Annotated in this window: 47 protein-coding genes and 1 pseudogene; 12 read left to right on the forward strand and 36 right to left on the reverse strand. The window is 45.1% G+C overall.

The window, feature by feature from the left end; genetic code table 11:
• Positions 1-541: 541 nt before the first annotated feature.
• The 7 genes from R7Z50_RS22180 to dusA all read right to left on the reverse strand — a co-directional run bounded on the left by R7Z50_RS22180 (position 542) and on the right by dusA (position 7,545).
• Complete coding sequence (locus R7Z50_RS22180; protein WP_054729680.1) at positions 542-1,321, reverse strand: phosphoadenylyl-sulfate reductase; 780 nt, start codon at positions 1,319-1,321, stop codon at positions 542-544.
• Positions 1,314-3,050, reverse strand: a complete 1,737-nt coding sequence (cysI, locus tag R7Z50_RS22185) for an assimilatory sulfite reductase (NADPH) hemoprotein subunit (RefSeq protein WP_017821724.1) — start codon at positions 3,048-3,050, stop codon at positions 1,314-1,316. Before cysI ends, R7Z50_RS22180 begins: the two co-directional genes overlap by 8 nt.
• Positions 3,050-4,921 (reverse strand): assimilatory sulfite reductase (NADPH) flavoprotein subunit, encoded by a 1,872-nt coding sequence (locus tag R7Z50_RS22190; protein WP_318149260.1) that lies wholly within the window; start codon positions 4,919-4,921, stop codon positions 3,050-3,052. The genes cysI and R7Z50_RS22190 overlap by 1 nt, the downstream gene beginning before the upstream one ends.
• A gap of 117 nt (positions 4,922-5,038) precedes the next feature.
• Positions 5,039-5,269, reverse strand: coding sequence for a hypothetical protein (locus R7Z50_RS22195; RefSeq protein WP_005381264.1), 231 nt, complete (start codon positions 5,267-5,269; stop codon positions 5,039-5,041).
• Positions 5,270-5,426: 157 nt separating this feature from the next.
• Entirely contained in the window at positions 5,427-6,086 is a 660-nt protein-coding gene (locus R7Z50_RS22200) for a TIGR04219 family outer membrane beta-barrel protein (RefSeq protein WP_005381265.1), read from the reverse strand.
• A 98-nt stretch (positions 6,087-6,184) separates the two neighbouring features.
• On the reverse strand, positions 6,185-6,400 hold the full coding sequence (gene pspG / locus R7Z50_RS22205; RefSeq protein ID WP_005381266.1) for an envelope stress response protein PspG: 216 nt from the start codon (positions 6,398-6,400) through the stop codon (positions 6,185-6,187).
• Between the two features lie 164 nt (positions 6,401-6,564).
• Entirely contained in the window at positions 6,565-7,545 is a 981-nt protein-coding gene (gene dusA / locus R7Z50_RS22210; RefSeq protein WP_206971045.1) for a tRNA dihydrouridine(20/20a) synthase DusA, read from the reverse strand.
• Positions 7,546-7,866: 321 nt separating this feature from the next.
• Between dusA and zur the strand changes: the two genes are divergently transcribed.
• Both zur and R7Z50_RS22220 read left to right on the forward strand, forming a co-directional pair.
• Complete coding sequence (zur, locus tag R7Z50_RS22215; RefSeq protein WP_005381268.1) at positions 7,867-8,331, forward strand: zinc uptake transcriptional repressor Zur; 465 nt, start codon at positions 7,867-7,869, stop codon at positions 8,329-8,331.
• Positions 8,332-8,340: 9 nt separating this feature from the next.
• Positions 8,341-8,802 (forward strand): chemotaxis protein CheX, encoded by a 462-nt coding sequence (locus R7Z50_RS22220; protein ID WP_005381269.1) that lies wholly within the window; start codon positions 8,341-8,343, stop codon positions 8,800-8,802.
• Between the two features lie 99 nt (positions 8,803-8,901).
• On the opposite strand, the gene pgi is transcribed toward R7Z50_RS22220, so the two are convergent.
• Positions 8,902-10,554 carry a glucose-6-phosphate isomerase gene (pgi, locus tag R7Z50_RS22225; protein ID WP_005381270.1) on the reverse strand — a complete coding sequence of 551 codons (1,653 nt, stop codon included), beginning with the start codon at positions 10,552-10,554 and terminating at the stop codon, positions 8,902-8,904.
• A 305-nt stretch (positions 10,555-10,859) separates the two neighbouring features.
• Between pgi and R7Z50_RS22230 the strand changes: the two genes are divergently transcribed.
• On the forward strand, positions 10,860-11,279 hold the full coding sequence (locus R7Z50_RS22230) for a secondary thiamine-phosphate synthase enzyme YjbQ (protein WP_005381271.1): 420 nt from the start codon (positions 10,860-10,862) through the stop codon (positions 11,277-11,279).
• A 38-nt stretch (positions 11,280-11,317) separates the two neighbouring features.
• On the opposite strand, the gene alr is transcribed toward R7Z50_RS22230, so the two are convergent.
• Both alr and R7Z50_RS22240 read right to left on the reverse strand, forming a co-directional pair.
• A complete protein-coding gene (gene alr / locus R7Z50_RS22235) occupies positions 11,318-12,394 on the reverse strand; it encodes an alanine racemase (protein ID WP_031777284.1) in 1,077 nt (358 codons plus the stop codon).
• Between the two features lie 13 nt (positions 12,395-12,407).
• Positions 12,408-13,808, reverse strand: a complete 1,401-nt coding sequence (locus tag R7Z50_RS22240; RefSeq protein ID WP_005382759.1) for a replicative DNA helicase — start codon at positions 13,806-13,808, stop codon at positions 12,408-12,410.
• Positions 13,809-14,029: 221 nt separating this feature from the next.
• Between R7Z50_RS22240 and R7Z50_RS22245 the strand changes: the two genes are divergently transcribed.
• Complete coding sequence (locus R7Z50_RS22245; protein ID WP_005381276.1) at positions 14,030-14,794, forward strand: DUF481 domain-containing protein; 765 nt, start codon at positions 14,030-14,032, stop codon at positions 14,792-14,794.
• A gap of 77 nt (positions 14,795-14,871) precedes the next feature.
• Here R7Z50_RS22245 and rplI read toward each other — a convergent pair whose 3' ends face one another.
• The 14 genes from rplI to pilM form a co-directional block, all read right to left on the reverse strand.
• On the reverse strand, positions 14,872-15,324 hold the full coding sequence (rplI, locus tag R7Z50_RS22250; protein WP_005382760.1) for a 50S ribosomal protein L9: 453 nt from the start codon (positions 15,322-15,324) through the stop codon (positions 14,872-14,874).
• A 33-nt stretch (positions 15,325-15,357) separates the two neighbouring features.
• Positions 15,358-15,585 (reverse strand): 30S ribosomal protein S18, encoded by a 228-nt coding sequence (gene rpsR / locus R7Z50_RS22255; protein WP_000090472.1) that lies wholly within the window; start codon positions 15,583-15,585, stop codon positions 15,358-15,360.
• 16 nt (positions 15,586-15,601) lie between these two features.
• On the reverse strand, positions 15,602-15,904 hold the full coding sequence (priB, locus tag R7Z50_RS22260) for a primosomal replication protein N (RefSeq protein ID WP_005381298.1): 303 nt from the start codon (positions 15,902-15,904) through the stop codon (positions 15,602-15,604).
• A gap of 8 nt (positions 15,905-15,912) precedes the next feature.
• Positions 15,913-16,302 carry a 30S ribosomal protein S6 gene (rpsF, locus tag R7Z50_RS22265; protein WP_005381299.1) on the reverse strand — a complete coding sequence of 130 codons (390 nt, stop codon included), beginning with the start codon at positions 16,300-16,302 and terminating at the stop codon, positions 15,913-15,915.
• Between the two features lie 244 nt (positions 16,303-16,546).
• On the reverse strand, positions 16,547-17,218 hold the full coding sequence (gene rpe, locus R7Z50_RS22270; protein ID WP_005381300.1) for a ribulose-phosphate 3-epimerase: 672 nt from the start codon (positions 17,216-17,218) through the stop codon (positions 16,547-16,549).
• A 105-nt stretch (positions 17,219-17,323) separates the two neighbouring features.
• Positions 17,324-18,151, reverse strand: coding sequence for a Dam family site-specific DNA-(adenine-N6)-methyltransferase (locus R7Z50_RS22275; RefSeq protein ID WP_318149261.1), 828 nt, complete (start codon positions 18,149-18,151; stop codon positions 17,324-17,326).
• Between the two features lie 69 nt (positions 18,152-18,220).
• A complete protein-coding gene (locus R7Z50_RS22280; protein WP_053304157.1) occupies positions 18,221-19,732 on the reverse strand; it encodes an SPOR domain-containing protein in 1,512 nt (503 codons plus the stop codon).
• A gap of 52 nt (positions 19,733-19,784) precedes the next feature.
• Positions 19,785-20,885 (reverse strand): 3-dehydroquinate synthase, encoded by a 1,101-nt coding sequence (gene aroB, locus R7Z50_RS22285; RefSeq protein ID WP_318149262.1) that lies wholly within the window; start codon positions 20,883-20,885, stop codon positions 19,785-19,787.
• Positions 20,886-20,916: 31 nt separating this feature from the next.
• The gene (gene aroK, locus R7Z50_RS22290) at positions 20,917-21,435 is read right to left on the reverse strand and encodes a shikimate kinase AroK (RefSeq protein WP_005381319.1); all 519 of its coding nucleotides are present in this window, start codon (positions 21,433-21,435) and stop codon (positions 20,917-20,919) included.
• Positions 21,436-21,622: 187 nt separating this feature from the next.
• Positions 21,623-23,368 carry a type IV pilus secretin PilQ gene (locus R7Z50_RS22295; protein WP_005382765.1) on the reverse strand — a complete coding sequence of 582 codons (1,746 nt, stop codon included), beginning with the start codon at positions 23,366-23,368 and terminating at the stop codon, positions 21,623-21,625.
• 25 nt (positions 23,369-23,393) lie between these two features.
• Positions 23,394-23,909 (reverse strand): pilus assembly protein PilP, encoded by a 516-nt coding sequence (locus tag R7Z50_RS22300; RefSeq protein ID WP_005382766.1) that lies wholly within the window; start codon positions 23,907-23,909, stop codon positions 23,394-23,396.
• On the reverse strand, positions 23,899-24,492 hold the full coding sequence (locus R7Z50_RS22305; protein WP_005381322.1) for a type 4a pilus biogenesis protein PilO: 594 nt from the start codon (positions 24,490-24,492) through the stop codon (positions 23,899-23,901). The genes R7Z50_RS22300 and R7Z50_RS22305 overlap by 11 nt, the downstream gene beginning before the upstream one ends.
• A complete protein-coding gene (locus R7Z50_RS22310) occupies positions 24,485-25,060 on the reverse strand; it encodes a PilN domain-containing protein (RefSeq protein WP_005381323.1) in 576 nt (191 codons plus the stop codon). Before R7Z50_RS22310 ends, R7Z50_RS22305 begins: the two co-directional genes overlap by 8 nt.
• A complete protein-coding gene (gene pilM / locus R7Z50_RS22315; protein ID WP_005381324.1) occupies positions 25,044-26,060 on the reverse strand; it encodes a type IV pilus biogenesis protein PilM in 1,017 nt (338 codons plus the stop codon). The genes R7Z50_RS22310 and pilM overlap by 17 nt, the downstream gene beginning before the upstream one ends.
• A gap of 144 nt (positions 26,061-26,204) precedes the next feature.
• Between pilM and R7Z50_RS22320 the strand changes: the two genes are divergently transcribed.
• Entirely contained in the window at positions 26,205-28,766 is a 2,562-nt protein-coding gene (locus R7Z50_RS22320; RefSeq protein ID WP_033907303.1) for a penicillin-binding protein 1A, read from the forward strand.
• 54 nt (positions 28,767-28,820) lie between these two features.
• On the opposite strand, the gene oxyR is transcribed toward R7Z50_RS22320, so the two are convergent.
• Positions 28,821-29,732 carry a DNA-binding transcriptional regulator OxyR gene (oxyR, locus tag R7Z50_RS22325; protein ID WP_005381326.1) on the reverse strand — a complete coding sequence of 304 codons (912 nt, stop codon included), beginning with the start codon at positions 29,730-29,732 and terminating at the stop codon, positions 28,821-28,823.
• A 169-nt stretch (positions 29,733-29,901) separates the two neighbouring features.
• Here oxyR and R7Z50_RS22330 point away from each other — a divergent pair, with 169 nt between their 5' ends.
• From R7Z50_RS22330 to R7Z50_RS22340, 3 genes are all read left to right on the forward strand, one after another.
• The gene (locus R7Z50_RS22330; protein ID WP_005382781.1) at positions 29,902-30,630 is read left to right on the forward strand and encodes a redoxin family protein; all 729 of its coding nucleotides are present in this window, start codon (positions 29,902-29,904) and stop codon (positions 30,628-30,630) included.
• 191 nt (positions 30,631-30,821) lie between these two features.
• Entirely contained in the window at positions 30,822-32,294 is a 1,473-nt protein-coding gene (locus R7Z50_RS22335) for a dihydrolipoyl dehydrogenase (protein WP_064368817.1), read from the forward strand.
• A 371-nt stretch (positions 32,295-32,665) separates the two neighbouring features.
• Positions 32,666-32,947 carry a DUF3624 domain-containing protein gene (locus R7Z50_RS22340; RefSeq protein ID WP_025768083.1) on the forward strand — a complete coding sequence of 94 codons (282 nt, stop codon included), beginning with the start codon at positions 32,666-32,668 and terminating at the stop codon, positions 32,945-32,947.
• Between the two features lie 194 nt (positions 32,948-33,141).
• Here the strand turns inward: R7Z50_RS22340 and argH are convergent, their stop codons facing one another.
• The 4 genes from argH to argC form a co-directional block, all read right to left on the reverse strand.
• A complete protein-coding gene (gene argH, locus R7Z50_RS22345; RefSeq protein ID WP_005381331.1) occupies positions 33,142-35,016 on the reverse strand; it encodes an argininosuccinate lyase in 1,875 nt (624 codons plus the stop codon).
• A 242-nt stretch (positions 35,017-35,258) separates the two neighbouring features.
• Positions 35,259-36,473 carry an argininosuccinate synthase gene (locus tag R7Z50_RS22350; protein ID WP_017821738.1) on the reverse strand — a complete coding sequence of 405 codons (1,215 nt, stop codon included), beginning with the start codon at positions 36,471-36,473 and terminating at the stop codon, positions 35,259-35,261.
• Between the two features lie 84 nt (positions 36,474-36,557).
• Positions 36,558-37,349: an acetylglutamate kinase gene (gene argB / locus R7Z50_RS22355; protein ID WP_005381333.1), complete on the reverse strand. Its 792-nt coding sequence runs from the start codon at positions 37,347-37,349 to the stop codon at positions 36,558-36,560.
• A 21-nt stretch (positions 37,350-37,370) separates the two neighbouring features.
• A complete protein-coding gene (gene argC, locus R7Z50_RS22360) occupies positions 37,371-38,375 on the reverse strand; it encodes an N-acetyl-gamma-glutamyl-phosphate reductase (protein WP_005382790.1) in 1,005 nt (334 codons plus the stop codon).
• Between the two features lie 144 nt (positions 38,376-38,519).
• On the opposite strand from argC, the gene argE reads away from it, so the two are divergent.
• The 3 genes from argE (at position 38,520) to R7Z50_RS22375 (ending at position 43,527) form a co-directional block, all read left to right on the forward strand.
• Positions 38,520-39,656 carry an acetylornithine deacetylase gene (argE, locus tag R7Z50_RS22365; protein ID WP_171346293.1) on the forward strand — a complete coding sequence of 379 codons (1,137 nt, stop codon included), beginning with the start codon at positions 38,520-38,522 and terminating at the stop codon, positions 39,654-39,656.
• Positions 39,657-39,928: 272 nt separating this feature from the next.
• Entirely contained in the window at positions 39,929-42,562 is a 2,634-nt protein-coding gene (gene ppc / locus R7Z50_RS22370) for a phosphoenolpyruvate carboxylase (RefSeq protein ID WP_086047071.1), read from the forward strand.
• A 425-nt stretch (positions 42,563-42,987) separates the two neighbouring features.
• The gene (locus R7Z50_RS22375; protein WP_005382791.1) at positions 42,988-43,527 is read left to right on the forward strand and encodes a PadR family transcriptional regulator; all 540 of its coding nucleotides are present in this window, start codon (positions 42,988-42,990) and stop codon (positions 43,525-43,527) included.
• Between the two features lie 70 nt (positions 43,528-43,597).
• Here R7Z50_RS22375 and metF read toward each other — a convergent pair whose 3' ends face one another.
• From metF to R7Z50_RS22390, 3 genes are all read right to left on the reverse strand, one after another.
• The gene (gene metF / locus R7Z50_RS22380; protein WP_005381345.1) at positions 43,598-44,500 is read right to left on the reverse strand and encodes a methylenetetrahydrofolate reductase; all 903 of its coding nucleotides are present in this window, start codon (positions 44,498-44,500) and stop codon (positions 43,598-43,600) included.
• A gap of 262 nt (positions 44,501-44,762) precedes the next feature.
• A complete protein-coding gene (locus tag R7Z50_RS22385; RefSeq protein WP_017633523.1) occupies positions 44,763-47,171 on the reverse strand; it encodes a bifunctional aspartate kinase/homoserine dehydrogenase II in 2,409 nt (802 codons plus the stop codon).
• A 15-nt stretch (positions 47,172-47,186) separates the two neighbouring features.
• The gene (locus R7Z50_RS22390) at positions 47,187-48,347 is read right to left on the reverse strand and encodes an O-succinylhomoserine (thiol)-lyase (protein WP_053304152.1); all 1,161 of its coding nucleotides are present in this window, start codon (positions 48,345-48,347) and stop codon (positions 47,187-47,189) included.
• A 225-nt stretch (positions 48,348-48,572) separates the two neighbouring features.
• Here R7Z50_RS22390 and metJ point away from each other — a divergent pair, with 225 nt between their 5' ends.
• Positions 48,573-48,893: a met regulon transcriptional regulator MetJ gene (metJ, locus tag R7Z50_RS22395; RefSeq protein WP_005381353.1), complete on the forward strand. Its 321-nt coding sequence runs from the start codon at positions 48,573-48,575 to the stop codon at positions 48,891-48,893.
• 111 nt (positions 48,894-49,004) lie between these two features.
• On the opposite strand, the gene R7Z50_RS22400 is transcribed toward metJ, so the two are convergent.
• The 4 genes and pseudogenes from R7Z50_RS22400 to tuf form a co-directional block, all read right to left on the reverse strand.
• Complete coding sequence (locus R7Z50_RS22400) at positions 49,005-50,282, reverse strand: malic enzyme-like NAD(P)-binding protein (protein ID WP_005381358.1); 1,278 nt, start codon at positions 50,280-50,282, stop codon at positions 49,005-49,007.
• 206 nt (positions 50,283-50,488) lie between these two features.
• Positions 50,489-50,965 carry a bacterioferritin gene (gene bfr, locus R7Z50_RS22405; RefSeq protein ID WP_005381359.1) on the reverse strand — a complete coding sequence of 159 codons (477 nt, stop codon included), beginning with the start codon at positions 50,963-50,965 and terminating at the stop codon, positions 50,489-50,491.
• A 93-nt stretch (positions 50,966-51,058) separates the two neighbouring features.
• A complete protein-coding gene (locus tag R7Z50_RS22410) occupies positions 51,059-51,247 on the reverse strand; it encodes a (2Fe-2S)-binding protein (protein ID WP_005381360.1) in 189 nt (62 codons plus the stop codon).
• 331 nt (positions 51,248-51,578) lie between these two features.
• Positions 51,579-51,710 (reverse strand): annotated as a pseudogene (tuf, locus tag R7Z50_RS22415) (elongation factor Tu); the annotation flags it as partial.

Genomic DNA, 51,710 nt, shown 5'->3' on the forward strand with positions numbered 1-51,710 from the left:
GTAATGTTTGAATTGACTGTGCTGAATCCGAAGATTCAATGGTCACTTCGTTTCATTGAAACCTAATTTGATACCGAGGTATCGAATTGGATTATCATCAACGAGTGCCCACACAGATTGATAGGTCTATATTGTTAAAGAGCAACTCTTCTTTGTGATTGACATCACTTCGGAAGAGGCGGCCATTCTAGCGAGATAATTTATCGTGTCAAACACTTTCTTCAAATTATTTCGTTTTTCTTTTCAGCCTTATCAACTTCGCTTAAACCCTTCTGAGCCCTTGCCCTGTCGACGAGGAGGCATTATAGAGATCGCGCTCACATTGGCAAGTGTTATTTTTCAAAAATTGCAAAAATAATGGTTAAACGATGAGTTTTCGATCAAACCTTTATTTATTCAACTTTACCCCAAACTCTCACACAACTTATCCACAGAGTTGTGCTTTGAGACGTATTTTTCAAGTACCATAAATAAAGAAAGCTGCTTTATTGCAGCTATCTTTATTAAACTTAACCTAAACTCTATTTAAAGAGTATTATGGCTATATGCCAGACCCATCTTGTTCAGAGCCATCATCTTCGTGTAGGCCACATTCTCGCTTTAAGCCAAAGAATCGAGTTTCTTCCTCTGACATTCCCGGCTCCCATTTACGAGTGGTATGTGTATCACCAACTGAAAGGTAACCTTCATCCCACAATGGGTGGTATTTAAGGCCGTGTTGTTCTAAGTAGTAATGAACGTCTTTATTAGTCCAATCAATTACTGGTAGAAATTTAAACACACCGTTCTGAATGGATAGAATCGGTAAACCTGCACGAGATTTACTTTGCTCTCGACGCAATCCAGAGAACCACGTTCCAACATTAAGCTCTTTTAACGCTCGACGCATCGGCTCAACTTTATTGAGCTTGTTGTATTTTTCAATTCCCTCTACACCCTGCTCCCATAATTTTCCATATCGAGCCTCTTGCCAATTCGCACTTTCTTTGGCTCGATAAACTTTTAAATTTAGGTTGAGAGCATCTGTCAGCTCATCGATAAATCGGTACGTCTCAGCAAACAGGTAACCAGTATCGGTTAGAATGACGGGGATGTCCGTTTTGGCGCGAGTAACTAAATGAAGCATAACCGCGGCTTGAATACCAAAACTAGAAGAAACCGCGAACTCGCCTTCTAGATTATCTAAAGCCCACGCTACTCTCTCTTGTGCTGAAAGCTTTTCGAGCTCGACATTAATTTGAGCAAGACGGAGGATTTGCTCCGTCTTTGTTAATGTCAGTAACTCTGTGAGCTCCAGCTTGGATGCTACAGAATCAAGCATGAAAGTCCCTCTTTGATACGAGCACTTCTTGGATAATGCCAGCACGAATAGTGAAATCGCCAAAGGCTTCGCCTTCTTCACGCTCTTTCGACCATCGAGCCACCAGCAGATCAATCTCTTCTAAGATTTGCTTATCCGTGATGTTCTCTTTATACATTTTTGGTACTCGAGTACCAGCACGGTTACCACCTAGGTGCAAGTTGTAACGACCCGGCGCTTTGCCAACTAGACCAATTTCAGCCAACATTGCGCGACCACAACCATTTGGACACCCAGTTACACGCAAAATGATGTTGTCATTTTCTGGTAGGTTGTGCTTCTCCAGAATCCCCTCCACATCAGTAACAAACTGAGGAAGGAAACGTTCAGCTTCTGCCATCGCTAGCGGACAAGTTGGAAAAGCAACACACGCCATTGAGTTCTTACGCTGTTCACTTACGCCGTCGTCCATTAAGCCATGTTCACGAGCGATCTTTTCAATTTTCGCTTTTTCGTTTTTAGGTACACCCGCAACAATTAGGTTTTGGTTCGCTGTCATGCGGAAATCGCCTTTGTGGATTTTGGCAATTTCAGCAACACCCGTCTTAAGTGGTTTACCTGGAAAGTCTAATAAGCGACCGTTTTCGATGAAAAGCGCTAAATGATATTTACCATCAATTCCTTCTACCCAGCCAATACGGTCACCACGTTCTGTGAATTCATATGGACGGCTTTGCTCAAACTTAACACCAGCACGTTTCTCGACTTCCGCTTTAAAGACATCGCTACCTACACGATCCAATGTGTATTTGGTTTTTGCGTTCTTACGGTTTGAACGGTTACCCCAGTCGCGCTGAGTTGTTACTACAGCTGCGGCAACATCAAGTGTCTTGTCTAGCGGAATAAAGCCAAAGTCGTCAGCGCGGCGCGGATAAGTTGATGTATCGCCATGCGTCATCGCTAAGCCGCCGCCGACCAGGACGTTAAAACCAACCAGCTTGCCGTTATCTGCAATCGCTACGAAGTTGAGATCGTTAGCGTGTACATCTACGTCATTTTGCGGTGGGATAACCACTGTGGTTTTAAACTTACGTGGTAAGTAGTTCTTGCCTAGAATCGGTTCGTCTTCTTCTGTGCTTTCTACTTTTTCACCGTCTAGCCAAATCTCTGCATAAGCGCGTGTTTTCGGAAGCAGGTGTTCACTGATTCTCTTCGCCCATTCGTAAGCTTCTTGGTGTAACTCTGACTCCACTGGGTTAGTGGTACACAACACGTTACGGTTTACATCACCCGCGGTTGCAATCGAATCAATGCCAATACTGTTGAGCGTTTGATGCATCAACTTAATATTCGGTTTTAATACCCCATGAAACTGGAACGTTTGGCGAGTCGTCAGACGAATACTTCCATATAAAGAGTGCTCCGTTGCGAACTTGTCGATCGCTAACCATTGCGTTGGCGTGATGATGCCTCCAGGCATACGAGCACGAAGCATCACATTATGTAATGGTTCCAGTTTTTGCTTTGTGCGTTCATTACGGATATCACGATCGTCTTGTTGATACATACCGTGGAAACGAATTAACTGGAAGTTGTCGGCAGTAAAGCCACCAGTAATACGGTCCTGTAAATCTTGCTCAATGGTGCCACGTAATAAGTTGCTTTCTCGCTTCAGGCGCTCGTTATCAGATAGCGGCCCTAACTCTTCACCTAATACAACCTGCTTATTATTGTCCGTAGAAAAAGTCATTAGTACACATCCCTCTGATAACGTTTCGCTTTACGTAGGTCATTAATAAATTGTTCTGCATCGTCACGCGGCATCTTGCCTTCTTGTTCAGCAACGATAACCAATGCGTCGTGCACATCTTTTGCCATACGCGTTGCATCACCGCAGACATAGATATAAGCGCCTTCTTGGATCCACTGCCACACTTGAGCTGCGTTTTCTAAGATGCGATGTTGTACGTAAACCTTTTCTACTTGGTCACGACTAAAGGCAACATCCAATCGGCTTAGTACTCCTGACTTGAGATACTTTTGCCATTCCACTTGGTACAAGAAGTCTTGAGTGAACGTGCGATCACCAAAGAACAACCAGTTTTTGCCTTCAGCATCGCGGTTTTCACGTTCCTGAATAAAGCTACGGAATGGTGCGATCCCTGTGCCAGGACCAACCATGATAATTGGAGTACTATCATCTTCCGGCAGTTTAAAGTTGTTGTTATGCTCAACAAATACTTTAACTTCATCTCCCTCTTCGAGACGCTGAGCTAAGAAACTAGACGCACCACCATACCGTTTTTCGTCGTTTTGTTCGTACTCAACCAAAGCAACCGTTAGGTGTACTTCTTCATCAACCTCTTCTTGGCTTGATGCAATAGAGTAAAGGCGTGGAGTAAGACGACGAAGCAAACCAATCAATTCATCTGCGGTTAACTTGGTTTTCTTTTCTGCCAGTACATCAACGATTTGAGTATTTGCAGAGTACTCGCGAAGCTTATCTTTATCTTCAACTAACTTTTGTAGCTTCTTGCTACCGGATAACTCGGCAAACTTTGTGATGAGCTGTGGGTTAGATGTTGTGATTTCATATTTACTCACAAGAGCACTGTGGATTGACAAGCTTTCACCATCAACGTCAACAGTCTCAACCCCAGACAAACCGACCTTACCAAGAATGGCGTTTGCAAGTTCCGAGCTATTTTCAAACCACACACCTAGTGCATCACCTGGCTGATACGTTAAACCCGAGCCTTCTAAGTCGATTTCTATATGACGAACGTCTTTTCCAGAGTCACGGCCCGTGATTTTTTGACTGGTCAGTAACGTCGCAGTGTACGGATTTTGTTTATTGTAAGGAGAGTGCGCAGTCGCAGCTTGACCCACAGGAAGTTGAACCACATCCGCTTCAGAGCCAGAAGACAGTGTATCTTTTACCTTGTCTAACGCACTCTTACGCCATTCAGTTGCAGGAGCCTCATAATCCACATCGCAATCAAGACGCTCGATAAATGGAGTCGCGCCTAGCTTTGATAGGTAAGTGTCGAAGTCTTTACCGGTCTGACAGAAGAATTCGTAGCTAGAATCTCCCAATGCAATAACACCATATTGCAGGTTTGGCAGCTTAGGGGCCTTCTTCGATTGCAAAAACTCATGTAGCTCAATGGCATTATCAGGCGCTTCGCCTTCGCCGTTAGTCGATGCCACAATAATGACATGCGTTTCTTTGGCTAAGTTTTTACCTTTGTAATCGCTTGCATCAAAAAGTTCGACTGCAATTCCTTCTGCTTTTGCTTCCTGTTCCAGAGCTTCAGCAACACCTTTAGCATTGCCCGTTTGGGAAGCAAAAATAATACTCAACTTACCTGCTGGCTTCGCTGATACGGCTGCCGTCGCTTGTGCAATTGGCGTTACCGCTGTGTTTGGTTGATTTTGAGCTAATCCCCAAAAATACCCACTGACCCAAGCAAGTTGCTGTGAAGACAACTCAGAGACAGTTTGTTGGAGTGAGCTAATTTGTTGGTCATTCAGAGGGCTTGCGATTGGAGGATTTCCTCCTTGCCCATTATTATCTTCAGACACATTCTTGTGAGAATACTCATTCTTTTGAAAAGACATTATCACGACATCCCTATTCATTGCGTGACGATAGAGTACCCACTCTCCTTAATAACAAGAAAGAATAGAAGTGAATGTTTTATAACTTTTTGGAAGTAAGAACGGCTTACTTTTTGCTCATCGATCTTCAATGCGGACTTGTTGAAAGCCTACTGCCATTGCCGATTTTGACGCAGTATCCAAATCTTCATAAAGACATTCTTCGCCGTGACTGTCCGTTAGAAAAACAAAACCACCGCGCGCATGTCTGAACTCTACAACCCAACCACCCTCTTGGATTGCAGGCTCAATAATCGCTTCGATAAGCTGATTTTCACGGAATAGATGTCTTAGTTCATTTATTGTCATCGCTATCCCTGCTTTAACTTTCACATTGCTCCTAGGTAAGCATGGTCTAAGTCAGCCAAATAGGGAGAAATTTCGATTAGATATAATGAAGTGATATAAAAAAACGCCGCTTATAAAGCGACGTTTTAAGTAAATCGAATATCTAACATGGCTGAATTTAGAACGCGTATTCCGCACTCACAAAGAAGCCGTTAGCAAAAATAAACTCTTTCCCTAGATCCGACATGAATTTATCGGACTCTAAATCAATCACACGGTAACCTCCACGAAAAGCCAGTCGAGCTTTTTCGAGCGGTACATTGTATTGAACACCTGCCATGAAATCGGTGCTTTTGATACCTTTGTTGTCACCAAAGTTTATCTCACCAATCACATCAAAGTTTGTATCCGGAACTTGAATTTCTGCGTAACCATACCAAGCCCAAATCAGCTCATCAAATTCTTCTACACGCCTGCTTGAGCCAGCATCAATGTATTTAGTGTCACTTAAATTACTGAACGTGAGACCCGCATCAAAGTGCAATAAATCATGCTCTAGAACGTGGTAATACAAGGTTAAATCGAGCTTATCGAACCCCATGTAATCCGCATCAACACTTGAGTAACGAAGGCGCGCATTAGGGACGTATTTAACATCATGTTCAATCGCCGCGTAAAAAGTGCCCGCGGTACTGCTATCTCGTCTCACTTCATTAACTTTAGTGTCGGCAGCCCATACCTCTGCGCCGACTTTTGTCGATACAGAGTACTCTGCAAAAACAGGAAAAGATACTGCCAACGATAATGCCGTTAAAGCGATGTTCGCTTTATTTGTCATGTAGTATTTACTCCGAGATAGCTGATATTCACGTAGAGGACGTGGGAGGAAATATACCATATTCTCACGCCTCTCCATCAACTAAATGATGTTACTCATTATTTATAGCGGGGCTGAGCGACGTAATTCTTGAAGAACCAAATACCCAATGCAATCACGATTAACCATGGTAATAGTTTGAGTACCGCTCCAACCATTCCCAGTAAAAACATCACAACTAACGCAATACCAGTTGCTGCGAATACGGTCATCATTGTGATACCCGTAACCAACAAGGTCGCCGCAAAGACTAAAATAAAGATTAGCTCCAACATAATCACTTCTCCATTTGTTTTCAATAAACAGAGCAGTTTCCATACCAACTTATAGAGAAGAATTTAAGATTATGATTTTTAATAAAAAAACAAAACCAGAGGCATTTCTGCACTCTGGCTTTATCATTCTTTAGTTGGTAATTTTAGCCATTCACTGGCGAATTTTACACATTCAATTCTTTTGGAATCTTAGCTAGCGCGTCTTGCAATACTTCTAGACCAGAACCTGGTTTGTGCGCATTTTCACTGATATGACGACGCCATTGACGAGCACCGGGCATGCTTTGGAACAAACCTAACATGTGACGGGTAATGTGACCAAGGTACGCACCTTTCGCTAATTGCGCTTCAATGTATGGGTACATCTCTTCAACAATTTCGCTGCGTTTCTTCACTGGAGCATTAGAGCCAAACAACTCTTGGTCTACCGATGCCAGTAAATATGGGCTTTGGTATGCTTCACGACCAATCATCACACCGTCAAGATGCTGAAGATGTGCTTTTGCTTCTTCTAATGATTTCACGCCACCGTTAATCGCAATCGTTAGGTGTGAGAAGTCTTGCTTCAATTGGTAAGCGCGTGGGTAATCCAATGGTGGGATCTCGCGGTTTTCTTTTGGGCTTAGACCACTTAACCATGCTTTACGTGCGTGGATAGTGAACTGCTCACAGCCACCCTTTTCTGAAACAATAGAAACGAAATCCGTTAGGAACTCGTAAGAATCTTGATCATCAATACCAATGCGAGTCTTGACTGTTACAGGGGTATCGACCACGTCTTTCATTGCTGCGACACAATCCGCAACTAACTGCGGTTCAGCCATTAGGCAAGCACCAAATCGACCGTTTTGTACGCGGTCAGATGGACACCCCACATTTAGGTTAATCTCATCGTAGCCACGCTCTTGCGCTAGCTTGGCACACGTAGCCAAATCTGCTGGGTTTGAACCACCAAGTTGAAGGGCTAACGGATGCTCTTCTTCGTTATAAGCCAGGAAATCTCCTTTTCCATGAATGATCGCACCTGTCGTCACCATTTCAGTGTACAGCAGGGTTTCTTTGGTCATTAAGCGATGGAAGTAGCGACAATGACGATCAGTCCAATCTAACATTGGTGCTACGGAGAGCCTGCAAGAATGAGTCATGATATAAACACCCGTTTTTATGTTGCCAAGGTCGAGCGCAGCAGTACGCTCAAAAAATAAGTCGGGTATTGTATACCCAAGCACCTCTGGGTGCTAGTTTCAGCGAGAATGATTTGGTTGGCTGGCTAGCCAAATGCTTAGGAATACGCAGAAGTAATACGAATCTGTCATTCGTTGATTCATTCTGTGATGATTATTCCGCCTTCACACCACCACCGACTTGCTTTAATTCATGATTTTCGTTCTGATAGTGGGTAAAATGAAGCATTTCTAAACGAACTTCGTATAGAAATGATTTATCATAGAGCACGTCCGATAGTTATGGTGAAAGGTTTGAACCCAACAATCATTGAACAAATTGAAAGTATCTGCGCAGAGCGTGGAGTACGACTGACTCCGCAACGCCGACGCGTATTTGAACTCATTTGTTCTAATCGCCGCGCCTCAAGTGCGTATGAGCTATTGGAGCAACTAAAAGAGAGTGAGCCTCAGGCTAAGCCGCCCACTGTTTATCGAGCATTAGATTTTCTCCTAGAGCAAGGCTTCATCCACCGAGTGGAATCGACAAATAGCTTTATTACTTGTTGTTCTTTCAATACTCAGCAGCACTTTTTCCAATTACTAATTTGCGATAAATGTGGTGATGTCGTTGAACTCGAAGATGAGACGCTGATATCCTTGTTAGCCGAAAACGCCGAGAAGCATGGATTCAAACTGACCAACCAAGTTATTGAAACTCATGGTGAATGCCAGGCCTGTTCCTCCGAGACGAAAGAAAAAGTATAGAAGAACGTTATGCGCGCTGAATTTGTAAACCCGTTTTTAGCTTCTTTAATGAACGTGCTAAAAACTATGGCTTCTCTTGAGCTGAAGCCACAAAAACCGCGAATCAAAAAAGATGAGATCGCACGAGGTGACGTTTCTGGTCTGATTGGTATGGTAGGCCCACAAACTCGTGGTTCAATGTCGATCACCTTTGATGAAGCACTCGCCCTAGAAATCATGCAGAACATGCTTGGTGAACGTCCAAATGGGCTCAATGAAGAAGTGACCGATATGGTGGGTGAGATCACCAACATGGTTACTGGTGGTGCGAAACGCATTCTGGCGGAAAGTGGTTTTGACTTTGATATGGCAACACCGGTTGTGGTTTCGGGCCGAGGTCATACGATTCGCCACAAGTGTGAAGGCTCAATTATTATCATGCCTTTCTCTTCCCAATGGGGAAATGCCTTTATCGAAATTTGCTTCGAATAAAAGAGAAAAAATAGGTTGGCACTGGCCAACCTATTTTGTTTTTGCCTCAGGCAATAAAAAGGTCAGCATTTGCTGACCTTTTCTTTATCTATTCAAACATTAAGCTTTGAACGCTTTAAATGCGTTGATTAGACCGTTTGTTGAGCTGTCATGCGAGCTGATTTGAGACTCATCTGCAAGCTCAGGTAGGATTTGGTTAGCCAGTTGTTTACCTAGCTCCACGCCCCACTGGTCAAAGCTGAAGATATTCCAGATAACACCTTGTACGAAAATTTTGTGTTCGTACATTGCGATCAAGTTACCTAGCGTACGAGGCGTGATTTGCTTCACTAGAATAGAGTTTGTTGGACGGTTACCTTCAAACACTTTGAATGGCGCAATCGCTGCCACTTCTTCAGCATTCTTACCTACTTTCACCAACTCTTCTTTCACGGTTTCTTCATTTTTACCAAACGCTAGAGCTTCAGTTTGCGCGAAGAAGTTAGACATCAGTTTTTGGTGATGATCGCTAGCTGGGTTGTGGCTAATTGCAGGTGCAATGAAGTCACATGGGATAAGCTTAGTACCTTGGTGAATTAGCTGGTAGAACGCGTGCTGACCGTTGGTACCTGGTTCACCCCAAATGATTGGGCCAGTTTGGTAAGTTACAGCATTGCCGTCACGGTCAACGTATTTACCGTTTGATTCCATGTTGCCTTGCTGGAAATATGCTGCAAAACGGTGCATGTATTGATCGTAAGGTAGGATAGCTTCTGACTCCGCACCGTGGAAGTTGTTGTACCAAATACCAATCAAAGCAAGAATCACTGGAATATTGCTTTCTAGATCTGTTGATACGAAGTGCTTGTCCATCTCGTGAGCGCCATCAAGCAGCTCAACGAAGTTGTCGAAACCTACTGCTAGTGCAATTGATAGACCGATCGCAGACCATAGTGAGTAACGGCCACCAACCCAGTCCCAGAATTCAAACATGTTCGCTGTATCGATACCAAATTCAGACACGGCTGTCGCGTTTGTTGAAAGCGCAGCAAAGTGTTTAGCCACATGAGCCTGATCACCCGCAGATTCTAGGAACCAATCACGAGCAGTGTGCGCGTTAGTCATGGTTTCTTGCGTTGTAAACGTCTTAGACGCGATCAAGAATAACGTCGTTTCTGGGTTAACTTTCTTCAACGTTTCAACGATGTGTGTACCATCAACGTTAGATACGAAGTGAAGGTTTAGATGATTTTTGTATGGCGCTAGAGCTTCCGTCACCATGTAAGGGCCAAGGTCAGAACCGCCGATACCGATGTTCACAATATCAGTAATTGCTTTGCCTGTGTAACCTTTCCATTCACCACCGATAACGCGCTCAGTGAATGATTTCATTTTTTCTAGAACCGCGTTCACTGCTGGCATTACGTCTTCGCCGTCTACCATAACTGGAGTATTAGCGCGGTTACGTAGTGCAGTGTGAAGAACAGCGCGACCTTCTGTTTGGTTGATCGCTTCACCACTGAACATCGCTTCAATTGCAGATTTCAGCTCGGTCTCTTTCGCAAGAGCAAACAGGTGCTTCAGAGTTTCCTCATTGATGAGGTTCTTTGAGTAATCGACTAGGATGTCTGAGCCGAAACGTGCAGAGTATTTGTCGAAACGCGCTGCGTCTTGAGCAAACAGCTCTTTAAGATCCATATCTTGTGCAGATTCGAAATGCGCCGTTAGCGCTTTCCAAGCTTGTGTTTGCGTTGGATTGATATTTTTCAACATGGTCTTTATCCCGATGTTACAGTAGGTTCCATTCCTTACAGTCTAGCGAAAACTGTGGAATCCCCGATTTAGCAAATAGAATATAAATTAGATGTTTGGGCAAATTGCCACAAAACAAGTCTTTGTAATTTTTTTTCAGGCGCCAATTATGACCGAGAGCTTTTACACTCACATTGAGTTAGGTCACGTTCCCTGCCCTGAAATTGAACATTCATTTACGATGACAAGAATCATATCATTTACTAATGACAGGCTCTAATTGGAATAGGATAGACGCCAATTTATAAATTTCCAAAGGAACACGTATGTGGGCACAAAAAACACTGCAATTAAAAGCGAGAAGCCGCGGTTTTCACCTGATAACTGATGAAATTGAACAACAATTACCACAAATAAACGAACTTTCAGTAGGTTTATTACACTTATTTATTCAGCACACCTCCGCCAGTTTGACCTTAAATGAGAATGCTGATCCAACCGTGCGTATGGACATGGAAGCGCACTTCAATAAGTTTGTGCCAGAGCGTGCTCCTTATTATCAGCACACCTATGAAGGTGACGACGACATGCCGGCACATATTAAAGCATCACTGCTGGGCAGTAGTGTGACGGTACCAATCCAAAATGGTCGATTAGCTTTAGGAACATGGCAAGGTATTTACTTGGGTGAGCATCGAGACTTTGGTGGCGGCCGCCGCGTTATTGCTACGATTAACGGTGAGTAGATAAAACAAAGGCTAACCTTGGGTTAGCCTTTCGTTGTTTATTTTGAGTATTCCATCTCGACGCGAGGCGTTAGCTTAGTCACGAGTTCATACGCAATCGTACCAATGTGACCCGCCACTTCTTCTACTGGGAGCTCTTTCCCCCAAAGAATCGCTTCGTCGCTGACTTTATCCGTTGCGTCTGGTCCCAAATCGACCGTCAGCATATCCATGGAAACTCGACCTGCAATAGGTACTTTACGGCCATTAACCCACACCGGCGTACCGTTTGGAGCACTTCTTGGGTAACCGTCACCATACCCTACAGCGATGACACCAACTTTTGTATCTCGCTCACTGGTCCAAATACCACCGTAGCCAACACTTTCGCCCTTCTTCACTTCACGTACCGCAATAAGGTGGGATTTAAGTGTCATAACAGGTTGATACCCAAGATCTTGCGCCGTTTTGTCATCGAATGGCGACACGCCATACATGATAATACCCGGACGAACCCAATCTAAATGGCTTTGAGGCCATGCCAATAACCCCGCAGATGCCGCCAGTGAACGTTCCCCTTGGCAACCAGAAGTCAACGATTTAAACAGCTCAATCTGTTGTGGGGTAATATCGCTATCCAGCTCATCTGCACAGCCAAAGTGGCTCATGTAACGCAACGGTTTCGCTACATTTGGACACTCCTTCAGCCGCGTTACAAACTCGTCATATTGTTCAGGACGAACCCCAAGGCGGTGCATGCCACTGTCAATCTTCAGCCACACGACAACCGGAGTTTCAAGGTCTGCTTGCTCCAAGGCGATAAGCTGCTCTTCACAGTGCACCACAGTTTGGATGTTGTTCGTCACAAGAACAGGTAAGTCACCAGGAGAGTAAAAACCTTCTAGCAATAGAATCGGCTTTACTACTCCACAAGCGCGCAGTTGCAATGCTTCTTCAATACGAGCCACACCAAACGCATCCGCATGGTTAGCATGTTTTGCGACATGACGTAATCCGTGACCATAACCATTGGCCTTGACGACAGCCATCACTTTACTTTGTGGTGCTTGAGCTTTTACGCGCTGTAAGTTGTGCTGCAACGCAGACAAATCAATGCACGCCTTGGCCGCTTTCATATAGCTCATGGGATTACTCATCATCAATATCGAATGCAGGACCCGCGTAGTTGTCGAAACGCGAATGTTGACCTTGGAAAGTGAGGCGAACAGAGCCGATAGGACCATTACGCTGTTTACCAATAATGATTTCAGCCGTACCTTTGTACGGACTATCTGGGTGATAAACCTCATCACGGTAGATGAACATGATCAAGTCGGCATCCTGCTCGATGGAACCGGATTCACGCAAGTCCGAGTTTACTGGTCGTTTATCCGCACGTTGCTCTAGGGAACGGTTTAGCTGCGACAGTGCCACAACAGGCACATTTAGCTCTTTTGCCAGCGCCTTAAGAGAGCGAGAGATCTCAGCAATCTCAAGAGTACGGTTATCGGTTAACGAAGGCACGCGCATCAACTGAAGGTAGTCGACCATGATCATCGATAGACCGCCATGTTCACGAGCGATACGGCGAGCGCGCGAACGCACTTCGGTCGGAGTTAGACCAGAGCTATCATCAATGTACATATTCTTCTTCTGCATCAGGATACCCATAGTAGAAGAAATACGCGCCCAATCTTCGTCATCTAGCTGACCCGTACGGATCTTGGTTTGGTCAACACGAGACAAAGAGGCCAACATACGCATCATCAACTGTTCAGCTGGCATCTCTAACGAGAAAATAAGTACGGGCTTTTCTTGTTGCATGGCCGCATTTTCACACAAGTTCATCGCAAAGGTCGTTTTACCCATCGATGGACGCGCTGCGACAATCACCAAATCAGAGCCTTGCAAACCTGCGGTTTTCTTATTGAGATCGGTGAAACCGGTATCGACCCCCGTAACACCATCTTGTGGCGTTTTATACAACAACTCGATACGTTCTAACGTCTTTTCGAGGATGTTGTCGACGTTTTGTGGTCCTTCGTTTTCACTAGTTCGAGACTCGGCGATAGCAAAAACTTTACTCTCCGCCATGTCTATTAAATCTTCAGAACTGCGACCTTGAGGGTCATAGCCCGCGTCCGCAATTTCATTCGCGACACCAATAAGGCCACGAACAATCGCACGCTCAGCGACAATATCAGCATACGCATTGATGTTAGCTGCACTTGGCGTATTCTTCGCCAAGTCAGCGAGGTAAGCAAAACCGCCTACATCTTCTAACAACTCGTGACGCTCTAGATATTCCGATAAAGTAATAAGATCGAGAGGTTTACCCGCTTCAAGAATAGTTTTTACACCTTCAAAAATCAGGCGGTGTGGACGACTATAGAAATCACTGCTCACAACACGTTCGGCAACGGTGTCCCAACGTTCATTATCCAGTAAAAGACCACCAATTACTGATTGCTCGGCTTCTAGTGAGTGAGGTGGCACTTTGATTGCGTCGACCTGACTGTCTGAAGGTTTGCGATTTCTGTTTTCCGCCATGACTTTGCTCGATAACTACTATTGACCCACGATTATAACCTTAACCTAGCTGAGATGCTTCCCCGAAGCGACAATTACTTGTTAAGAAATCATCATGTGAACCACCCGGGTAATAGCCTGGTTCTTCCGCCTAGCTCTAATAAAAATTAACCTACCATTGACCCAACCAAATATCTGTATCAGTATCATGCCCCTCCTTTTTGATTACGTTCGAGGTTGATGTGTCCCGATACTGGTTACTTAGCTTTAGCCTACTGTGCGCTAGTGCATCGTATGCTGACGAATCAGTACAGCCAGAGCAAAATATTGATGTACCCGACCCACTAAAAACCGAGGTGGAGTTCGGCTATCAAGCTCACACAGGTAACACGGACTCTCGTTCCCTGAATGCTCGTTTGAGTGCTGAATATACGTCAGGTCGACACCGTTCTAATGGTGAATGGAAGTACTACAACTTGTACAAAGACGGTGAAGAAGACAAACGCTCATCCACCTATTCCCTGCAGAGTGACTACAAGTTAGGCCCTAAGACGTATTTGTATGGCAGCTTTAAAGGAGTGGATTCTCGCTACAGTGCTTATTTTAAAGACTATACGTTGTCAGGTGGTTTGGGTTACCAGTTCTCCTACACTGAGAACTTCATTTTAGAGGTAGAAGTAGGCCCTGGTTTTCGCTATCAAGAGCCAAACTTAGACGAAATAGATGATGACGATATTGTCTTTCCCGATATCGTTAGAGAAGGCATTTTTCGAGGAAATATCAACACAACTTGGCATGCGTTGGATAATTTAAGTTTCGCAGCTGATATTACGTTGGTAACAGGTAGAAGTAACACACGTACTGATAGTGAACTCAGTGTAACCAATGATATTACTGAAGATATCGCACTGAAACTGGCGCACTCTCGTCAGTATCACGATAAAGTGCCTGAAGGCTTAAGCAAAGCGGACAGCGTATTTTCCGTTAATTTACTTTTCGCTTTTTAACCCTTTTTCTCTCAGTTTTAGAAATAAAAAAAGCACCTCCGAGGAGGTGCTTTTTAGTATTTCGTCTTGATACTGAATTACTCAGCAGCAACAACTTGTAGGTTAACTGTCGCGAAAACTTCAGAGTGAAGTTGAACGCTGATCTCGAACTCACCAGTGTTACGTAGAGCACCTTCAGGAAGGCGAACTTCGCTCTTAGCAACTTCAACGCCTGCAGCTGTGATAGCGTCAGCGATGTCACGAGTACCGATAGAACCGAATAGTTTGCCTTCGTCACCAGCTTTAGAAGCGATAACTACCGCTTCTAGAGCGTTAACTTTCTCTGCGCGAGCTTCTGCAGCAGCTAGTTGCTCAGCAACTTTAGCTTCTAGTTCAGCACGACGAGCTTCAAACATTTCAACGTTAGCTTTAGTTGCCATAACTGCTTTACCTTGTGGGATAAGGAAGTTACGAGCGTAGCCAGATTTAACGTTTGCAGTATCGCCAAGACCACCTAGGTTACCAATTTTATCAAGTAGAATAACTTGCATTGCTTAATCCTCTTTCTTAATAAAATGAACCGATTACTGATGCTTGTCAGTGTACGGTAGTAGAGCTAGGTAGCGTGAACGCTTGATAGCACGTGCTAGTTGACGCTGGTACTTAGCGCTTGTACCAGTGATACGGCTAGGTACGATTTTACCAGCTTCAGTGATGTAGTTTTTAAGAGTTGCTACGTCTTTGTAATCAATCTCTTGTACGCCTTCTGCAGTGAAACGGCAGAATTTACGACGACGGAAGAAACGAGCCATGGGCTATCTCCTGATCTTAAATTTGAGTAATGTTGTCGGCGTGTAACACTAATTTTCCCACGCCATTTCGGCCGGTTTGATAAGTGACAAAACCACTTACCTTAATGTTACTGCCTTGAACTAAATTCTGAGTTAGTGCTTGTGACCCAAGCCCGCTGACGACTACCGGCATACGACAATAAACTTGTCGAGGTAAGTCAGCTTCGATAATAGTAGAGCGATGCTCCAGCCAAAACCGACAGTGTTCAATGCCACCAGGGCTTTTACTACGAATGGGCGGTTTGGCAATGGTGCCGCTCAGCTCCATTCGATTGGCCATAAGAAAACTTACTCAGCAGCTTCTGACTTAGCTTCAGGCTTAGCTTCAGAACGCTCTTCACGACGTGGAGCACGCTCTTCTTTTTGCTTAAGCATGATAGATTGCTCAGTGATCGCTGCTTTAGTACGCATGATCATGTTACGTAGAACTGCATCGTTGAAACGGAAAGCAGTTTCTAGCTCATCAATTACAGCTTGGTCAGCTTCAACGTTCATAAGAACGTAGTGAGCTTTGTGAAGCTTGTTGATTGGGTAAGCCAGTTGACGACGGCCCCAGTCTTCTAGACGGTGGATTTTACCGCCAGCTTCAGTGATTGAACCAGTGTAACGCTCGATCATGCCAGCAACTTGCTCGCTTTGATCTGGGTGCACCATGAATACGATTTCGTAATGACGCATTGGTTGCTCCTTACGGATTATTCAGCTTCCACAAATGGCTCAGTCGTCCAGAGGAAGCAAGGAACTAAAGATAATTGACTGAGTTTAAGGAGCACGAATAGTACAGAAAGGGCGTAAAATAGGCAAGTGATTATTTGCTCAGCGCAGTGGATATTTAATTTCTTCTAATACTAGAAAACACAAAGGCTGCCAACAAGCTGGCAGCCTTTAAAATCAGCGTGTTATTGCGCTGGCTTATCGGTGCTTATTTAACTTCAGCCAGTTCAGCGCGCATTTGATCGATCACTTGTTTGTAATCTGGCTCACCGAAAATCGCCGAGCCTGCAACAAACATGTCTGCGCCCGCTTCTGCAATTTCACGAATGTTGTCAACCTTCACACCGCCATCGATTTCTAAGCGGATATCACGACCAGACTCGTCAATCATCTTACGAACGGCACGCAGTTTATCTAGTGTATGAGGAATGAATGATTGACCACCAAAACCAGGGTTTACCGACATCAGTAGAATCATGTCGACTTTATCCATAATAAATTCAAGACTTGCAAGTGGCGTTGCTGGGTTTAGTACCACACCAGCCTGACAGCCGTGCTCTTTAATTAACTGCAGTGTACGGTCTACATGATCAGAAGCTTCTACATGGAACGTAATCATCGACGCACCCGCTTTTGCGAAATCAGGAATAATACGGTCAACGGGTTTCACCATTAGGTGAACATCGATTGGCGCTGTGATGCCATAATCGCGTAGTGCTTTACACACAGGCGCACCAAAAGTCAGGTTTGGTACATAGTGGTTATCCATAACGTCGAAATGCACCACATCCGCACCCGCTGCGAGTACTTTTTCTACATCTTCACCGAGACGAGCAAAATCTGCCGATAAAATGGATGGAGCAATAAGAAAATCTTTCATACCTGACCTCAGTAGTAATGAGCAAACAATCTGCGCGCAATTCTACCGAAGCCAGTGGGGAGATCCACTATTTAGATATAATAGTGTGAGAATTAAGAGCTTGATTTATCCATGTCTGGGGCATGAAAAAAGCGCAAGTAGCTCATCAACTTTATTACGACCGTTACCATTACGGCTAATGGTACGCTTTACTTTTACCACATTAAGATCCGCGCCGTGATACAACCGACGTGTCAAGGTAGTGTCGTGGTTAGAAATCAACACAGGAATGCCACGTTCAGTCGCTGTTCTTTCAGCAATGTCGGCTAATGCAGCTTGGTCGTCCAACGTGAAACCATTACCTGCGTATGAGGTGAAATTTGCCGTATTTGAAAGCGGCGCATAAGGTGGATCGCAATACACGACGCTCCCTTTGCGCGCACGACGAAATGTTTCAGGATAACCTTCACAAACGAACGTAGCTTTTTTGGCTTTTTCTGCAAAAAACTCCAGTTCCGCCTCAGGGAAATACGGTTTTTTGTAAGAGCCAAACGGTACATTGAAGCCACCTTTTTTGTTGTAACGGCATAGGCCATTAAAACCAAAGCGGTTCATGTACAAAAACGCTAAAGAGCGGTACATCACGTCATCGGTTTTATTAAATTCAGCGCGAATGTGTAGGTAGGCTTCTTTGCGGTTGTTCTCAGCGACAAACCAACGCTTCGCTTCAGAGATATACTCTTCAGGGCGTTCTTTCAGCAGGTTGTACAGATTGATCAAATCTGGATTGATATCTGCAAGTAGATAATGGTCATAATCGGTATTCAGGAACACTGAGCCCGCACCAACAAAAGGTTCAACTAGCTTTCGAGCCGGCGGCAAATGACGTTGGATGTCTTCAACCAGTCCGTATTTTCCTCCTGCCCATTTAAGAAAGGCTCGTTGCTTTTTCATCTACTGCTCTATCTATCGACCAAAAATTAAGGCTGCGGAATGTAACATATTTTTCAGGGAAGCTCAGGTTTATTTCACTCGTTCAATTTCACGGTGAACCTGACGGAGTGATTTTGCCCAAGGACTCACCGACTTAACCGAATCTGGCAAGCTTGCGACGGCATCACGAGCCATTTGAATTGTCGGATAATCTTGATATGTGATGATATACCACTCGGTGTCATTACGAACGGTAGGATAAATTCGCACTTGATTATTCAGTTGATGCTCATTGAGAAAGGATTGTACATCTTCCATTGAGGTCATAGCTGCGAGTTGTAAAGTATAAGCTCTTGGCGATAGCGCTTTTAGTTCTTCACGAGCAAATGAAAACTTCACAACAGGTTGGTTTGCCTCACCCTCTTCTGACTGAGCAGGTGCTTGCGTCATATCTTGATTCGGTTTTACGACTTTAATCAAAGGGGAGCTAGTTTCATCGGCGGTTTCTATCTTCTCAGTACCTACGACATCATCAATCGCTTTTGTGTCTGCTGAATCAGCTTTACCTTCAAGCAATGCATCGACCACATTCGACTCAATCACCACTCTTTGTTGATTGTCATCACTGCCTACGCTCGCTACTTCTTCTGTCACAGCTGGCGGTAATGAATCAGAATCATCAACCGCACCAGACTTATCAAGACTGCTAGAGCCATCGGTTACAGGTTGCAGTGAAGACTGCGCTGCACTGACTCCTGACTCTTCAAAAGTTGGAATAGCCGTTTGCTCTAAACTGCCAGCAATTTGCTGCGCTTTATCATCAGGACTTGGTTGACTAAGCATCCACCAATAGCCACCAGCAGCAAGCAACAGTAAGACTAATACCACCAACGCAATATTCAGGGGTGAACCGACAATCGAGCGGATAATGATCCTTTTTTCCACTTTCATCTCTCCTAACGCCATGATGTCACCCGGTACTGGGTCGACTTTTTTAAATGCATCTCGAACCCGTTTCTCAGACTCATCATCGACGTAGCGCGCAACAAGTGACTCAAAGAAACGACGAGCTTCCACTTCGGACAACATATCAATATCAAGCTCAACAGGCTTTATCTCTTGTCCATAACTGAGACGTGCTAGCAAACCGTCTAAACGTCCAGACTGTGTAAACAGTAAGACATTGATGGTCCAATTTGGCTTATGGTGCGCCTCTAAGACCAGCATCCAAAGCTCAGAGATAAGTGTCTCACTCAATAAATGCGCATCATCTACAACAATTGCAATGTCACACGCCTCATCACCTAAAAGCCTTTCAAGGCTATCAAGTAAAGGCTCTTGCTGATTAAACAATGCGTCTGAAACCAGTTGACTCAAAATAAGGACGCGATGCTGCACATCGTCTTGATTAGAATGACAAAGTAACAAACATTGATTCTTGTTACTGGCACCCACTTCAAGGTATCGCTGCGCTAACCAAGATTTCCCGTACCCATCATGACCATTAATCGCAATGAGATTGGAACCAAAGTTAGTCAGTAGACCTAATCTATCAAGCAACTCGATTTGAGAATCTAATTCCAGTACGTGAGCAACACTCATCTAATAACCTTAATACACTACAAGAATGACGCCCAAAGGCGCCATTACAAGGTTAAATATCGCGACCGAAGTCTATTGCCTGCTTGAGTACGTCTTGCGTCGTATCAGCAATTACCTCGGCAGTGCCAATGCCTGTAGGCAAAACCAATCGTAATTGACCAGAGAGGACTTTCTTATCTCGCATCATGTGCTTGATGAAGTCATCGAAATTCATACTGTCTGGAGTATGCACAGGCAGTTTTGCACGACGCAAAATCGCAACAATACGCTCAAATTGCTCTTCCGAGATCAGACCGCGTAGATGCGACGTTTTGGCCGCCATAACAGTGCCGGAAGATACCGCTTCACCATGCAGCCAATTGCCATAGCCAAGTTCCGCTTCAATCGCATGACCAAAGGTGTGACCTAAGTTAAGCAAAGCACGGATGCCCGACTCTTTCTCATCCTGAGCCACCACTTCCGCTTTTATTTCACAGCAACGTGCGATCGCATAAGTTAGTGCTTCTTCATCCAACGCATACAAGCGCTCAAGATTGTCTTCTAACCATACAAAAAAATCTGCATCGTAAATAATGCCGTACTTAATGACTTCGGCGATACCCGCAGCGAACTCACGTTCAGGCAACGTCGACAGGCAGTTGGTATCAATGATCACGGCTTTAGGTTGGTAAAACGCACCTATCATGTTCTTACCCAACGGATGGTTAACCGCGGTTTTTCCACCAACCGAAGAGTCCACTTGGGATAGTAATGTGGTCGGTATTTGAATAAAGTCGACCCCACGCTGGTAACAGGCAGACGCAAAACCCACAAGGTCGCCAATAACACCACCACCTAACGCGATGATCACAACATCACGAGCATAACTCCCTTCCAGTAAGAAGTTCATTACTTGATTAAATACATCCAAGTTTTTGTACTGTTCACCGTCAGGCAATTCTAACAAGGATGCACTACAACCGAGCTGCTCGAGTTGCTTTAAAATTTTGTCTGCATACAAAGGCGCCACTGTGACATTACTGATCACAACAACTTTTTGTTTTGCATTTTTGTTTGAGAGAACTTGAGAGAGGTGCGCCGGGTCCTCAAATAACCCGGCGCCAATAGAGATTGGGTAGCTACGCTCAGCTAGGTTGACCGTAATCCGTTCCATCGGTTTGCTCCAATTAAAAAAAGATAAAGACTTATCTCTCTTCTAGCATTTTTACGATCTGGTTGGCTACCACTTTTGCACTTTGATCGTCAGTGCGAACAGTGTAATCCGCTACTTCTTCATATAAAGGATTACGTTCTTCAGCTAATTGCTCCAATACTTCGCGAGGGTTATCCGTTTGAAGTAAAGGACGCTTCTTGTCGCGGTTTGTACGCGCAAGTTGCTTTTCAATCGTCGTTTCTAAGTAAACAACAACACCACGTGCCGAAAGACGATTGCGGTTTTCTTTGCTCTTAACAGAGCCACCGCCAGTCGCAAGCACGATGCCTTGCTCTTGTGTTAGGTCTTCAAGTACCGCTTCTTCACGCTTGCGGAAGCCTTCTTCACCTTCTACATCAAAAACCCAAGAGATGTCTGCACCAGTGCGTTCTTCGATCACTGTATCGGAGTCAACAAACTCCATATGCAGTTGCTGTGCTAGATGTCTACCAATTGTACTTTTGCCGGCGCCCATTGGGCCAACAAGGAAAATATTACGTTTCTCAGCCATGTTTAGCAGTAATTTACAACATTGATTCAATAAGATCGCCACAAGAAAACACAGCTAAACTGCTGTTCTACAAGGCTTGTGGCACCAGTTCCTCACAGATAATTCGTGATAAGACCCGAAATTATCCAAGCATGGTGCCACTATTGCAACTTTATTTTTGATTTAATCAGTTTTTCCCGAGACAGAACTACTGAATCACCACCTTAGGCGTGACGAAAATTAACAGCTCACTTTTGCCAACATTCTCATAACTTCGACGAAAAAGAGCACCTAATAGCGGCAGGTCGCCCAACAAAGGCACTTTGTCCACCGAGTTAGTAATGCTGTGCTGAAAAATACCACCAAGAACGACCGTTTCACCGTTATTCACTAACACTTGCGTCCCGATACGTTGAGTATCAATCGCAACCGCTTCACCAGTGCCGGTCTTCACTACTTGTCCAGGTCTATCTTGCGTGACACTTAAATCCAATACTAAGCGGTTATCCGGTGTGATTTGCGGGGTTACCTTCAAACTTAATACCGCCTTTTTGAACGTCACCGTCGTTGCACCACTTGATGATGACTCTAGGTAAGGAATCTCTGTACCTTGTTCGATATAGGCAGGTTTCTTATTGGTAGTGATCAAACGTGGGCTCGAGATAATCTCAGCTTTAGACTCTTGTTGCAGAGCAGAAAGCTCAAGATCCAACAAGGTGTCTGAACCTAACTTTGCGACCTGAAAAGCAATGCTGGTCGCATTCGGACTGGTTGCAGCTAAGTTTACATTTAGGAAGTCATCGATCCCCACTCCATCACCGTCACCACCGTCATCACCCCCTTCTCCATTATAGAGACCGATCGTGGCGAGGTTGTTCTCAATAGAACCGCCCACTGTATTACTGCCATTAATAGACGTAAAACCCCAACGAATCCCTAACTCGTCCATGTTACCTTCATTGATGGTCACAATACGCGCCTCAATTTGAACCTGTTTAACTGGAATATCCAAAGACTCAATAATTTCTCGAATCACCTCGATGTTTTCAGGTAACTCTCTAATCAATAACGAGTTAGTTCGCTCATCAATGGTCATACTGCCGCGCTCTGACAGCATGCTGATATTTCCTTCTCCATTGATCATCTCCGCAATGTCTGATGCTTTAGCAAAATTAACTTTGATGATTTCAGATGAAAGCTCTCCCATTTCTTCCGTCAGTTTTTGTTTTTCTAACTGCTGCTTCTCACGCAAGTCCAGCTCATCAGTCGGAGCAACTAAAATCACGTTGCCATCAACACGCTTATCTAACCCCTTAACTTGCAAAATAATATCCAGCACTTGCTGCCAAGGGACGCCATCAAGACGAAGCGTGAGGTTGCCTTCCACAGAGTCGGAGACAACCAAATTGAATTGGTTGTAATCAGCAATAAGCTGCAAGACGTTTCGCACAGGAATATCTTGGAAGTTAATCGAAATAAGCTTACCTTCTCTTTCTAAAATGCTTTTATCTGGGGCTTTCTCATTGGGTTTGATCTTCGCTACTTTGATTTCCAAAAAACGCCCCGTTAAACGGTAATCATGCATGTATTCTTCATTGATGTGCGCAACCAAGCGCGTCGTCGAGGTGTCGCGAAACACTTCTACGCTCTCAACCACAGTCGAAAAATCTTTCACGTCTAGGAGATACAATTGCTCGTCTTTTACTGAAGTGTTAAGCAAATCGATACTTAACCCTTCCTGTACACGCTTGATATCTACAATCGCGGCCGGTGACGCCAATTCGACGACAATCACGGCGTCTTTATCTTTATTAGTTCGAAAGTCGATACTTTTTAGGGCATTGGACGAAACTTCTTCAGCTGCCGCTAAAGGGGCTAAAAATACAAACAACCATAAGGAGAAGAGCCCAGTAAGTATCCTTGGTGTACGTGTTAATCCTTGTCTCATTTTCATTACTCAATATCAAAAATAAATGGGGCTATCTCAAAGCCAACTTAACTTTACGTTTTTGCCAACATCCTAAGCCGTCGGGCAACGTTTCATTAATCAACAAATAGGAGTGGCTGACATGGGTCACTTTGCCATTATTGCGTCCGAGGTATTGACCCGGCTTAACTTTATAGACGGTGCCATTGGGAGCCTGAACGAGGCCAGAAACCGTGTTATCCATGCCCATGACCCCTTTCAAACGTAATTGGCTTAATGGGAATTTTTCTAATTTGCCAGTTCGCCTTCTTGAGGGCGGTTGCCAACAATCTTTTCTTGCAACTGGCTGAGTCGCGATGGTGGCTTCTTTGGGTAATTCAAAGGGTGCACGCTGTACTTCCGGTGCGTACGTGACTGCAACATACTTGTCTGCGGGCTTAAGCTTCTCGACCTCTCGACGCGCCTGTGTTTCCACTCCTCGAATAAAATCCGTCAATGATTCATCATTCGCCTGGCAGCCCATCAATAGAGAACCCATCAGTACCAGCAACAAAGACTTACTTGTCATTTTTCGTCTCCTCCGGCTTAAACTGATAGGTGTTAGCGCGCACCCGAAAGTGCAGGGTTTCGCTCTCTTGGCTGACACGTTGCCAAGTCACATCTTTAAACGTGATGATTCGAGGTAGCGTCGCTATCGCCTGAGAAAAATGGCCTATGTCATGAAAGTCGCCCGTTAACTCTATGTTTAAAGGGAGACGATAAAGGAAGTGCTCTGATTGTTTTTCGCCCCAGTCGATTCGGGTGAAAGTCAGCTTATTGTCGATGCCAAGTTCATTCACTGAAGCGAGCATTGTAGCCAGCTCTTTTTGCGCAGGCAGTTGCTGCAGTAATAACTCGTAACGGGTGGTAAGTTCATCCAATTGAGATTGAAGCTGAGGCAACGCTGCCACTTTGTTCGCTTTGATCTTCAATGCCACCTTGAGTGTCTGCTCCTGCTGAATCAAGTGATTCAACTGTTCGTCTTTCGGTTTAAGGTAAAACCAATAACCTAAGCCTTGAATCACCATGATCAGAAGCGCGATTACTACAATCTGGGGCAACAATGGCCACTCGGCCATTTCATCTATTTCGAGATCCTGCCAATCAACCACGTTGAGCCTCCAATTTCTTCTCCGTTACTTTGAACATGAAAGACACTTTGAATGTTTGAAACTCTTTCCCAAAACGGGCTTTGCCGTGAACGATGGAATGCATTTCTACGTCGTTCAACTTGGCCGAGCGCTCCATGTTGTCCAGCATCGTGGCAAGTTTTGGAGTGCTATCTGAGATCCCAGAGATCTCAATTTCCAGATCATTCATTTTGATCTTGTCGACATATACACCTTCAGGGATAACGGCAGGCATTAAGTTCATGAACTCGGTCGTTTTGTTTCGTCCGTTTTGTAAACCTTCAACGACCTTTAGACGTTCGAGGATTTTGCTGTGCTCTTGCTCTGCAATTTTCATTGCTTCAATACGCTGGTCGAGTTCGGCAATGTAGTGAGTGAGGTAATCGAGCCGCTCCTGTTGTTGATCTTGTTGGTACTCAAAAAACTTTCCAATACCCCACTGGATGCCAACAGCGACCAACATGCCTAATGCGACCAAACTGATGAAGCGACGTCGGTGCTCTTCTCTTTGATTCTCTCGCCAAGGAAGTAAATTAATGCGATAAAGCACGGGCGCCTCCTAGCCAATGAATGCCACGAACGGCCAGTCCGGCTGCTGTTGAGAAATGCTGCCAATCCACAGCACGACGCTTACGCTTAGACACCTTCATCTCAAATAGCCCTAGCGGATTTAGCAATTCACACTCTAACGACAATTGTTGAGACAACTCCTCTGCGAGCATGGGAGTGGAGGCCCCTTCCCCTGATAACCAGATACCCTTGATGTTTTGTGAGCCATTGATTGAGGTATAGAGCTGCATCTGGCGCTTTACTCGCTCTACGATTTGACGGTTAAACAGCTCTGTTTTCTCCTGAGCATCATCGGACAGAAAATCGACTGGAGAAGCGCTGTTTGCTCCGCGTGTGCCGTAAGCAAACTCTTTGTGAAACAGTTCACCTTGTTCGGTAAACATGGTGAAGGAGCTCGATAAGGTGCCAATATCGAGTAAGCAGTATTTGTTTTTGTCAGGAAAGCGATCGGCGGTGAGCTTCCAGATATGACCAAGGCTTTGCGAATGCACGTCCACTAAAACAGGTTTTAGTCCGGACTTTTGTAATGCATCAACTCGGCCTTCTACCACATCTTTTCTTGTCGCAAACACTTGATAGCTATCACTGCCACTCTGCCCGCCCTCCGCGCGAAGACGAACGAAGTCTAAACTCAGCTCTTCGACAGGGAATGGCGATTGATGAGAAAAGGCTTGTATCACTGCAAACTCAACTTCACTCTCTTCAAGATTTTGTTCTATTTGCAGTTTCTTGCTAATTACCGAGTTATCAGGAACTGAAATCGCAACTTTTTTAGCGCCAAAAGGCAGTTCTTTTTTTATCTGCTTGAGGGTCTTTACAATTTCTTGATGATTTATGGTGTTATTTTCAGCGACAATACCTTCCTTTAGTAATATTTCTTTGTAACCCAACAGAGCGTAATTGTTGCCTGTGGGTTTAAGTACTACGGCTTTGAGGCTGTTATGGCCTATATCGATGCCGGTAACGATTAGCTTATCCATCTCTTACTCTCGCTCCGAAATTTCTTCGTGCAAAGGTTGTTATTAGCATCCAAATAAGAGTTAATATCTCTTATGTGCTAAATTTTTGACCTAAGAGTACAAGGGTTTGCCGTTACACAGCCTCAACCAATCAGGGATTCTCCGGTGAAGTTCATAAAGCGTTTATTATTTTTAACATTGATTTGCATAATTCTTGGAGTCACCACAATATTTGGCTTCTATCAGTATGTGAAGCCTGAATTGCCAGATGTTGCAACTCTAAAAGACGTTGAATTACAAACACCTATGAAGGTGTTTAGTCAAGACGGGAAGCTGATCGCACAGTTCGGTGAAAAGCGTCGTATTCCTGTTACTTATGACGAAATTCCTCAAGACTTAATTCACGCGCTCATCGCAACCGAAGATAGCCGTTTCTACGAGCATCCTGGTATCGACCCTATCGGCATCACTCGTGCAGCTGTTGTTGTTGCGGTTTCAGGCTCGGCTAAACAGGGTGCAAGTACGATTACGCAACAGCTAGCTCGTAACTTCTTCTTATCTAATGAGAAGAAGATCATGCGTAAGATTAAAGAGATTTTTATTGCTATCCATATTGAGCAGCTTTTAAGTAAGCAAGAAATCATGGAGCTTTATGTCAATAAAATCTTCCTTGGTTACCGCTCATATGGCTTTGGTGCTGCCGCTCAAGTGTATTTTGGCAAGAGCCTTGATGAATTGACGTTAAGTGAGATTGCAACACTCGCTGGTATGCCAAAAGCGCCATCAACCATGAACCCAATTTACTCTCTTGAGCGCGCAACAAAACGCCGTAACGTTGTATTAATGCGAATGCTTGATGAGAAATACATTACACAAGAGCAGTATGACGAAGCACGCAATGAGCCTATTGTGGCGCGTTATCATAGCGCTGAGATTGAGCTTTCCGCACCTTACGTAGCAGAGTTGGCTCGTGCATGGGCAGTAAAAGAATACGGTGAAGAGGAAGCTTATACCTCTGGCTTGAATATCTACATGACTGTGGATTCTAAACTGCAAGATGCTGCAAATACGTCTGCGGTAAATAACCTCTTGTCATACGATGAACGTCATGGCTACCGTGGTGCAGAAAGTGTGCTTTGGAAAGAAGGGGAAGCGACCTGGGACAATGAGCAAATAGAAAAGCACCTGAAGAAACAGCCAACTTATGGTGACCTTTACCCTGCGGTTGTGACGAAAGTCGATGATAAGACGGCACAAGTATGGGTTAAGAACCATGAAGAGCAAACCATCCCTTGGACTGGAATGCACTGGGCGCGTAAGTACATTACTGATAACCGCCAAGGCTCAACACCAAAGTCAGCGCATGATGTGCTAGCGACAGGTCAACAAGTTTGGGTTCGCGAAGTAAGTGAAACCGATGAAGATGACAACACAACACTGAGCTGGAAACTGAGCCAAGTGCCGACAGCAAACACCGCGTTTGTTGCGATGAACCCAGAAAATGGCGCGATATTGTCGCTGGTTGGTGGTTTCAACTTTGTTCACAGCAAGTTTAACCGTGCAACCATGTCAGTGCGTCAGGTTGGTTCAAGTATCAAGCCTTTCATCTACTCGGCAGCAATTGACAAAGGGCTGACTCTAGCGACTTTGATTAACGATGCGCCAATTAACAAGTGGGATGCAGGTTCTGGTTCAGCTTGGCGACCAAAAAACTCACCACCAACTTATGGTGGCCCAACGCGTCTTCGCCTCGGCTTAGCTCAATCAAAAAACGTCATGGCAGTGCGTACACTCCGTGAAGTTGGCCTCGAGGAGACACGTCAGTACCTTACTCGTTTCGGTTTTGATATTAACCAAGTACCACGCTCTGAGACCATCGCACTCGGAGCTGGCAGCTTAACACCAATGAAAGTGGCACAAGGTTACTCTGTGTTTGCAAACGGTGGTTATTACGTTGAACCATTCTATGTAGAACGCGTGGAAGATGCATTCGGTGAAGTACTGTTTAAAGCCAATCCAAAGAGTGTTTGTCATAAGGATTGTCCGCAAATGAGCGAGCAGCCAGAAAATCGCTACGCTGATGAATTTGGCGAACAAGACGTCGCGATTGATGGCCTAGCAACAGACAATGCCCTTGAAAATGATGAACCTCAATATGCACCGCAAGTTATCTCCGAACAGAATGCATTCTTAATGCGTGAGATGATGTACAGCAACATTTGGGGGGGCGGTAACTGGCGTGAAGGCACAGGTTGGAATGGTACAGGCTGGCGCGCGCAAAAACTTGGTCGTCGTGATATCGGGGGTAAAACGGGTACAACGAATGATTCCAAGGATGCTTGGTACAATGGCTATGGACCTGGTGTCGTTGCGATAGCTTGGGTTGGCTTTGATGATCACTCACGTGCACTTGGCCGCACCACTGTTAACAGCAACCTAGGGCAAGGCCAAATTTCTGGTGCCGAGTCGGGTGCGAAAACCGCAGAGCCTGCTTGGATTGACTTCATGCGTGTTGCGCTAGAAGGGACGCCGGAGCAAGGTAAAAATATTCCAGAGGATATTATTCGAGTTCGTATTGATCGCAACAGCGGTATGCTAACGCACAAGGTAGATAGCACATCAATGTTCGAATACTTTGAAAAAGGCACGGAGCCTACCGAATACGCTGGCGACCGTTTAGAAGATAGTATTTATTCTTCAGGCTCTGGCGCAGAAGAACTGTTCTAAATCACAAAAGCACAAGGGAGAGCATCAAGCTCTCCCCTTTTTTATTTCTGCTTTTTATGCTGCAGCATTCAATGATGGATAAGAAGCCAACACCTCTTTAATCTTCGCTGCTAAAGCTTCAAACCTAGCTCGTAATGGTGAGCCCGGACGGTATACGAGAACGATATTACGCGAGGGGGTTGGGTTAACAGCTGGTACGTAGCATACGCCATCTTTTTGCTTCTCATTAGGGATAGAAAGCTGAGGCAATAACGTAATCCCCGCACCAGCAGCAACCATATTGCGTAACGTCTCCAAGCTGGTGGCTTTAAAACGCTCATCGTCTTTTGCACCAGCGGCAAAACAAAAACCTAACGCTTGATCTCGCAGACAGTGGCCGTCTCCCAACGCTAAAACGGTTTTACCATTCAGCTCCAACATATCAACATGGTCGAGAGAGGCCCACTCGTGGTCACATGGCACTGCGACACTTAATGGCTCTTGATACACTTCGATCTCTTTAAATGGCGCAGTTTCATCAACCGAAGCTAAAACTAAGCAATCTAGTTTGCCTTCTTCCAATTGACGCACTAATTGATGTGTTTGAGCTTCGTGCAGAAATAGCTCCAGCTCAGGAAATGCTTCTTTTATCTGCGGCAGAATTTTGGGTAGTAGATAAGGCCCAACCGTCGGGATGAAACCAATATGCATCGGTCCAGTCATGGCTCCGCTTTGACCGCTTGCCATATCTCTGAAGGTTTTCACTTCACTTAAGATGCGTTTAGCCTGCTCCACCAGCTGTAACCCTGAATCGGTAAACAAAACACGTCGGCTGCTTCGCTCTAAAAGCGTGGTCCCGAGTTCATCCTCTAGTTTACGAATTTGCCCACTCAATGTTGGCTGGCTAACAAAACATGCCTCTGCCGCTTTGCGAAAGTGCTTATGTTCCGCAAGTGCAACTAAGTACTCAAAATCTCGAATATTCATAATTCACGCTTCGCTTCTTTAACAATAGCTAATACCTATCAAAACCATAACACCAAACGATTAGAGCTATCAAAGGATTTTTACAATAATGGGCTCAACAAAACGAAACAGAGCGACGAAAAACGCTAAGCTCTATACGCATAATTTAAAATAGTTAAAGGAAATCATTATGTTTGTATCTAAAGAAGGTCAACAAGTCCCTCAAGTTACTTTTCCAGTTCGTCAAGGTGACTCTTGGGTGAATGTAACGACCGATGAGCTATTTAAAGGTAAGACCGTTATCGTATTTAGCTTACCGGGTGCATTTACTCCAACATGTTCATCAAGCCATCTACCTCGTTACAACGAATTGTTCCCTGTATTTAAAGAGCACGGAGTGGATGAGATTATTTGTGTCTCGGTCAATGATACGTTCGTGATGAATGCATGGAAACAAGACCAAGAAGCAGAAAACATTACCTTCATCCCGGATGGTAATGGTGAATTCACCGATGGCATGGGTATGTTAGTGGATAAAAACGACATCGGCTTTGGCAAACGTTCATGGCGTTACAGCATGCTAGTAAAAGATGGCGTAGTGGAAAAAATGTTCATTGAGCCAAACGAACCAGGCGACCCATTCAAGGTGTCAGACGCAGATACGATGCTGAACTACATAGCGCCTGACTACAAAACGCAAGAATCCATCACGGTGTTCACTAAACCAGGCTGCCCTTTCTGTATGAAAGCGAAACAAAATCTGATTGACCACGGTCTTCAATATGAAGAAGTGATTCTGGGTAAAGACGCAACAACAGTTAGTCTACGAGCTATATCTGGTCGCACGACTGTTCCACAAGTCTTTATCGGTGGCAAGCACATCGGCGGTAGCGAAGAGCTAGAAGCGTATCTAGGCTAAGCTGTCCATAGCCTACACCCTCGGTCTCCGGTGCCTTTTGGCTCGGAGGCCAACCCTAAACCACTTCTTCTACTAGTCTAGATAAGTAGTTATCTGCCAATAAGGTGACTACTTATCCAGATTCAACTATCCAATTCACTCTCCAAGCTCAATGTAGCTAGCTTGGCTTAAAACAAAAGCGAGAGTTCACGATGAAACAAGTTAATGTCGACGTAGCGATTATTGGTGGCGGGACGGCTGGTCTTGGTGCTTATCGAGCAGCAAAAGCTCATACCAACAGCGTGGTAATGATTGAGGGCGGTCCCTACGGAACAACCTGTGCTCGTGTCGGATGCATGCCGTCTAAGCTGTTAATTGCGGCAGCAGAAAGTGTTCATCAAATCGAAAAAGCACCTGGATTTGGGATACACCCGCAAGGTGAAGTACGAATTAACGGACGAGAAGTGATGGATCGTGTAAAGCGCGAACGAGATCGTTTTGTTGGCTTTGTGCTTGAAAGTGTCGATGATATTCCCGCTGAAGACAAACTATCGGGCTACGCGAAGTTTGCCGATGACCACACTCTCATCATAGATGATCATACTCAGGTCACCGCACAGCGCATTGTTATTGCGACAGGATCTCGTCCAGCATATCCGGCAGCTTGGAATGAACTGGGTGATCGCCTAGTGATTAACGATGATGTGTTTGACTGGGATGACTTACCAGAGTCCGTGGCAGTATTTGGCCCAGGAGTCATCGGCCTTGAATTGGGTCAGGCTTTACACCGCCTAGGAGTGAACGTGAAGCTCTTTGGCCTTGGAGGACAAGTGGGCCCACTGACAGACCCAGAGGTGATGGCGTATGCAGATAAAGCCTTTAAGGAAGAGTTCTACCTTGATGCAGATGTAAAAGTCGAAAGCATGAAACGCATTGCTTCGTCAGACAATGACGGCGAAGACAAGGTCGAAATCCAATTCATCAACCATGATGGTGAATTAGAAACTTTCGTTGTCGATTACGTATTGGCCGCAACGGGTCGTCGTCCAAACGTCGATAAGCTGGCGATCGAGAACACCAATGTGGCTCTCGATGAACGTGGCGTACCAACGGCGGATCACTACACATTGCAAACTTCGGTAGAGAGCATCTTCATCGCAGGTGATGCAAGTAACCAAATTCCACTGCTGCACGAAGCCGCTGACCAAGGCCGTATTGCTGGAGACAACGCAGGCCGTTTCCCAGATATTCGTGCGGGTCTGCGTCGCTCACCAATTTCAGCCGTGTTCTCCGACCCTCAAATTGCTATGGTTGGCGAAACATATAAACAACTAGAAACACGTCTAGGCACATGTGGATGTTTCGCAACCGGTGAAGTCTCGTTTGAAAATCAAGGACGTTCGCGCGTCATGCTTCGTAATAAAGGCATTCTGCATGTCTACGGAGAGCAAGGCACTGGACGTTTTTTAGGTGCAGAAATGATGGCCCCGAATGCAGAGCATCTTGCGCACCTTTTAGCGTGGGCGCACCAAAATAGGATGACGATTTCTGAGATGTTAGATATGCCCTTCTATCACCCAGTGATTGAAGAAGGCGTCCGCACCGCTCTACGTGATTTGAATGCAAAACTACACTTAGGGCCAGAAATGGTGAAACATTGTCTTGACTGCGGCCCTGGCTGCTAACGCTTTCAGGCTTCTATCTAAATATAAGCAAAGCCTCGTCATCAACGAGGCTTTGCTTTACTACTTCGGCGCAATGAAATCTCTCTTACGCTGCCATCATTGCATAGCGGCTGACCATACAAATCGCGACAACACCGATCATAAAGAACCCACCAGCGATACTCAGCGCAAGTTTCAACTCTGTCGACATCATTATATTTCCTGTTAAAGACTGACAGCGCACCATACATCAATTACGTGCCACAAAGCTTTTACAAAGCTAACTTTCCATTTTTGGTTGTGTCATGGCGCTCTAAGCCCGTGTAAGAAACGCTTTCCACCATTTAGTTAGATATATAATCTGAAGCAACACTAATGGTTTGGAAAACACTATGACTTGTCGCCGCTGCGAGGAACATTGGTTTTGGAAAAAACTTGGACGTTGCCAACGATGCTTGGATCAATTGACGGTACTTTCTGTACTGTGTTGGATTGTGTGGTGGTTTACGCTCAAAGATGATCCACAAAGCATCGAGTCGATCGCTTTGATCTTTGCCGGCTTCGCTTTCAACGTTTTGTTGTTTCTACACTTATGGATGCGTTTTGTCATCTTGCCTTGGCAGCGTCGAAAGGGACAAAAAAAGGCGAATAAAAAAGAGAAAAGTGACAGATAGAAAAAAGCCCCAAAACCAATGTCAGTTCTGGGGCTCTCTTAGATTCTTCTAAGAAAAAGCAGTGGTACTTTAATAGACCGGGCTTCCTCTCAAAGGTTCCAAATTTTTTCGATTTTTTTAGCGAATACTGATGTAAGTAAGCAGGAAAATGACTATGTCATTGAATGCTAATAAAATCACTCCACAACTTCAGTTCATGCCACATGCGTTTTTTGGATCACTTGTTCCATTAAATTGATCTCAAGCGCTACCTCATCACATGCATGTTGACGTGGGCACTGATCGCAATCTTTCAGAACTTTCTCCGGCAGTAATGACTTCGATGTCGGTAAAAAGCTTTGCTTCATAAAGAACTCAGGCGTTCGCGTTAGAACAAAGACTTTCTTGATCGCCATCTGGCGCGCTTTCTCAACCAAATAGTTCACAATCGCACTGCCCTGCCCTTGGCCTTGCCAGCCCGCTTCGATACCAAGAGAGCGTATTTCAGCCAACCCTGAGTCATACACATATAGAGAAGCGCAACCCGTCACTTCACCATGATGCTCAGCCACCGCGAAAGAGCCAATATCTCTCACGAGCTCATTACGAGAGCGCGGAAGATTCTCACCAAGGTTCGCCCAGTAAGCAACCATACCTTCCAACGTTTCAATGTCCGTCAAACGTGCAGGACGCACTTTCACCGCCGAGCTGTCACGCTGGCTCAGGCGCTTATCCGCTTGTTCTACCGCGTAAGCGACCTGGTGAGGCGAAACACCACCCAAAGCACAACGCTTTTCCAAACACGAATCGATAGTCAGAATGTCATACACATCCGCTTCAATGACCTCTGAGAAGGCTTTTAACTCTTCGATAGACAGCTCTTCTAGCGCACAACCTTTAGCAATAGCACCAACGACCGCGACACCGACGATGTGGTGAGCTTCACGGAATGGGATGCCTTTCGCCACTAGGTAATCAGCTAACTCCGTCGAGTTTGCGTAACCTTGTTTCGCCGCTTCTAGTGTGCGCTCGCCATTCACTTTAATACCGTCAAAACACAGAGCTGCCATTTCCATGCAGTCGTTCCATGTATCTAAAGCGTCAAACAACCCTTCTTTATCTTCCTGCATGTCTTTGTTGTACGCCAATGGCAAGGCTTTAACTGTCATCATCATGCTCGATAATGCGCCATAGACACGCCCTGTCTTACCACGGATCAACTCAAGTGCATCTGGGTTTTTCTTCTGTGGCATTAATGACGAACCAGATGTCACCGTATCCGCTAACTCAATGAAGTTTGACTCGCCTGAATTGTAGAAGATCATATCTTCTGCAAGACGAGAAAGGTGAAGCATAGAAATCGACGCCACCGACATCAGTTCCATCACATGATCACGATCTGAAACCGAATCGAGTGAATTACGCGTAGCACGGTGGAAACCGAGATTATGTGCTAATTGTTCGCGATCAATCGGATAAGCCGTTCCCGCTAAAGCACCCGAGCCAAGTGGACAAGTGTCGAGACGCTGTAAGGCATCATTCAGACGAGAGTAGTCACGCTCGAACATTTCAACATAAGCCAAGCACCAGTGAGCAAAGGTTACAGGTTGAGCACGCTGAAGATGAGTATAGCCTGGCAATACGGTGCCTTGGTGCTGTTTAGCAACATGGACCATTTGTGCTTGTAGGCGATCTAAAGCAATCAATAATTGCTGACCTTGCTGACGACACCAAAGTTTCAAGTCTGTGGCGACTTGGTCATTCCGAGAACGCCCAGTGTGGAGTTTTTTACCTAAATCTCCCACTTTACTGATTAGCTGCTGTTCAACCCAAGAGTGGATATCTTCTGCATCAGAGCGAAGAATTTGGTGAGGGTCTTCCATCACTTCTAACTTCAGCTCATTTAAAGCAAGTTCCAGTTTTTGCTGTTCTTCTGCCGATAGCACATCAACAGAAAGCAGAGCTTTAGACCATGCGATTGAACCTACGATGTCTTGCTCAGCCAATCGGTAGTCAAAACGCAACGAATCATTGAACTCTTTAAATCTGGTGTCTGCCGCTTGGGTAAATCTTCCGCCCCATAATGCCATTGCGTCTCTCCTGATGACTATTGCTTACTCTAACGTTCTCGAATGAGTAGTAACCAATTTGATGGTCATTTGCTCACTTTTTCTTATGGGTCAACGTTACGGCAATTTCGATAAAAAATAAAGTATAAATTCAATATTTTTACATATATATTCAAACCAACTTTAGATACCCGCTTTTAGAAACCAAAAGACCCGCCTATAAATGGCGGGTCTTTATTCAATCCAAGATGGATGTTAAGGGATTATTTCTTCTGGCTGTTCAATGCACGAATACGGCTTGATAGCGAGTAAAGACGGATAAACCCACCTGCATGGCTTTGGTCGTAAACTTCATCTTCACCAAAAGTCGCGAACTCTTCTGAATACAAGCTGTTGTCAGAACGTTTTTGCGTCACTGTCGCTTGACCTTTGTAGAGCTTAACAACCACTTCACCGTTAACGTCTTGCGCTAGCTCTTCTGAAGCAGCAAGGATCGATTTACATAGTGGCGTAAACCAACGGCCATCGTATACAAGGTGAGACGCTTTTAGACCTAGCTCCTCACGGAATTCGAATGATGATTTGTCTAGCACAAGCTGCTCTACAGCACGCAGCGCTTCCATCATGATGGTGCCTCCCGGTGTTTCATAACAACCACGAGACTTCATCCCAACAAGACGGTTTTCCACGATATCGATACGGCCAACACCGTGCTTAGCGCCCTTCTCGTTTAGGTAAACCAGTGCGTTGTATGGTGTCATCGCTTCACCATCAACTTCGACCACTTCACCTTTTTCTACTTTCAGCGTGACGTATTCCGCTTCATTTGGCGCTTGCTCTGGGTCGACAGTCCACACCCAGCAGTCTTCGTTTGGTGCGTTCCACGTATCTTCTAAAACGCCGCCTTCCGTCGAAATGTGCCATGCGTTTGCATCACGTGAATAGATCTTAGTAAGAGACGCAGAACAAGGAATATTACGCTCAGCGAGGTAATCCAAACACTCTTCACGGCTCACTAGGTCCCACTCACGCCAAGGTGCAATCACTTGTAAGTCCGGTGCTAGTGCTGCAAATGCACCTTCGAAACGCACTTGGTCGTTACCTTTACCTGTACAGCCATGACACAGTGCGTCCGCGCCCACTTTACGTGCCACTTCAACCTGCGCTTTAGCAATGATTGGACGCGCCATTGATGTACCTAGCAGGTACTTACCTTCGTAGTACGCGCCGGTTTTTAGTGTCGGGTAAATGTAGTCTGCGACCATTTCTTCTTTCAGGTCAGCGATGTAGCATTCAGAAGCACCAGAGGCTTTTGCTTTCGCTTCAATGCCTTCTAGCTCTTCGGCACCTTGACCAACATCGGCAACGAAAGCCACTACTTCACAGTCGTAGTTCTCTTTTAGCCACGGGATGATTACTGAAGTATCTAGACCGCCTGAGTATGCGACTACCACTTTATTTACGTTCACTTTGCTCATGTTTTTTCTCCAAACTTAACTGGCGCTGCGCTCGGCGGTCAGTGCCAACTACGACTTCCTAATATTGAATTCTTTTGCTGATGCTTATTGAGGCAAGAATTGAGTACCAATACTTTCACCAGCGAATAACTGTGCTAATTTTTCTGGGTAACGCCAGGTCGCGACTTCAATTGGACGGCCAAGATCATTGGCGGCCTCCAAAGCAGCTTTAACTTTGACGATCATGCCATCGGTGATCACATGTCCATCGATCAACGAGTTAGCTTGCTGCTCTGACAGGGTTTTGATCAAATGGCCTTTTCCATCTAATACACCACTCACGTCTGATAACAGGACTAACTCCGCATCTAATGCGCCCGCAACCGCGACTGCTGCTTGATCAGCATTCACATTCATCATTTGGCCATCTTTGGTTAAACCAATTGAACTGATGATCGGCAGTGCACCTGTGTTTAGCACCGCTTGTAATAGTGCTGAATCACCCGGTGATGCTTTGCCTACCGCGCCGAGTTCTGGGTCAAGTTCTTCAACAAGACACAAACCACCATCCGCAAGGCTAAGGCCCACAGCGTTAAGACCGTCCGCAATCGCTTGACCTTGAAGTAACTTATTCGCAGTGCCTGCAAGCGCGCCTGCAATCACAGGAATTTGATCGTAAGGCGTTACGCGTAAACCGTTTTTCTTAACGGTTTCAAGCTGAAGCTTTGCCATCAACTCATCAACTAGGTAGCCACCGCCATGAACGATGGCGATTTGTCGCTGTGCCGATTTTTGGTAAGCCGCAATGGCACCAAAAAGTTGGCTTAAGGTTTGAGTGCATGATAGAGCTGCACCACCTAGCTTAATGACTAAAGGAGCTTGATTGGTTTGCGTCATCGCATTTCCCTCTTTCAACGACTACAGCAACGCTGTCAGTTCTGGGTAACCGTAATGAATATTGAGACATTGCATCGCTTGACTCGATGCACCTTTAAGTAGGTTGTCGATAGCTGAAATCACAATGATGTGTTCGCCTTGTACCTTCCAGCCGATATCACAGAAAGGGGTATTTTCGACATCCTGAATACGTGGAATACCGTCGCCTTTAAGACGCACCGCAGGCTTGCCTTGATAAGCTTGTTCAAACGCCTGTGCCACTTGTGCTTCTGTCACACCTTGCGCAAGCTTCATGGTGATAGTGGCAAGAATGCCGCGTTTAAAGTTGCCGAGGTGCGGAGTAAAAATCACATCGCAACCCAAGTGCTGAGCAATCTCTGGCTGGTGACGATGGTTAAATACACCATAAGGTTGCAAGCTCACTTCACAGAAGCTGTTAACCATGGAGGCTTTACGCCCTGCACCTGATACACCACTGGTTGCGTTGATCACTGGCCATTGGTTGGTATCGAGCAACGCATGTTCTAATAAAGGTTTGATTGCAAGCTGTGAAGCGGTTGGGTAGCAACCTGCTACTGCAATCAAAGGAGTGGTTTTTATTGATTCTTGGTTCCACTCTGCTAAGCCGTATGCTGCTTTATCTAGCCAGTTGTTATGTTGATGTTCGAAGCCATAAAAAGTGTCGTAAAAGCCTTCACTTTTCACACGGAATGCACCCGATAAATCGAATACTTGACAGCCTGCCTCCAAGAAAGTTGGGGCTAAATCATGGCTGACTTCGTGAGCCGTTGCCAAAAACACCACGTCCGATTCTTGAGCGATTTGCAGTGGATCCGTTAGTGGTAAAACTGGCATATCAATGATGCCCGCTAGCTTACCGTGCAGCTGCGCGATGCTCTTTCCCGCATCAACACTGTTGGCGGAAACGTATAAACCTGATAGCGTGAGTTGTGGGTGTTTATTAACCATTAACGCTAACTCTGCGCCGGTGTAACCGCTGGCTCCAATAATCGTGGTTTTTAGCATTGTGTGACATCCATATACTTAAAGGCTCAAATGACTATTCATATTTAATTTTTGCTTTATTTTGATTTTTTATTCATTAAATATGATTTAATATGTGTTTTACATTTTTGTGGTCTGTCTGTCAACAGGAGATTTGAAGAATCCATGCAATTACCAACTTTTCTAGAGGTCTATGAAGGACTCATCAGCACCTCTTCTATCAGCTCCACGGATCCGAGCTGGGATCAGGGCAATGCAAAAGTCATCGAAAAACTCGCATCTTGGTTTAAAGATCTGGGTTTTAGCGTTGAAGTGATCGAAGTCGAGCCAGGCAAGCACAATATGATCGCACGTATGGGAGAGGGAGAAGGTGGCCTTTTACTTGCTGGCCATAGTGATACCGTGCCATTCGATCAAGGGCGATGGAATTTTGATCCGCATAAACTGACGGAAAAAGACAACCGCTTCTACGGTTTAGGCACAGCAGACATGAAAGGCTTTTTCGCCTTTATTTATGAAGCAGTGAAGAAAGTCGATTGGAGCAAGCAGAGCAAACCACTCTACGTATTAGCCACTTGTGACGAAGAGACCACCATGTTGGGCGCGCGACATTTCACAGCAAACGCCCCATTTAAGCCGGATTACTGCATCATTGGTGAACCCACCAGCCTTGTACCAATTCGAGGTCATAAAGGGCATGTGGCAAATGCCATTCGCGTAACAGGCAAGTCCGGTCACTCATCGGACCCAGCGCTTGGCGTTAACGCTATTGAGATCATGCATGAAGTCATGTTCGCCATGATGCAACTGCGTGACAAATTGATTAAAGAATATCAGCATCCGGGTTTTGCCATTCCAAGCCCTACCCTAAATCTTGGACACATTCACGGTGGTGACAGCGCTAACCGTATTTGTGGTTGCTGTGAGCTGCATTACGACGTGCGTCCTCTTCCCGGCATTAGCCTTGATGGTTTAGAGAACATGTTGCGCGGAGCATTAAAAGAAGTCGAAGCGAAATGGCCTGGGAGACTGGAGATTATTCCATTGCATGAGCCTATTCCGGGTTACGAATGCCAACATGACCACCCATTTATCGGTGGTGTTGAAGAGATCTGCCAAACCAGTTCAGAAACCGTGAACTATTGTACTGAAGCACCATTTCTACAACAGTTGTGTCCAACCTTGGTGCTCGGCCCTGGGTCAATCGACCAAGCCCATCAACCGGATGAGTTTCTATCCTTCGACTTTATCGACCCCACAATTGATGTGCTTTCAAAGGCAATGGTCAAGTACTGCTGTTAATACGCGTTTAAGCTCAAAAGTCTGTGCAGCTCGATTGAGCTGCATCTTTTTATCTTCACAATTTAGCGCTAGTCTTAACACTTATTTAACTTGTTATTTTGTAATTAATTTTCACTTCTTACTCTATGGCTGCCGTAAATTTGCTCTAAATCAGGAGACAGCGGAATAATTGCAAACTTAGTCTGCTTTATTTGACTATAACTGGTGCTTTTCGCTAGATTGGAGTCTTAACAAGGACAATGGATGTAGTTTTTTTACGAGGCAGGACGACAATGAACGAGAAATACGCCGCACTCAAAAGTAATGTGCGCATGTTAGGCCACTTATTGGGTAACACCATTCGCGATGCCCATGGCGAAGAAATCTTCGAGAAAGTGGAAACCATTCGTAAATTATCCAAATCAGCTCAAGCAGGGAATCAAGCAGACAGGGACAGCTTGATCGAAGAAATCAAACATCTACCTGATGAGCAGCTAACGCCCGTTACTCGCGCGTTTAACCAATTTCTAAACCTCACCAATATCGCTGAGCAATACCACACGATTTCACGCCATTGTGAAGAGCACATTTGTGAACCAGACGCGATTAACTCGCTGTTTTCTAAACTGGTACAAAATGATGTGAGCAAACTGGACACTGCCCAAGCGGTTCGTGATCTAAATATTGAATTGGTATTGACGGCTCACCCAACAGAAATTACGCGCCGTACGATGATCAACAAACTGGTCAAGATAAACGAGTGCTTATCAAAGTTGGAGCTAAGCGATCTTTCTTCTAAAGAGCGCAGAAAAACCGAACGCCGCCTAGAGCAACTGATTGCCCAAGGCTGGCATTCAGACGTGATTCGACAACAACGCCCTACTCCGTTGGATGAAGCAAAGTGGGGCTTTGCGGTCGTTGAAAACTCGCTATGGGAAGCAGTACCTGACTTCCTACGTGAGATGAATGACCGTCTAAAATCTTACCTTGGAGAAGGTTTACCCATTGATGCTCGCCCAGTGCACTTCTCCTCTTGGATGGGCGGTGACCGTGACGGTAACCCGTTTGTTACTCACAACGTTACGCGTGAAGTCTTACTATTGTCTCGTTGGAAAGCCGCCGATCTTTATCTCAATGACATCAACGAGTTGATCAGCGAGCTGTCTATGACAGTTTCAAACGATCAAGTCCGTGAGCTTGCTGGCGAAGATCAGCACGAACCATACCGTGCGATCCTGAAGCAATTACGCACTCTGCTCAATGAAACCAAAGATATTCTCGATGCTAAGATCCACGGTCAAAAACTGGCCGTTAAAGCACCACTGCAAAAAGTCGAGCAACTTTGGGAACCGTTGTATGCCTGCTACCAGTCACTAAACGAATGTGGCATGGGTGTAATAGCCAACGGCTCATTACTGGATACACTACGCCGCGTAAAAGCATTTGGTATCCATCTTGTACGTCTTGATATCCGCCAAGAGAGCACGCGTCACTCAGACGTCTTGTCTGAACTAACTCGCTACTTAGGTATTGGTGATTACGAACAATGGAATGAGCAAGATAAGATTGCTTTTCTAACTAACGAGCTGGCATCTAAACGTCCGCTTCTCCCTCGTGATTGGGAACCGTCTGAACCCGTCAAAGAGGTTTTGGATACCTGCAAGATTGTTGCAGCACAACCGCGTGAAGCGTTTGGCGCTTACGTTATTTCAATGGCACGTACCGCCTCTGACGTACTAGCCGTTCATCTACTGCTACAAGAAGCTGGTTGCCCTTACCGCATGGATGTGTGTCCTCTGTTCGAAACGCTAGACGATTTGAACAACGCGGAATCGGTCATCAAGCAGCTTATGGGGATTGACCTTTACCGTGGTTTTATCCAAAACCACCAGATGGTCATGATTGGTTACTCTGACTCAGCGAAAGATGCAGGTGTTATGTCTGCAGGTTGGGCTCAGTATCATGCGATGGAATCGTTAGTTAAAGTGGCTGAAGAAGAAGGCGTTGAGCTAACTCTATTCCATGGTCGTGGGGGCACAGTCGGTCGCGGTGGCGCACCTGCGCATGCTGCGCTTTTGTCGCAACCACCAAAAAGCTTGAAAGGCGGTTTACGTGTAACAGAGCAAGGCGAGATGATCCGCTTTAAACTGGGTCTCCCAGATGTCGCAGTAAACAGCTTTAACCTATACGCAAGTGCGATTCTGGAAGCCAACTTGTTACCGCCACCGGAGCCAAAACAAGAATGGCGCGACTTGATGGAAGTGCTATCAGAAGTAAGCTGTGAGTCTTACCGAAATGTGGTTCGTGGCGAGCCAGATTTCGTGCCTTACTTCCGCCAAGCAACACCAGAACTCGAACTCGGCAAGTTGCCACTTGGTTCTCGTCCTGCAAAACGCAACCCTAAGGGCGGAGTAGAAAGCTTACGTGCAATCCCGTGGATCTTCTCATGGAGTCAAAACCGTTTGGTACTTCCTGCATGGCTAGGCGCAGGTGAAGCGATTCAATACTCGATCGATAAAGGCCACCAAGCATTGCTCGAAGAGATGTGCCGCGAATGGCCATTTTTCTCAACTCGTCTCGGCATGCTGGAAATGGTGTACTCGAAGTGTAATATTGATATCTCTCGCTACTACGATGAGCGATTGGTGGATGAGTCGCTCCGTCCACTCGGTGAAAAACTTCGTGCTCAGCTTCAAGAAGACATCAAAGCGGTACTGAATGTAGAGAACAATGAAAACTTGATGCAGCATGACCCTTGGGGACTCGAGTCGATTCGCTTACGCAATATCTACGTTGAGCCATTGAATATGCTACAGGCAGAGCTACTATACCGCACGCGTCAAACCGAAGAAGCTTCTGCAAACTTGGAAGAAGCGTTGATGGTGACGATTGCTGGTATTGCTGCTGGTATGCGCAACACAGGCTAATCGTTTCATTTTTAATAAAAAGCTGGGCAAATGCTCAGCTTTTTTTTATCACAGGATAATCGCACCAAAACAAAGGCAGTTAAATATACCACTATAGACCCAAAAAATACCAAAATAAAAGAATAAAAAACCACAAGTTAACACCATTGATTATTATGTTAGTTTTTTAGGGTAATTTTGTCCTACTATTCCACTTCATGCTTATTATTTATATACTACTTGCCTGCTGAGAGCTCATAAATCCAATCATACCTGCTCCAGCCTTGATGGGACTCCCCATCTCTCTAGGTGATAAACGGCTTTAAGGTGACAGGACCAACATTGTTGGTGCTACTTATACATTAAAAAACTCAAGTGCCAGTAAGAGCGCAGCTGAAAGTATAAGTAGCTTGTTTACAAGTTTATTGACCATTTGGATTGAAGACATGTCATTACCACACGTAATCTTAACTGTTCTTAGCACTCGCGACGCAACCGGTTACGATATCACTAAAGAATTCTCTGCTAGCATCGGTTACTTCTGGAAAGCAAGCCACCAACAGGTGTACCGTGAACTCAACAAAATGGCTGAGAAAGAACTGGTTACTTGCGTATTAGAACCCCAAGAAGGCAAACCAGACCGCAAGGTTTACTCCATTACAGACGCTGGTCGCAGCGCTTTAGGAGAGTGGTTTGATCAACCAACTGCACACCCAACAGTTCGTGATGAGTTTTCAGCGAAATTGATGGCATGTGCCGTTCAACCAGCGGCTCCATTCCGTGACCAACTCGCCGAGCTAGTTGAAGAGTCTCGCAAACTGGTTTCTCACTACAAAGAAATTGAAGCGGCTTACTACGCAACGCCGTCAACTTTAGATAAACAAGCTCGCCTAGAACGTCTAACGCTTCGCCGTAACCTTCTGTTACGTGAAACTTGGATCACTTGGGCAGAAGAAGTTCTAACTGAACTTGAAGTGATTGGTTAAACTCCTTTTGCTTTGATAAAACGAAAAAGGCTTGCCACTTGGCAAGCCTTTTATCTTTTTGAAACTAGGTTTACGCACCGACTACTGCGCGAGGACGAACACCCAACGTATGGCATAACGCGTAAGTCATCTCTGCACGGTTTAGTGTGTAGAAGTGAAAATCCTTAACCCCTTCACGACTCAGTACACGCACCATATCAATAGCTTGGCTAGCTCCTACAAGCTGGCGAGTCACCGGATCATCATCCAAGCCATCGAATTGTTTGCTCATCCATCCTGGTACTTTCACATTGTTCTGTGCCGCAAAGCGAGAAGCTTGCTTAAAGTTCGATACAGGCAAAATTCCTGGCACAATCTCTACGTCAATTCCTGCCGCTACACAACGGTCACGGAATCGCAGGTAAGACTCAACGTCAAAAAAGAACTGAGTAATAGCACGGTTTGCACCTGCATCTACCTTACGTTTTAGGTTCAATAAGTCAGACTGTGCGCTTTTAGCTTCAGGGTGAACCTCAGGGAATGCAGCAACGGAGATATCGAAATCGTGGCGTGATTTCAGCAGCTCAACCAAATCCGAGGCATACATATCAGGCGCACCGCCACCTGGAGGAATATCACCACGCAAAGCGACGATATTTTCAATACCATTGTTCCAATAATCATCGGCAATATTAATCAGCTCTTCACGAGTCGCATCAATACAAGTGAGATGGGGAGCGGCAACCAATCCGGTTGTTGCTTTAATTTCTTTAATGATGGAGTGTGTTCTGTCACGCTCGCCGGAGTTCGCACCGTAAGTCACAGAAACAAATTTAGGTTGAAGCGTTTTAAGACGGTGCACTGAATTCCAAAGTGTTTCTTCCATCTTAGCGCTGCTTGGCGGAAAAAACTCAAACGATACATTGATGTTATCTGATAACTCAGCAATATTCTGGTTCAAGGCGTCGATATGGCCTGCGTGCGTATATCCCATCTTACTCTCCCTGCGGCACTCCGCCACGAAAACAAATCCTTAAAATCGACGTTTAGACGTCTATATGTCTACAGAATGTATTGAATACGATTTAATGTCAACCTTGTAATTATGAATTTTTCTCAAGTTAATAATGAAGATAGTTCAAGTTTCTACTTGAGCATCATCTCACCATTTTGCACGGGTTATGACTTCAGTATGGCACTGATAGGGGAATAAAAAACCCTGGATTAATTCCAGGGTTTTTAGGTCAATCGCAACTTTAAAATAAACCAGCCAATCGGTTGAGGTCGGATTGAATAGCGCCGGCTGTCACTTCTCTGCCTGCGCCTGGTCCTCGAATGACCAGAGGGTTATCTTTGTACCACTTGCTCTCTATGGCAAAAATGTTATCGCATGGCAATAAGTTGGCGAGCGCGTGCTCACGAGATAACGCTTCGACTCCCACCGTTGCTTTACCATTTTTTTCTAAACGCGCCACATAGCGAAGCACTTGATCGTTTCTCTGTGCTTTTGTCAGACGCTCTTGAAGTATTTCACTCAACAACGCTCCATTATCGAAGAAATCATCTAAGCTCAGTTCTCTTAATTCTTCTGGCACCAAAGACTCAACTTTAACGCTGTCTGGTTCTATATCTAGGCCCGACTCTCGAGCCAAGATGACTAACTTGCGCATTACATCGGAGCCATCTAAATCAGAACGAGGATCAGGTTCGGTTAAACCTTGCTGCCAAGCAAGATCGACTAAATCATTAAATGGCACAGAACCATCAAACTGTTGGAACAGCCATGATAGCGTCCCCGAGAAAATACCCGATAGAGCGACGATTTCATCCCCACTTTCACGAAGATCTCGCACGGTATGGTTTATCGGTAACCCAGCACCAACCGTTGCGTTGTATAGCCAATGACGACCAATTTTAGCGAATGCATCTTGAACCTGATGGTAGTACTGGCTATCTGCGGAACCGGCAACTTTGTTAGCTGAAATCAAATGAATGCCTTGCTGTGCGATTTCTACGTAGCGCTGAGCCAACTCTTTACTCGCGGTAACATCAAGCACGACGGCTTCATCGTAGCTTTTAAGCGCTCCCAAACGTGCCAGCCAATCCCCATTGTTTGCTATGCTTTCATCATCAAATCGTTCAGCAACACTCGCCGCCTCAATACCTTGCTCATCGAACCAATAGGTTTGGCTATCCACAACCGCGACAAGATCAAAGCTCATACCATGACGTTTTTCGAGCTCACTTTTTTGCGTCGCAAATAAATTTAACCAACTAGAACCAATATTACCCTTGCCACATAAAGCCACTGCCACGCGTTTTTGCGCTTGGAACAACTGGCTATGAATCGTTTGAACCAACGCCTCAGTATCAGTACGGCGCAAAACAGCGACTAGGCTCAGCCCTGAGTCTGTTTCAGAGATAAATTCTACCGGAGAGTGCTTTAGCTTCTGATAAAAGCCAAAGCAATGATTGGCGTTTTTCGTAACGCCTGCACCTACCGCAGCTAAGAGCGAGTAACCTTCTTTTAGCTTAATTTCAGCCTCTACCGCAAGCTCTTGCAAGTGTTTCAATGCACCACCGGCGATTTCTGCGGTGTAAGCCAAGCGTAGCGTGTGCTGATCGGATTGAGCTTCAAATGCCAGTGGCTCTAATTGCGCGCGCTGCAACGCTTGTAATACATCACTCTGTGTTTTTTCGAAGTCGTGCCCATGCATGAAAGACAACTGCACCAATAAAACATCATCCAGTGAAGTAATAATTTTAGCGCCACGACCAGATGCCAATACACGCTCAATACGAGTAGAACCCGACTCTGGCAGATAGCTACACTTGAGATTAAGGTCCATGGTACTTTGCGCCACAGGCTGAAGCGTACGACTGTGTAGCACTGGGGCAGCTAAGCGAGCAAGTTCACTGGCTTCATCCAATCGAAGTAACGGTAATAAACAAGCGTCAGACACCAAACGTGGATCGGCACTATAAACACCAGCAACATCACTCCAAATCGTGACAGTACTGACTTCAGCAAGCGCGCCTATGACCGTTGCAGAATAGTCAGAGCCGTTACGACCAAGTAGAATGGTTTCTCCTGCCTCGTTCTGAGCCATAAAGCCAGTAATTACCACACGTTTATGGTTATGCTGCGCGAGGATCTCTTTAATTAAAGGGTATGAACGAGCGCGATCAACCTCTGGTTGAGTTCCCGCTTCTGCACGTAAAAACGCTCGTGCATCTTGTGCAACCGCAGGGATAGAACGTTGAGATAATAACGCGGCCAATAGGCGAGCAGACCATACTTCTCCGTGTCCCAGTACCGCAGCTTTTTGCGCATTAGTGAGTGGTGCAGTCAGCTCCGAGAGAGTACTGAACTCATCATGTAATAAAGCTAACAGCTCTTCTTTTGCTTCACTCTCCAACAAGCTTTCTATTAGCTCAGTTTGGAACTGTCTTAAGCTTTGAAGCGCTTCATGCGCAATTCGGCCATCTTTATTTAACCCTTCCAAAAACTCAATCAAGCGATTAGTGGTTTTTCCTGCAGCAGAGACGACCACAAGATCATTTTCTGTCGAATACTCTTTGAGAATACCCACAACGCGTAAGTAGCATTCTGGGTTTGCTAAGCTACTGCCACCAAACTTATGCAGCTGACGTTGTACAGTCATTGTTATCGTCTCCTATTACTGGGTAGCTTTAGCGAACGCTTGTTCTAAATCTGTGATGAGGTCTTGTGCATCTTCCAAACCGACAGACAAACGCAATAGTTGATGAGAGACCCCAGCCTCCGCCAGTGCCTCCTCACCCATTGCACGGTGAGTCATGGATGCCGGGTGGCAAATCAAACTTTCTACACCACCTAATGATTCAGCTAATGAAAACAGTTGGAGCTCTTTCACAAACACCTTTAACTGCTCAAACGAACCAGCAAACTCAAAACTCAACATAGAGCCAAAGCCCGTTTGCTGCTTTTTAGCAATGTCGTGACCTGGATGTTCCGGCAGGCTTGGATGATAGATAGTTTTAACTAACGCTTGTTTCTGTAGGTAAGCCAGTACCTGCTGTGAGCTCTCTTCATGTACTTTCATACGAGCACCAAGCGTACGAATACCTCGCAGTGTCATGTAACTATCGAAAGGTGTGCCCGTTGCACCAATACAATTGCCCCACCATGCAAGCTCTTCTGCATGCGCTTCTGTGTTGGTGATGATTACCCCACCAATTACGTCCGAATGACCGTTGATGTACTTTGTTGTGGAGTGGATAACAAAATCCGCACCTAGCTCTAAAGGTTTTTGGTACACGGGTGTCAAAAAGGTATTGTCCACCGCAACTAACGCGCCGATTTGTTTCGCTTTTTCACAAGTAGCTGCAATATCCACTACGCGAACCAGAGGGTTTGACGGAGTTTCTAGCAAAATGAGTTTTGGTTTTTGTGCCAATGCAGCATCTAAAGCCTGTTCGTCTGATTGATCGACAAACTGAACCTTAAAATCGCCTTTGTTAGCTCGGGTATTAAAAAGACGATAGGTACCACCATAACAATCGTGAGGAGCAATAATGAGATCATCTGGGCCGAGAAAAGCGGAAACCCATAAATTTAATGCCGACGTACCGCAATTAGTAACAACCGCTCCTTTTCCAGACTCGAGTTCAGATAGCGCACTTTCCAACAGTCCGCGGTTTGGATTACCAGATCGTGTGTAATCATACTTGGGCACTTCACCAAAAGCAGGAAAACCATAGTTAGTGGAAAGATAAATAGGTGGAACGACAGCATGATATTGGCTGTCTGATTCAATACCAGTGCGTACTGCAATGGTCGCAGGTTTGCGAGTGCTCATGGGTGTATCCTTTCACGGGTAATGACTTCTAAATAGGAATGCGCTATATCTAATGTGTAACATAAAGTGATCAACACGCTTCCTTTGCTGTTATGTTCACTTTACTCGTCAAAAAATGAGACGTCAACACTTCTAGACGTCTATATGTCTTTGCTTATGGCGGTAAATGCAGCTAAAATCAGCACCTAAATTATTTTTAACCGATTACATAAATGAAGGTGTGCAATGGCTGACTGGAATGGCGAATACATTAGCCCATATGCAGAGCACGGCAAAAAAAGCGAACAAGTAAAAAAAATTACCGTCTCTATCCCGCTAAAAGTTTTAAAGGTGCTAACTGATGAGCGTACTCGCCGTCAGATCAATAACTTACGCCATGCAACCAATAGCGAATTGCTATGCGAGGCATTTTTGCACGCGTACACAGGTCAGCCACTTCCGACAGATGAAGACCTTCGTAAAGACCGTCCTGATGATATTCCAACAGAAGTAAAAGCGCTGATGACGGAAATGGGCATCGAATTTGAGTCATTCGACGAAGAATAAAAAAGCCTGATAAGAGGTTTCAGGTAATAACTCTTGCCTCGAGCCAAATGAATGACATAAAAATGGGACGCAATAGCGTCCCATTTTTGTGTATCACATCTGAAAGATATATTACTCTGCCATGTAGTTTTCAGGCATCTCGATACGAGCTACACCTGAATTAACCGCCGCCTGAGCAACCGCTTTTGCAACACGTGGTAGCAAACGTGAATCCATTGGTTTTGGAATAATATAGTCCGCACCAAACTCTAGCTTATCAACACCTGCAGCCTTCAATACGGCTTCAGGTACAGGCTCTTTTGCTAGCTCACGAATCGCCTCAACGGCTGCAAGTTTCATTTCATCATTGATTTCACTTGCACGCACATCAAGAGCACCGCGGAAAATGAATGGGAAACACAATACGTTGTTAACTTGGTTAGGATAATCACTACGGCCAGTGCCCATGATCAAGTCATCACGAACTGCGTGAGCAAGTTCCGGCTTGATTTCAGGATCCGGGTTAGAACATGCGAATACGATTGGCTTATCTGCCATCAACTTCAACGCTTCCGCTGGCAATAGGTTTGGACCAGATACACCTAGGAACAGATCTGCACCTTCAATCACGTCTTCTAGTGTGCGCTTATCTGTATTGTTCGCAAATAGCTGCTTATATTCATTAAGATCATCACGACGAGTGTGAATCACACCTTTGCGATCTAGCATGTAGATTTTTTCGCGCATTGCGCCGCATTTGATCAGAAGCTCCATACACGCTACAGCGGCAGCGCCAGCGCCAAGACAAACAATTGTTGAATCTTCAAGTTTCTTACCTTGAAGTTCGATTGCATTCAGCATACCCGCTGCCGTTACAATAGCAGTACCATGTTGATCATCGTGGAATACTGGTACATCACAACGTTCAATCAGACGCTTTTCAATCTCAAAACAGTCTGGTGCTTTAATATCTTCAAGGTTAATACCGCCAAAAGTGTCTGCAATGCTCGCAACAGTATCAACAAATTCATCGATCGTGCGGTGCTTAACTTCAATATCAATAGAGTCAAGACCTGCAAAACGCTTAAACAGTAACGCTTTACCTTCCATCACTGGCTTAGATGCAAGTGGACCTAGGTTACCTAGACCTAGAATAGCGGTACCGTTAGAAATAACAGCAACCATGTTCCCTTTTGCAGTGTACTTGTACACGTTATCCGGGTTTTGTGCGATTTCACGCACTGGCTCTGCAACTCCTGGGCTGTATGCAAGGGCAAGATCACCCGCCGTTTCCGCAGGCTTTGTCAGTTCGACAGCAATCTTTCCTGGAGTTGGATAAGCATGGTAATCCAATGCTTTTTGGCGATGTTCTTCTTCTGGAGTGGCTGCTTGGTGGTTGTCTTCAGACATGGACGTTTCTCTTTTTTATTTTTAGGTAAGGGGGCATAAATTCTATCGGATAGAAATCAAACTTCATAGGCAAGATTGCGAGCAATATCCTTAAAAAGCCGATAATAAAAGAGATTAGACCAGATAACGGGGTTAAGCACCCGATTTTCGAGTCAGGTGCTCTTTCTTATTACTATTATTGGAGTATGCAAACTTAGATAGTATCGTTACTCTTCGTCCACGTATTGCGCTTGGAGATAATTCTCAATACCAGACATTTCAATCAAGCCAAGTTGCGTCTCTAGCCAATCAACATGTTCTTCTTCATCTTCAAGAATGTCTTGGAATAAATCTCGAGACACATAATCTCGAATGTCTTCAGCGTAAGCAATCGCATCTTTTAAATCTGGAATAGCCGCCATTTCAAGCTTTAAGTCACACTCGAGCATTTCCTTGGTATCTTCACCAATCATCAACTTACCTAAATCTTGTAGGTTCGGTAAGCCTTCAAGGAACAAAATACGCTCAATTAGATGATCGGCATGTTTCATCTCATCGATAGATTCGTGATATTCCTTGTCTGCTAGGTGCTTTAAGCCCCAGTCTTTATACATTCGGGCATGAAGAAAATACTGATTAATAGCGACGAGCTCGTTACCGAGCACTTTATTGAGATGTTGAATGATGATTGGATCGCCTTTCATGACAAAACCCTCCTCTTTGGCTTCATTTAAATGTAGAAGCAAATGAGAAGGTGTCAAAATGTAAGGCAAATAATTACTGCATACTTACAGCAATTAGCTGGCTTGTTTAAATTCCGTGTAACTAGTTTCCGCTAAAATTTCCTTGGCCTGTCTGATGCACTTACCACATTGGCTGCCCAATGCCGTGCACTTTTTGATTCCTTTAATATCTGTTACGCCTTCATCTATCGCCAACTTCCTGATTTTTTTGTCGGAGACACCATGACAAAGACAAACGTACATACTCAAAAAACCTATAAAACTAATCTGTGACAAACAATATAAACAAGAATAGTTCTTGTTACCAGTCGCATTATGGTGTCCGCTCAGAATATTTGGTTATAACGATTTTACCGCTGCAGGAAAAGATCAAAGGGTTAAGAGGGGTGAGTAAAAGCGTTAAGAAATAAAGTCGGTAAAACTCTGTTTTTAAATCGAAAAAGTGACGTCTTTTATTTCAACACTTATAACTAAATGTAATCTAGAAATGAAAAAGGGAAGCCTAAGCTTCCCTTTTCGATGCGCTTTCTTCAAAAAGAAGAACAGTGCAAGATTTCGTTTAATTCGTTATGAATTAGTCGAAGATCTTAGCAACAACACCAGCACCTACTGTACGGCCACCTTCACGGATCGCGAAACGTAGACCTTCGTCCATTGCGATTGGTGCGATTAGCTCTACAGTCATCTGTACGTTGTCGCCTGGCAT

It is taken from the genome of Vibrio sp. 1249-1 (assembly GCF_033340495.1).

Bases quoted from the DNA above. Each gene is read 5' to 3' on its own strand.
- R7Z50_RS22180 (WP_054729680.1), bottom strand. From the start codon at position 1,321: ATGCTTGATTCTGTAGCATCCAAGCTGGAGCTCACAGAGTTACTGACA.
- cysI (WP_017821724.1), bottom strand. From the start codon at position 3,050: ATGACTTTTTCTACGGACAATAATAAGCAGGTTGTATTAGGTGAAGAG.
- R7Z50_RS22190 (WP_318149260.1), bottom strand. From the start codon at position 4,921: ATGTCTTTTCAAAAGAATGAGTATTCTCACAAGAATGTGTCTGAAGAT.
- R7Z50_RS22195 (WP_005381264.1), bottom strand. From the start codon at position 5,269: ATGACAATAAATGAACTAAGACATCTATTCCGTGAAAATCAGCTTATC.
- R7Z50_RS22200 (WP_005381265.1), bottom strand. From the start codon at position 6,086: ATGACAAATAAAGCGAACATCGCTTTAACGGCATTATCGTTGGCAGTA.
- pspG (WP_005381266.1), bottom strand. From the start codon at position 6,400: ATGTTGGAGCTAATCTTTATTTTAGTCTTTGCGGCGACCTTGTTGGTT.
- dusA (WP_206971045.1), bottom strand. From the start codon at position 7,545: ATGACTCATTCTTGCAGGCTCTCCGTAGCACCAATGTTAGATTGGACT.
- zur (WP_005381268.1), top strand. From the start codon at position 7,867: ATGGTGAAAGGTTTGAACCCAACAATCATTGAACAAATTGAAAGTATC.
- R7Z50_RS22220 (WP_005381269.1), top strand. From the start codon at position 8,341: ATGCGCGCTGAATTTGTAAACCCGTTTTTAGCTTCTTTAATGAACGTG.
- pgi (WP_005381270.1), bottom strand. From the start codon at position 10,554: ATGTTGAAAAATATCAATCCAACGCAAACACAAGCTTGGAAAGCGCTA.
- R7Z50_RS22230 (WP_005381271.1), top strand. From the start codon at position 10,860: ATGTGGGCACAAAAAACACTGCAATTAAAAGCGAGAAGCCGCGGTTTT.
- alr (WP_031777284.1), bottom strand. From the start codon at position 12,394: ATGAAAGCGGCCAAGGCGTGCATTGATTTGTCTGCGTTGCAGCACAAC.
- R7Z50_RS22240 (WP_005382759.1), bottom strand. From the start codon at position 13,808: ATGGCGGAAAACAGAAATCGCAAACCTTCAGACAGTCAGGTCGACGCA.
- rplI (WP_005382760.1), bottom strand. From the start codon at position 15,324: ATGCAAGTTATTCTACTTGATAAAATTGGTAACCTAGGTGGTCTTGGC.
- rpsR (WP_000090472.1), bottom strand. From the start codon at position 15,585: ATGGCTCGTTTCTTCCGTCGTCGTAAATTCTGCCGTTTCACTGCAGAA.
- priB (WP_005381298.1), bottom strand. From the start codon at position 15,904: ATGGCCAATCGAATGGAGCTGAGCGGCACCATTGCCAAACCGCCCATT.
- rpsF (WP_005381299.1), bottom strand. From the start codon at position 16,302: ATGCGTCATTACGAAATCGTATTCATGGTGCACCCAGATCAAAGCGAG.
- rpe (WP_005381300.1), bottom strand. From the start codon at position 17,218: ATGAAAGATTTTCTTATTGCTCCATCCATTTTATCGGCAGATTTTGCT.
- R7Z50_RS22275 (WP_318149261.1), bottom strand. From the start codon at position 18,151: ATGAAAAAGCAACGAGCCTTTCTTAAATGGGCAGGAGGAAAATACGGA.
- R7Z50_RS22280 (WP_053304157.1), bottom strand. From the start codon at position 19,732: ATGAGTGTTGCTCACGTACTGGAATTAGATTCTCAAATCGAGTTGCTT.
- aroB (WP_318149262.1), bottom strand. From the start codon at position 20,885: ATGGAACGGATTACGGTCAACCTAGCTGAGCGTAGCTACCCAATCTCT.
- aroK (WP_005381319.1), bottom strand. From the start codon at position 21,435: ATGGCTGAGAAACGTAATATTTTCCTTGTTGGCCCAATGGGCGCCGGC.
- R7Z50_RS22295 (WP_005382765.1), bottom strand. From the start codon at position 23,368: ATGAAAATGAGACAAGGATTAACACGTACACCAAGGATACTTACTGGG.
- R7Z50_RS22300 (WP_005382766.1), bottom strand. From the start codon at position 23,909: ATGACAAGTAAGTCTTTGTTGCTGGTACTGATGGGTTCTCTATTGATG.
- pilM (WP_005381324.1), bottom strand. From the start codon at position 26,060: ATGGATAAGCTAATCGTTACCGGCATCGATATAGGCCATAACAGCCTC.
- oxyR (WP_005381326.1), bottom strand. From the start codon at position 29,732: ATGAATATTCGAGATTTTGAGTACTTAGTTGCACTTGCGGAACATAAG.
- R7Z50_RS22330 (WP_005382781.1), top strand. From the start codon at position 29,902: ATGTTTGTATCTAAAGAAGGTCAACAAGTCCCTCAAGTTACTTTTCCA.
- R7Z50_RS22335 (WP_064368817.1), top strand. From the start codon at position 30,822: ATGAAACAAGTTAATGTCGACGTAGCGATTATTGGTGGCGGGACGGCT.
- R7Z50_RS22340 (WP_025768083.1), top strand. From the start codon at position 32,666: ATGACTTGTCGCCGCTGCGAGGAACATTGGTTTTGGAAAAAACTTGGA.
- argH (WP_005381331.1), bottom strand. From the start codon at position 35,016: ATGGCATTATGGGGCGGAAGATTTACCCAAGCGGCAGACACCAGATTT.
- R7Z50_RS22350 (WP_017821738.1), bottom strand. From the start codon at position 36,473: ATGAGCAAAGTGAACGTAAATAAAGTGGTAGTCGCATACTCAGGCGGT.
- argB (WP_005381333.1), bottom strand. From the start codon at position 37,349: ATGACGCAAACCAATCAAGCTCCTTTAGTCATTAAGCTAGGTGGTGCA.
- argC (WP_005382790.1), bottom strand. From the start codon at position 38,375: ATGCTAAAAACCACGATTATTGGAGCCAGCGGTTACACCGGCGCAGAG.
- argE (WP_171346293.1), top strand. From the start codon at position 38,520: ATGCAATTACCAACTTTTCTAGAGGTCTATGAAGGACTCATCAGCACC.
- ppc (WP_086047071.1), top strand. From the start codon at position 39,929: ATGAACGAGAAATACGCCGCACTCAAAAGTAATGTGCGCATGTTAGGC.
- R7Z50_RS22375 (WP_005382791.1), top strand. From the start codon at position 42,988: ATGTCATTACCACACGTAATCTTAACTGTTCTTAGCACTCGCGACGCA.
- metF (WP_005381345.1), bottom strand. From the start codon at position 44,500: ATGGGATATACGCACGCAGGCCATATCGACGCCTTGAACCAGAATATT.
- R7Z50_RS22385 (WP_017633523.1), bottom strand. From the start codon at position 47,171: ATGACTGTACAACGTCAGCTGCATAAGTTTGGTGGCAGTAGCTTAGCA.
- R7Z50_RS22390 (WP_053304152.1), bottom strand. From the start codon at position 48,347: ATGAGCACTCGCAAACCTGCGACCATTGCAGTACGCACTGGTATTGAA.
- metJ (WP_005381353.1), top strand. From the start codon at position 48,573: ATGGCTGACTGGAATGGCGAATACATTAGCCCATATGCAGAGCACGGC.
- R7Z50_RS22400 (WP_005381358.1), bottom strand. From the start codon at position 50,282: ATGTCTGAAGACAACCACCAAGCAGCCACTCCAGAAGAAGAACATCGC.
- bfr (WP_005381359.1), bottom strand. From the start codon at position 50,965: ATGAAAGGCGATCCAATCATCATTCAACATCTCAATAAAGTGCTCGGT.
- R7Z50_RS22410 (WP_005381360.1), bottom strand. From the start codon at position 51,247: ATGTACGTTTGTCTTTGTCATGGTGTCTCCGACAAAAAAATCAGGAAG.